43 protein-coding genes (1 of these 43 cut by a window edge) are annotated in these 57,671 nt (G+C 40.5%); 25 read left to right on the top strand and 18 right to left on the bottom strand.

Going from position 1 to position 57,671, the window contains the following annotated elements:
• The 3 genes from BLS33_RS07300 to BLS33_RS07290 all read right to left on the bottom strand — a co-directional run.
• On the bottom strand, positions 1 to 1,070 hold the 5' end (the start) of the coding sequence (locus BLS33_RS07300) for a glycoside hydrolase family 65 protein (RefSeq protein WP_089886817.1). 1,246 nt of this gene lie to the left of the window's left edge; the window shows 1,070 of its 2,316 coding nt (coding positions 1-1,070); its start codon is at positions 1,068 to 1,070; the stop codon falls past the left edge of the window.
• A gap of 127 nt (positions 1,071 to 1,197) precedes the next feature.
• Positions 1,198 to 1,863: a beta-phosphoglucomutase gene (gene pgmB / locus BLS33_RS07295; RefSeq protein WP_089886816.1), complete on the bottom strand. Its 666-nt coding sequence runs from the start codon at positions 1,861 to 1,863 to the stop codon at positions 1,198 to 1,200.
• A 67-nt stretch (positions 1,864 to 1,930) separates the two neighbouring features.
• Entirely contained in the window at positions 1,931 to 2,956 is a 1,026-nt protein-coding gene (locus BLS33_RS07290) for a LacI family DNA-binding transcriptional regulator (protein WP_089886815.1), read from the bottom strand.
• 359 nt (positions 2,957 to 3,315) lie between these two features.
• On the opposite strand from BLS33_RS07290, the gene BLS33_RS07285 reads away from it, so the two are divergent.
• From BLS33_RS07285 to xylA, 4 genes are all read left to right on the top strand, one after another.
• Positions 3,316 to 6,438: a SusC/RagA family TonB-linked outer membrane protein gene (locus BLS33_RS07285; protein ID WP_089886814.1), complete on the top strand. Its 3,123-nt coding sequence runs from the start codon at positions 3,316 to 3,318 to the stop codon at positions 6,436 to 6,438.
• A gap of 10 nt (positions 6,439 to 6,448) precedes the next feature.
• Positions 6,449 to 8,023, top strand: a complete 1,575-nt coding sequence (locus BLS33_RS07280) for a RagB/SusD family nutrient uptake outer membrane protein (protein ID WP_089886813.1) — start codon at positions 6,449 to 6,451, stop codon at positions 8,021 to 8,023.
• Between the two features lie 118 nt (positions 8,024 to 8,141).
• Positions 8,142 to 9,626, top strand: coding sequence for a xylulokinase (locus BLS33_RS07275; RefSeq protein WP_089886812.1), 1,485 nt, complete (start codon positions 8,142 to 8,144; stop codon positions 9,624 to 9,626).
• Positions 9,627 to 9,730: 104 nt separating this feature from the next.
• Positions 9,731 to 11,056: a xylose isomerase gene (xylA, locus tag BLS33_RS07270; protein ID WP_089886811.1), complete on the top strand. Its 1,326-nt coding sequence runs from the start codon at positions 9,731 to 9,733 to the stop codon at positions 11,054 to 11,056.
• A gap of 94 nt (positions 11,057 to 11,150) precedes the next feature.
• On the opposite strand, the gene BLS33_RS07265 is transcribed toward xylA, so the two are convergent.
• Positions 11,151 to 12,803, bottom strand: coding sequence for a solute:sodium symporter family transporter (locus BLS33_RS07265; RefSeq protein WP_089886810.1), 1,653 nt, complete (start codon positions 12,801 to 12,803; stop codon positions 11,151 to 11,153).
• Positions 12,804 to 13,003: 200 nt separating this feature from the next.
• On the opposite strand from BLS33_RS07265, the gene BLS33_RS07260 reads away from it, so the two are divergent.
• Genes BLS33_RS07260 through BLS33_RS07240 form a run of 5 tightly spaced genes read left to right on the top strand, consistent with a single transcriptional unit; the run spans position 13,004 to position 22,736 of the window.
• The gene (locus BLS33_RS07260) at positions 13,004 to 16,369 is read left to right on the top strand and encodes a VCBS repeat-containing protein (protein WP_089886809.1); all 3,366 of its coding nucleotides are present in this window, start codon (positions 13,004 to 13,006) and stop codon (positions 16,367 to 16,369) included.
• Complete coding sequence (locus BLS33_RS07255; protein ID WP_089886808.1) at positions 16,362 to 19,658, top strand: VCBS repeat-containing protein; 3,297 nt, start codon at positions 16,362 to 16,364, stop codon at positions 19,656 to 19,658. The genes BLS33_RS07260 and BLS33_RS07255 overlap by 8 nt, the downstream gene beginning before the upstream one ends.
• Positions 19,655 to 21,013 carry a vanadium-dependent haloperoxidase gene (locus tag BLS33_RS07250; protein ID WP_089886807.1) on the top strand — a complete coding sequence of 453 codons (1,359 nt, stop codon included), beginning with the start codon at positions 19,655 to 19,657 and terminating at the stop codon, positions 21,011 to 21,013. Before BLS33_RS07255 ends, BLS33_RS07250 begins: the two co-directional genes overlap by 4 nt.
• A complete protein-coding gene (locus BLS33_RS07245; RefSeq protein WP_089886806.1) occupies positions 21,014 to 21,904 on the top strand; it encodes a GyrI-like domain-containing protein in 891 nt (296 codons plus the stop codon).
• 4 nt (positions 21,905 to 21,908) lie between these two features.
• Positions 21,909 to 22,736, top strand: coding sequence for an SdiA-regulated domain-containing protein (locus tag BLS33_RS07240; protein ID WP_089886805.1), 828 nt, complete (start codon positions 21,909 to 21,911; stop codon positions 22,734 to 22,736).
• Positions 22,737 to 22,784: 48 nt separating this feature from the next.
• On the opposite strand, the gene BLS33_RS07235 is transcribed toward BLS33_RS07240, so the two are convergent.
• A complete protein-coding gene (locus tag BLS33_RS07235) occupies positions 22,785 to 26,507 on the bottom strand; it encodes a metallophosphoesterase (protein ID WP_089887147.1) in 3,723 nt (1,240 codons plus the stop codon).
• Between the two features lie 47 nt (positions 26,508 to 26,554).
• Here BLS33_RS07235 and BLS33_RS07230 point away from each other — a divergent pair, with 47 nt between their 5' ends.
• Positions 26,555 to 27,769: a Pycsar system effector family protein gene (locus BLS33_RS07230; RefSeq protein WP_089886804.1), complete on the top strand. Its 1,215-nt coding sequence runs from the start codon at positions 26,555 to 26,557 to the stop codon at positions 27,767 to 27,769.
• Here the strand turns inward: BLS33_RS07230 and BLS33_RS07225 are convergent, their stop codons facing one another.
• Positions 27,770 to 30,145 carry a GAF domain-containing protein gene (locus tag BLS33_RS07225; protein ID WP_089886803.1) on the bottom strand — a complete coding sequence of 792 codons (2,376 nt, stop codon included), beginning with the start codon at positions 30,143 to 30,145 and terminating at the stop codon, positions 27,770 to 27,772.
• 204 nt (positions 30,146 to 30,349) lie between these two features.
• Between BLS33_RS07225 and BLS33_RS07215 the strand changes: the two genes are divergently transcribed.
• The 4 genes from BLS33_RS07215 to BLS33_RS07200 all read left to right on the top strand — a co-directional run bounded on the left by BLS33_RS07215 (position 30,350) and on the right by BLS33_RS07200 (position 34,016).
• Positions 30,350 to 31,252 carry a metallophosphoesterase family protein gene (locus BLS33_RS07215; RefSeq protein WP_089886801.1) on the top strand — a complete coding sequence of 301 codons (903 nt, stop codon included), beginning with the start codon at positions 30,350 to 30,352 and terminating at the stop codon, positions 31,250 to 31,252.
• Between the two features lie 46 nt (positions 31,253 to 31,298).
• Positions 31,299 to 31,949, top strand: a complete 651-nt coding sequence (locus BLS33_RS07210; RefSeq protein ID WP_089886800.1) for a hypothetical protein — start codon at positions 31,299 to 31,301, stop codon at positions 31,947 to 31,949.
• A 10-nt stretch (positions 31,950 to 31,959) separates the two neighbouring features.
• Positions 31,960 to 32,541 carry a GNAT family N-acetyltransferase gene (locus BLS33_RS07205; RefSeq protein ID WP_089886799.1) on the top strand — a complete coding sequence of 194 codons (582 nt, stop codon included), beginning with the start codon at positions 31,960 to 31,962 and terminating at the stop codon, positions 32,539 to 32,541.
• A gap of 71 nt (positions 32,542 to 32,612) precedes the next feature.
• On the top strand, positions 32,613 to 34,016 hold the full coding sequence (locus BLS33_RS07200; protein WP_089886798.1) for a BNR-4 repeat-containing protein: 1,404 nt from the start codon (positions 32,613 to 32,615) through the stop codon (positions 34,014 to 34,016).
• A 65-nt stretch (positions 34,017 to 34,081) separates the two neighbouring features.
• Here the strand turns inward: BLS33_RS07200 and BLS33_RS07195 are convergent, their stop codons facing one another.
• Complete coding sequence (locus BLS33_RS07195) at positions 34,082 to 34,822, bottom strand: slipin family protein (protein WP_089886797.1); 741 nt, start codon at positions 34,820 to 34,822, stop codon at positions 34,082 to 34,084.
• Positions 34,823 to 35,141: 319 nt separating this feature from the next.
• Between BLS33_RS07195 and BLS33_RS07190 the strand changes: the two genes are divergently transcribed.
• The 5 genes from BLS33_RS07190 to BLS33_RS07170 all read left to right on the top strand — a co-directional run bounded on the left by BLS33_RS07190 (position 35,142) and on the right by BLS33_RS07170 (position 39,938).
• On the top strand, positions 35,142 to 36,458 hold the full coding sequence (locus BLS33_RS07190; RefSeq protein ID WP_089886796.1) for a gluconate:H+ symporter: 1,317 nt from the start codon (positions 35,142 to 35,144) through the stop codon (positions 36,456 to 36,458).
• Positions 36,459 to 36,468: 10 nt separating this feature from the next.
• Complete coding sequence (locus BLS33_RS07185) at positions 36,469 to 36,936, top strand: RidA family protein (protein ID WP_089886795.1); 468 nt, start codon at positions 36,469 to 36,471, stop codon at positions 36,934 to 36,936.
• 7 nt (positions 36,937 to 36,943) lie between these two features.
• Positions 36,944 to 38,056, top strand: a complete 1,113-nt coding sequence (locus tag BLS33_RS07180) for a D-TA family PLP-dependent enzyme (RefSeq protein WP_089886794.1) — start codon at positions 36,944 to 36,946, stop codon at positions 38,054 to 38,056.
• Between the two features lie 2 nt (positions 38,057 to 38,058).
• A complete protein-coding gene (locus tag BLS33_RS07175) occupies positions 38,059 to 39,123 on the top strand; it encodes a dipeptidase (protein WP_089886793.1) in 1,065 nt (354 codons plus the stop codon).
• A 161-nt stretch (positions 39,124 to 39,284) separates the two neighbouring features.
• Positions 39,285 to 39,938, top strand: coding sequence for a hypothetical protein (locus BLS33_RS07170; RefSeq protein WP_245731313.1), 654 nt, complete (start codon positions 39,285 to 39,287; stop codon positions 39,936 to 39,938).
• A 24-nt stretch (positions 39,939 to 39,962) separates the two neighbouring features.
• On the opposite strand, the gene BLS33_RS07165 is transcribed toward BLS33_RS07170, so the two are convergent.
• Positions 39,963 to 41,642: an AAA family ATPase gene (locus tag BLS33_RS07165; protein WP_089886792.1), complete on the bottom strand. Its 1,680-nt coding sequence runs from the start codon at positions 41,640 to 41,642 to the stop codon at positions 39,963 to 39,965.
• A gap of 164 nt (positions 41,643 to 41,806) precedes the next feature.
• On the opposite strand from BLS33_RS07165, the gene BLS33_RS07160 reads away from it, so the two are divergent.
• The gene (locus tag BLS33_RS07160) at positions 41,807 to 43,543 is read left to right on the top strand and encodes an ABC transporter ATP-binding protein (protein ID WP_089886791.1); all 1,737 of its coding nucleotides are present in this window, start codon (positions 41,807 to 41,809) and stop codon (positions 43,541 to 43,543) included.
• Positions 43,544 to 43,648: 105 nt separating this feature from the next.
• Here the strand turns inward: BLS33_RS07160 and BLS33_RS07155 are convergent, their stop codons facing one another.
• From BLS33_RS07155 to BLS33_RS07110, 9 genes are all read right to left on the bottom strand, one after another.
• Positions 43,649 to 43,978: a 2Fe-2S iron-sulfur cluster-binding family protein gene (locus BLS33_RS07155; RefSeq protein ID WP_089886790.1), complete on the bottom strand. Its 330-nt coding sequence runs from the start codon at positions 43,976 to 43,978 to the stop codon at positions 43,649 to 43,651.
• A 99-nt stretch (positions 43,979 to 44,077) separates the two neighbouring features.
• Positions 44,078 to 45,136: an NAD(P)/FAD-dependent oxidoreductase gene (locus BLS33_RS07150; RefSeq protein WP_089886789.1), complete on the bottom strand. Its 1,059-nt coding sequence runs from the start codon at positions 45,134 to 45,136 to the stop codon at positions 44,078 to 44,080.
• A 74-nt stretch (positions 45,137 to 45,210) separates the two neighbouring features.
• Positions 45,211 to 45,450, bottom strand: coding sequence for a NifU family protein (locus BLS33_RS07145; RefSeq protein ID WP_089887140.1), 240 nt, complete (start codon positions 45,448 to 45,450; stop codon positions 45,211 to 45,213).
• 2 nt (positions 45,451 to 45,452) lie between these two features.
• Positions 45,453 to 46,595 carry an Mrp/NBP35 family ATP-binding protein gene (locus BLS33_RS07140; RefSeq protein WP_089886788.1) on the bottom strand — a complete coding sequence of 381 codons (1,143 nt, stop codon included), beginning with the start codon at positions 46,593 to 46,595 and terminating at the stop codon, positions 45,453 to 45,455.
• A 199-nt stretch (positions 46,596 to 46,794) separates the two neighbouring features.
• Entirely contained in the window at positions 46,795 to 47,127 is a 333-nt protein-coding gene (locus BLS33_RS07135; RefSeq protein ID WP_089886787.1) for an MGMT family protein, read from the bottom strand.
• A complete protein-coding gene (locus BLS33_RS07130) occupies positions 47,127 to 47,756 on the bottom strand; it encodes a LysE family transporter (RefSeq protein WP_089886786.1) in 630 nt (209 codons plus the stop codon). Before BLS33_RS07130 ends, BLS33_RS07135 begins: the two co-directional genes overlap by 1 nt.
• A gap of 3 nt (positions 47,757 to 47,759) precedes the next feature.
• Positions 47,760 to 48,425, bottom strand: coding sequence for a tRNA (guanosine(46)-N7)-methyltransferase TrmB (gene trmB / locus BLS33_RS07125; RefSeq protein WP_089886785.1), 666 nt, complete (start codon positions 48,423 to 48,425; stop codon positions 47,760 to 47,762).
• Between the two features lie 397 nt (positions 48,426 to 48,822).
• A complete protein-coding gene (locus BLS33_RS07115) occupies positions 48,823 to 49,878 on the bottom strand; it encodes a sensor histidine kinase (protein ID WP_089886783.1) in 1,056 nt (351 codons plus the stop codon).
• Positions 49,878 to 50,564: a response regulator transcription factor gene (locus tag BLS33_RS07110; RefSeq protein WP_089886782.1), complete on the bottom strand. Its 687-nt coding sequence runs from the start codon at positions 50,562 to 50,564 to the stop codon at positions 49,878 to 49,880. Before BLS33_RS07110 ends, BLS33_RS07115 begins: the two co-directional genes overlap by 1 nt.
• A gap of 214 nt (positions 50,565 to 50,778) precedes the next feature.
• Here BLS33_RS07110 and BLS33_RS07105 point away from each other — a divergent pair, with 214 nt between their 5' ends.
• From BLS33_RS07105 to BLS33_RS07085, 5 genes are all read left to right on the top strand, one after another.
• Positions 50,779 to 52,218, top strand: coding sequence for a hypothetical protein (locus tag BLS33_RS07105; protein WP_089886781.1), 1,440 nt, complete (start codon positions 50,779 to 50,781; stop codon positions 52,216 to 52,218).
• An 89-nt stretch (positions 52,219 to 52,307) separates the two neighbouring features.
• Entirely contained in the window at positions 52,308 to 55,139 is a 2,832-nt protein-coding gene (locus tag BLS33_RS07100; RefSeq protein WP_089886780.1) for a TonB-dependent receptor, read from the top strand.
• A gap of 146 nt (positions 55,140 to 55,285) precedes the next feature.
• Positions 55,286 to 55,594, top strand: a complete 309-nt coding sequence (locus BLS33_RS07095) for a T9SS type A sorting domain-containing protein (protein ID WP_089886779.1) — start codon at positions 55,286 to 55,288, stop codon at positions 55,592 to 55,594.
• Between the two features lie 171 nt (positions 55,595 to 55,765).
• Positions 55,766 to 56,089 (top strand): T9SS type A sorting domain-containing protein, encoded by a 324-nt coding sequence (locus BLS33_RS07090; RefSeq protein ID WP_089886778.1) that lies wholly within the window; start codon positions 55,766 to 55,768, stop codon positions 56,087 to 56,089.
• A 27-nt stretch (positions 56,090 to 56,116) separates the two neighbouring features.
• Positions 56,117 to 57,097: a LuxE/PaaK family acyltransferase gene (locus tag BLS33_RS07085; protein ID WP_089886777.1), complete on the top strand. Its 981-nt coding sequence runs from the start codon at positions 56,117 to 56,119 to the stop codon at positions 57,095 to 57,097.
• An 11-nt stretch (positions 57,098 to 57,108) separates the two neighbouring features.
• Here BLS33_RS07085 and BLS33_RS07080 read toward each other — a convergent pair whose 3' ends face one another.
• Positions 57,109 to 57,639, bottom strand: a complete 531-nt coding sequence (locus tag BLS33_RS07080; protein ID WP_089886776.1) for a hypothetical protein — start codon at positions 57,637 to 57,639, stop codon at positions 57,109 to 57,111.
• Positions 57,640 to 57,671 lie beyond the last annotated feature (32 nt).

The raw sequence follows: 57,671 nt of genomic DNA, 5'->3' as shown, positions 1-57,671 counted from the left end.
GTACTTCCGCCATACTTTTCGCCTGTAAATCCTTTCGGACCGATGTTCAATCGCGAATCAGTGCCTAAATAGGTCTGGTTCAACTGAAAAATATTAAAGCGGATACCCTGCTGTGCCTTAATGTCGCCCTCGATGGCGATATCACTCATCTCCCAAATCTGGGCCCATGCTTTCTTCTGCTGGTTTAAAAGTGCTTCGAAACCTAGATCGGAAGCTTTTTTTAGCACCGCTTTGGCCGCTTGGACCAACCCCTCAGGTTTATGGTTCAAAGAAACCGTATAACCCCCGAACTTATGAAGCGTTACGGTTTCACCTTTTCCTACTTTTTGTGAATACCCATGGCCCACCCACAGTTCCTTTTTAGTTTCCGAAGGATTTTGTTCCACAGTTTCACCTTTATACATCAATTGTGACTGCATAAAAGTGCATATGGCAAAGTTGGTCTTCATGGTATGCGACTCAATGAAGGCTTGGTTACCCTCGGAAATGACGTTTGTCGTATTCCAAAATTTATCGTCCCAATTAGAATCTTCGTTCGTTATACCACTATCGAGATACGGAACAAATTTCACGTCTATGTCAGCATCGACGGAGGTAACCTGATATTCTATAGCTCCGACCTCATCGATATCCAAACTCAAAAATCGGGTAGCCTTAATATTAACTTGTATATCTGAAGGTAAGGTGGCCTTGAAACTTCGTTGGTACCACCCTTCTTTCATATTGAGTTCCCGCCGAAAATCTTCCACTTTTTTGCATGTATTCAAATCAAGAGGGTCTCCGTTTATAAAAACGTCGACACCTATCCAATTCGGAGCATTCAATACTTTGGCGAAGTATTCGGGATACCCGTTCTTCCACCAGCCTACACGAGTCTTATCCGGGTAATAAACCCCACCGATATAACTGCCTTGAAAGGTTGGCCCCGAGTATTGTTCCTCGAAATTGGCACGTTGCCCCATTGCTCCATTTCCAATACTGAAAAGGCTTTCGGAAGACTTTACCATTTCCTTTGAAAATCCTTCTTCAATTATAGACCATTGGTCGGGCTGTATATAATCTTGATTCATTTTTTGGTGTTTTCGTGGTTATTCTTAATATGGTTTATCGACTTTTAATAGTTTCTGAAGAACAATGCAGTGGCCCATATTTTTAAAATTCTGGATTATTCTGTATTCTTCAACAAGATAGCATCCCCTACTTTATGTTCCGATGGATTAAATTATTAAGAAATTCGGAATCTATCTCGGTAAAATCTACAAAGTTAAATCTGGCCGCTGTCAAAACATTGGCCTCGCCGATACCGATACTGATCATTCCTGCCCTATTGGCCGCTTCGATTCCCGCAAGTGCGTCTTCGAAAACCACGCAATTTTCGGGCTTGACGCCCAGTCTTTCTGCGGCTATCTGAAACACCTCAGGGTCTGGCTTAGCTTTAGTCACACTATTTCCATCGACAAGGGTATCAAAATACGACAATAAGTTTACCTTTTCTAAAATGGACCGTGCATTTTTACTGGCGGAACCTAATGCCATAGGTATTTTGAGGTTTTTCAGATATTTTAAGACTTTTGGCACATCAGGCAAAATTTCCGATTCATCCATAGCATCAATGTAAGCCAAATAATCTTCGTTTTTTTCAACAAGCCAAGCACTGAACTGTTCTTCAGTGGCTTTTATGCCGCCCATTTCCAATAAAATCTCCAAACAACGTTTGCGGCTTACTCCTTTGAATCGTTCATTATCCTTTTCAGTAAAGTCAATACCTAGTTCATCTGCCAGCTTTTTCCATGCCAGAAAATGATACTTGGCCGTATCGACAATTACCCCGTCGAGATCAAAAATAAATCCTGTTTTATTCATTCGGATTTTATAGTTAAGATTAAATTTAATGTGATTATTACTTTACAATCGTAAAACTAATACGATTTTAATTGATGGTAGAGTCTCTTTCGATCAACGTAGCCTCGATAATTTCGGTCAGGTAGTTTATTGATTCTTCCTGCGAATCGTCCTCAACCCTATTTATCAATAGCTCAGCAGCGACAGCACCCATTTTTTCTCCGTGTTGCGCAACAGTGGTAAGTGCTGGTTGAGCGTTCTGGGAGAGAATGCCGTCTGTAAAGCCAATGAATGAAATGTCTTCGGGAATTTGAAAGCCCATTTTCAGGGCAACACCCATACACTGCACGGCAAATAGCTCGTTAACGCAGAGTACCGCATCAATTTGTTGCTTTTCAAAAAAAATTTTGATGGCTTGCAAGTTGATTTCCTTATGATGAAGTATTAAGCATAAATCTTCATTGACTGGTATACCATGGTCTAGGTGCGCAGCTTTATAGCCCTCCGATCTCTTTTCACTCACATTGAAATAACTCTCAGTTGTGACTAAAGCTATTCGTCGTCGGCCACCATCAATAAATTTTGTTACGGCCTCATAAGCGATTTCCTTATCGTTTAAAATTACTTTATCACATTTAATGTCATCAGTGACACGGTCAAAAAGCACCAAGGGTATACCTTGTGCTGTCACCTCTTTTAAATGGTTAAAGTCATTTTTTTGCTGGGTTTCTGCAGACAATGACATTATAAAACCATCAACACTGCCATTGGACAACATTTCCATTGACAACACTTCTTTCGCAAAAGATTCATCGGAAACACAGGCAATCACATTATATCCTTTGGCATTTGCGTAGAGCTCAATCCCCCTAAATACGGTTGTAAAAAAATGATGTACGATATCAGGTATAACAACCCCGATATTCTTGGTACTCTTATTTTTTAGACTTACTGCAATATTATTAGGCTTATAGTTATAAAATTTGGCAAAAGCCTGAATTTTTTCTTTTGTATCTGCACTTATCTCTTCACTGTTTTTCAGTGCTTTTGAAACGGTAGAGATAGAAACATCAAGTTCTCGCGCGATATGTTTCAAAGTGATTTTTCTTTTCAAAAGTATTTATCTAAGTAATAATTGATATCAGTTCTTAATAAAGTGAAGTTAAATATCATAAAGATCAATACCAATTAAATCAAACTTTTTTATCAACGCCAAATAAAAGTAATCCAATACATCAATAATTGAAAGAAAATAAAAAAATGCTATATTTACGAACATACAGAAAATCGTCATTATCCAACCCTATAGTTACGAATATTATAAAATGACATAAGATAATTTGATATTATCTCATTTTCACGAAGTTATCAACACGAAACCGTTTGCGTGACTATCTTTCAAGAATTTTGCTAACAACTGATGTTTTTTTTGCATATTTTTAATTATTAAACTCAACTTAAAAACAACTATTCATGAAAATCAAACAATTAAAAGGCCTGTTTATGGTCGGAGTTTTCTTATGCTTCGGACTTTCACAGGCTCAAGACGTATCGGGAACAGTTTCCGATGCATCTGGCCCCTTACCTGGTGCTAGCGTTGTGGTAAAAGGAACCACCAACGGAGCCCAGACCGACTTTGATGGGATTTACACACTCACCGATATTGGTGATAACGCTACTTTAGTATTCAGCTATATTGGTTACAAGACCGTAGAAATTCCTGTAGGCGGACAGCCGACAATCGATGTTACCCTGGAAGAGGATGCCCAAGCATTGGACGAAGTCGTCATTATAGGATATGGTACAACTACCATAAAAGACGCCACAGGATCTGTAGCCTCGGTAACCTCAGAAGATTTCAACCAAGGCGTTATCTCTTCCCCCGAACAATTAATTCAGGGTAAGACGGCAGGTGTTCAAATCTCGCAAGGCAGTGGTGAACCAGGATCTGGTGTCGCTATTAGAATACGCGGTACTTCTTCTGTGCGATCAAACAACAACCCATTATTCGTGGTCGATGGCGTGCCTTTACCTTCAGGCGATACTTCTTCGGAAGGTACTGATATAGGCATGGGATCCAGTTCTGCGCGAAACCCTTTAAGTTTCTTGAATCCCAGTGATATCGAGAGCATGAGTGTTTTAAAAGATGCTTCGGCAACGGCCATATATGGTTCTAGAGGAGCCAATGGAGTTGTCATCATTACTACCAAAAGTGGTAAAGCAGGCGGACAAGGAGGTACATGGGAGTTTTCATCCGATTTTAGTATGTCATCACCTGCAAATGAATTTGATTTGCTTAATAGACAGCAATTTCTTTCTGCCGTACAGGCGTTTGGTGGCCAAGCCTCTGATTTTGGTAATGACACCGATTGGCAGTCATTGGTAACACGAAATTCGGAATCGACCAACAACAACTTGGCCTATTCGCAAAATTATGGCTCAGGAAACGTAAGAGCTACTTTTAACTATGGTAAACAATTCGGGGTTGTAGAAAAATCCTCACAAGAACGTATCACCGGTCGTATCAACCTTACGCAACGCTTGTTGCAAGATAAATTGCGACTGAACGTTCAGAGTACTATTTCACGGGTAAACGATGAAGCGCCTCCATTGAGTGGTAGTGCCGGATCTACGGGTGATATGTTGGGCGCTGCCTATTCGGCGAACCCCACTTGGCCCGCTTCTCCAAACTTTAACCCAGGAGACCGCATCAATGCGCTGAACTTGTTACAGAACTGGCAAAGTTTGACCAGCACAAATCGATTTTTAATCAACTTCTCTGCAGATTATGACATCATTGATGACCTAACAGCAAAAGTTACGGTAGGCTACGATAAATCGGAATCTACTCGGGAAGCCTCGCTTTCAGGGAAATCATTTAATGTTTCTCGCGGTGCAGGTGAAAACGGAAGGGGTGCTTTGAACGATTTGAACAATGAGAACCGCCTACTGGAAGTTACCCTTAATTATAAAAAAGAATTTGACAATTCTGTGTTGGACGCACTCGGTGGATTTTCTTATCAAGATTTCAACACAAGTGGTCGAAATGTCGAGGGCTGGGGCTACAGTTCGATAAACCTCAACCAAATGCCAAAAGATTTATCGCATTCAGCAGACATCCTCGAATCTAAAATTGACGGATCATACCAACAATACGGTTATGATGCTGATGCCGATTTGTTCGTGAATCGTCTTTTCCCCACCACTAAAACCGATATGCTCGGTCAAGTCACTATTCCGGTTAAATCTGTTTTCACAAACACTTTTGATACTACGGACGAATTGCAATCGTTTTTTGCCCGTTTGAACTATACACTATATAATAAGTACCTATTTACCGCAACCGTGAGAGCCGATGGTTCATCCCGTTTTGGATCGAACAACAGATATGGTGTCTTTCCTTCTGCGGCATTTGCCTGGAAAATAAACGAAGAAGACTTTATAGGCGGTGATGCCATATCTACCTTAAAACTCCGGCTCAGTTATGGAATTACAGGAAACCAAGATGGTTTGGGATATGGAAGATTTGTTCGTCGGGAACGATATTCAACAGCTATCAATGGAGATCCCAACATCAGTGACGGCGGTGAGATAAACATACCCGGTCTGACTGCGGTAGAATTTGCCAACCCCGACCTTAAATGGGAATCTACCACACAATATACCGTTGGTTTGGATTTTGGATTTGCCAATGACCGCTTGAACGGTAGTGTAGATCTTTATCGCAAAGAGACTCGTGATTTATTATTAAATATCGAATCTGCCCAACCCTCGCCCCAACCCACCTTTTTTCAAAATCTAGATGCCCTTGTACTGAATCAAGGTATTGAATTCGCATTGAATTATGATTTGGCCCAAGGTGAAGACTTTAACTGGAGTGCCGGTTTTAATGTAGCCTACAACAAAAATGAAATTCAAGATTTTGACGGACAAATTGCGGCAGGAACCATTCGTGGCGCTGGATTATCAAATGCATTTGCCCAACGCTTGGCTTCCGGTCAACCCTTGTTCTCTTTTTACCTGCGTGAGTTTATTGGTTTTGATGAAAATGGCAACCCTGTTCACGAAGGAGGAACAGATAACCAAAAATTCGTTGGAAAAAGTGCTCTTCCCGACATAACAGGAGGATTCTCTACCAATGCCAGTTATAAAAACTGGGATGCCTCACTTTATTTTAACGGGCAATTTGGCAATTATATTTATAACAATACGGCCAATGCCTTTTTCACAGGTGGCGCTATCGGCAGTGGAAATAACGTCACTCAGAATGTTGTTGATCTGGCCGGTGAAGAGAGCCGTTTTGCGGAAGCCTCGGTTTCTACACGGTTTTTGGAAAAAGGAGATTTTGTTAGGCTCCAAACAGCTTCCATTGGTTACAATGTAAAGCTTTCTGAGAATACAGGATTTAAATCTATGCGATTGAGTTTAAACGGGCAGAATCTTTTTGTAATCACCGATTATAGCGGACTTGACCCCGAGGTCAGTGTATCGCCCGCAAGTGCGGCTCTTCTCAACGGTTTGCCAATTGCAGGAATAGACTATAGTTCTTTTCCAAGACCGAGGACCTATACCTTAGGAATAAATATAACTTTTTAAAAAAAATATAATGAAACTAGAAATATTAATCAAACCTTTTATTTCCTCGGTTCTTCTGGTACTGTGCCTAGCGTCATGTACCAACTTGGAAATTGAAGAAACAGACTCGATTATTAGTGAAGATGCAGGCGACGGTGGGTTTTCAGGAATTGCAGACCCAACATCATCCTTGAACGATCTTTACAATAAAGTGGGATCTGATTTTCAGACCCAAGAAAATATGTATGCCCTTGAAGAGGTTACTACGGACGAATTGTTAATTCCTACAAGGGGAACTGACTGGGGCGATAATGGCGTCTGGAGACAATTGCATACCCATACATGGACCTCTTCCCACTTATTTGTAAAAAATGCATGGAATAATTTGAACCAGAATGTCTTTCGGGCATCTGAGATAATCGAAAGCAACCCCGATGCTCAGGTACTGGCCGAAGCCAAGTTTCTTAGGGCCTTCAACATGTTTTTTGTTATGGATCTTTTCGGGTCGGTTCCTTTCCGTCAAGTAGACGAGGGGCCAGATGTCAACCCTACTGTACTATCCAGGACCGAAGCTTATAATTTCATCATGACAGACTTACAAGAAGCGATGACCGGCTTGCCCGAGGGTAGTCCAGGAGTGGCCAACACAGGTAAGGCAACCAAAACGGCTGCAAATTTTTTATTGGCCAAATTATATTTGAATGCCCATATCTATAATGGAAGTGGAACAGCAGACAGTGCCGATATGCAAAAGGTAATCGACGCAGTTGATGCCATAGCAGCACAGGGTTTTGCGATTCAAGAGGGGTATTTTCAAATATTTGAGCCCACCGATGACTCAGAAACCATCTTTTTCACAACGAGTGAAGTGGCGGCAAGAATTTACAATTCCTTGCATTACAACCAAAACTCCCCAGATAATACAGGTGGAGGATGGAACGGCTTTTCTACTTTGGCCGAATTCTACGACACCTTTGAAGGGGCCCCGAACAGCAATTATGTAGGTGATGACCAAGAAGAACGCAGAGGTTGGGTACCCGATGCCACTACTGCCAATGCCCAGAACTTAGGAATAGGGCGCGGTTTTCTAATCGGACAGCAGTACGATTCTGATGGAACTCCCTTGAAAAACAGACAGGGAGCACCCTTAAGTTTCACCAAGGAGATACCGGCTATAGTTGGAAATGGTGAAGAAACGGGGATGAGGTTGCTAAAATATCATCCTTTTGATCCTACCGATGCCGAAAACCAGAACAATTCATTTAGAAAACACCAAATTCTTTTTCGATACGCCGATGCACACTTAATGAAAGCAGAAGCCATGATGCGTATGGATCAGGACCCAACTGCTATGGTAAACCAATTAAGACAGTCTCGGGTAGATACCCCAGACCTGCCTAGTGTTACGGAGGCTGAACTTTTGGCCGAAAGAGGCCGGGAGCTTTATATTGAATTTTGGAGGAGAAATGACCTTGTTCGATTCGGTCAATTTACCGCCCCATGGTCGCTTAAAGAAGTTGATGGAGACCCTAACATGAACCTGTTTCCTATTCCTGAAACTGCATTACTTTCGAACCCGAATTTGGTACAGAACCCAGGATACTAATAATTTTATTTTTAATACCGTAAAAAGACCGCTTTCGCGGTCTTTTTTTATATCCGATATCTTGCCATATCCTTATAAAAACAATATATTGAACCCTTTTAATTTTATATTCGACACTATGTATTCTATAGGTTATGATATTGGTAGTTCTTCTATAAAAGCGGCCTTGGTAGAGACGCGTACGGGAAAAAGCGTCGATGTCGTGAGCAAGCCAGATGTCGAAATGGAAATGATTGCCCTTAAGAATGGCTGGGCGGAACAAGACCCTGCCGATTGGTGGAAACATATTTGTGATGCCACCAAAACTCTTATTGAAAAGAATAATATAACTGCTTCCGATATTTCGGGAATAGGAATTTCATATCAAATGCACGGACTGGTAGTCGTCGACAAGGAAGGCATACCGCTACGGAATTCTATTATTTGGTGTGACAGCAGAGCCGTTGAAATAGGCCAAGATGCTTTTGATGAACTTGGAAATGACAAGTGCGCTTCTCAATTATTAAACTCCCCTGCCAACTTTACGGCCTCGAAGCTCAAATGGGTCAAAGAAAATGAGTCAAAAGTATATGATAAAATAGATAAATTTATGTTACCTGGCGATTATATTGCCTATCGCCTTAGCAACAAAATATGTTCTACTATTTCCGGTCTTTCCGAAGGTATTTTCTGGGATTTCAAAAAAAATACTATCGCCGATTGGTTGTTGGAATATTACCAGATAAATCCTAGTATGGTACCTGAAACCGTCGACACTTTTTCGGTACAAGGCAAGGTATCGGCGCAGGGAGCTGCTGAATCAGGACTTGCCGAAGGAACACCAATTCTATACCGTGCCGGCGACCAACCGAACAACGCCCTATCGCTTAATGTTTTTAACCCCGGCGAAGTCGCGGCTACAGGGGGCACTTCAGGAGTAGTTTATGCCATAACAGAGAATCTTTCGGTAAAGGAAAGTTCACGGGTAAATAATTTTGCGCACGTCAATTATTCGCCTTCAAACCCACGTATTGGAAAATTGTTGTGTATTAATGGATCGGGCATACAGTACCGTTGGCTCTTGAATAATTTGGATGTTACTTCGTACGACGAGATGAATCAATTGGCAGCCTCAGTACCTATCGGTTCGGACGGGGTCACCATTCTACCGTTTGGCAACGGAGCAGAGCGAATGCTGAACAACAAAACTTTGGGCACGCAGCTATCCAATATCAATCTAAACAATCATACCAAAGCCCATCTTTGTCGCGCCGCCCTTGAAGGCATCGCCTTTTCCTTTGTGTACGGAATGGAAATAATGAAATCGGATGGTATCGCCCCTAAAGTGATACGGGCCGGCAACGACAATTTATTTCGCTCCGATATTTTTTCAAATACGATTGCAACCCTTATCGGTCAAGAAATCGAAATTTACAACACGACCGGAGCCATAGGGGCGGCAAGGGCCTGCGAATTGCATACCGGCAATTTTGAAGCGTTCGGCAAACAAATCATGGAAAACGATTATGTGATGGGCTTTAAACCCATCAAAGAGAAAGAGCCTTATCAAAATGCTTATAATGATTGGAAAAAAGCGTTAGAAATATTATTAGAAAGCAAATAAAACCAGTGCAAGCGGTAATTAGCAGAAACGAGTTCAACTATCAAAATCAGTAAAACAAAAACTCACAATAATAAACAACTTAATTTAACTTAATACCCAAAACAATGGCATTAATAGGAAATAAAGAGTATTTCAAAGGTATCGGAGAAATAAAGTATGAAGGAAAGGATTCAGACAATCCATTGGCATATAAATACTATAATCCCGAACAAGTGGTCGCAGGAAAAACTATGCGCGAGCATTTTAAGTTTGCGGTAGCCTATTGGCATACTTTCTGTGGCCAGGGTGCCGATCCTTTCGGCCCGGGAACGCAAAATTTCCCTTGGGACCAACCCTCCGACGCCGTGGCAGCAGCCAAAGAAAAGGCCGATGCCGCTTTTGAATTCATCACCAAAATGGGCTTCGATTATTTCTGTTTCCACGATTTTGACTTGATCCAAGAAGCTTCCACTTTTGCCGAATCAGAAAAAAGGCTTGCCACCATTGTAGATTATATTAAAGGAAAACAATCGGAATCAGGTGTCAAGTTATTGTGGGGTACGGCCAATTGCTTCTCCAATCCCCGATATATGAACGGTGCTTCCACAAATCCTGATTTCAATGTATTGGCACGCGCCGGTGGACAAATAAAATTAGCCCTGGACGCTACTATGGCCCTAGATGGTGAAAACTATGTATTCTGGGGAGGCCGCGAAGGCTATATGTCGCTATTGAACACCAACATTAAAAAAGAATTGGACCACATGGGAAGATTCTTGGGCATGGCCCGTGATTACGCAAGGGCACAAGGCTTTAAAGGAAATTTCTTTATCGAGCCAAAACCCATGGAACCCATGAAACACCAATACGATTTCGATTCTGCTACGGTTGCAGGCTTTCTGCATCAATATGGACTTCAAGACGATTTTAAACTAAACTTGGAGTTCAACCATGCTACATTGGCAAACCATACCATGCAGCACGAAATGGAGGTTGCAGCTTCGCATGGCATGCTTGGAAGTCTTGATGCGAACCGTGGTGATTACCAGAACGGCTGGGACACCGACCAGTTCCCGAACAACATAACCGAAGTGACCGAGGCCATGATAACCTTTTTAAAGGCCGGCGGACTTCAAGGAGGAGGTATTAATTTTGACGCAAAAATCCGTAGGAACTCCACTGACATGGACGATGTTTTTCATGCCCATATCGGCGGAGTCGACATCTTTGCACGAGGACTTTTAGTAGCTGACAAAATCATTTCGTCATCACAATACGACGCACTACGCGAGAAACGCTATAGTTCTTTCGATTCAGGAAAAGGAAAAGATTTTGAAGATGGAAAATTGGATTTTACCGATCTATATCAAATTGCCAAAGATAATGGTGAACTTGAACTTCAAAGTGGCAAACAAGAGCTCTTTGAAAATATCATTAACCAATACATCTAAATTACATCTTCGCCCATTAAAATGATCGGCAACTATAAAAAAGCCCGCTCAGATACATCTGAACGGGTTTTTCTATATCTAATATATAAATTAATTACCGGGCGAAATATACATACAACCCAATAACAATAGCACATACAAGAAGACCAACTTGTTTTACATATTTATAGGGCTCAATAGACACTTGCTCTGTATATTTCAATTCAAAAGGTTCTTTATTCGGCCATATCTTCCCAATAACCAACATGATGACCATGTTCAAAACAAACAAAATAGCCATTACGTGTATAAAATGTGGGTATGCCTTGGCCTCTACAAGCGCCAATGCACGCTCATCGGTAACTCCGGCAGCGGCCGCTTTCTCCAAAGCACTTTCGACTAAATTGGGTTTCAATACAAACTGACTGATGATATAAAGTACCGATCCTGAAATAATTCCGATTTTAGCTGCTATAGCAGGAACCCTTTTTGTCAAATAGCCGACTACTATAATAGTAAAAATGGGAATACTGTATATTCCGTTTACCTCCTGTAGATATTCAAACAAACTACCGGCATTTGCAATGAGCGGAGCAATAAGCATAGCGCCGATGGCTAGAACGATACCAAAAATTTTACCATATTTAACAACGGTTCTTTCAGATGCTTCCGGATTGACGTGTTGTTTATAGATATCGAGCCCGAAAAGGGTTACGGAACTATTTAACACGCTATTAAATGAACTTAGAATGGCTCCGAACAATACTGCCACAAAGAATCCTACGAAGTACTTCGGCAATACGGCATTCACCAATGCGGGGTAGGCTTGATCAGGCATCTCAAGACCTCCTTTAAAATAATGAAAAGCAATGATACCCGGGAGCACAACGATAAGCGGCCCTAAAATCTTAATGAACGAGGCAAGTAAAAGTCCTTTCTGGCCTTCCGCCAAGTTCTTTGCGCCTAGCGCCCGTTGAATTATTTGTTGGTTGGTGCCCCAATAGAATAAATTAATAAGCATCATTCCCGTGAACAGGGTTGAAAAAGGAACACTATTGGTGATGTCTCCGGTTGAATCAAATTTTTCAGGATTGGCCTCATAAAGAACACTCAGCCCACCAAAAACACTTCCGTCACCGATAGCCATTAAACCAAATATAGGTATCAACAACCCTCCAATCAAAAGACCTATAGCATTAATGGTATCTGAAACAGCAACCGCCTTTAATCCTCCAAATACAGCATAAATAGAGCCTATAATACCAATACCCCAAATACATATCACTAAGGCAGCGGTGCCAGAAACATCCAACATGGCAGGTATATCGAACATGGTGCTAATCGCCAAGGCGCCGGAATACAAGATAGTAGGAAGGAGCACCACTACATAACCCGTTAGAAATAAAGCCGAGGTAAGTGTTTTGGTCGTTACATCGTATCTATCCTTTAAAAACTGCGGTACGGTCGTTATTCCCCCCTTAAGATATCTGGGCAGCAAGAAAATTGCAGTGACCACCATGGCAATGGCTGCCAAGGTTTCCCAAGCCATTACAACGATACCCTCGGTATACGACTGGCCATTAAGACCTACTATTTGCTCTGTAGAAAGGTTGGTCAACAATAAAGATCCAGCGATAACGGGTGCTGTCAGACTCCTACCACCCAAAAAATAACCATCGGAAGAATTTTCATCTGTTTTTCGGGTTGCTAAATATGAGATTACGGCCACCAACAAGGTAAAGCCTACAAAGGAGATAATTCCTAACATAATATATAGTTGGGTTGATAATAGTCGCTAAATATATCGGATTATTTGCTAAAAAATAAATAATCATTGGACAATCTTTCAGAATTGGCAAGACAGCAAAAACATTAACTCAATACCTTGGGCGCATTCTTGGAAGATTACTTATATTGCTAAATTTCGAGGCCGAAAACAATTAGAAATTAATCATCTTAAAATTGACATTGAAATCAACAAAATGGTTCACTTTTTTTGCGCTTGCAACGCTACTCTTTGGCTGTAATCCTAAAAAGGAAAATACCCAAAGAGAAAAAGCCACAGAAACCCTTTTTTCTTTACTTAATTCTGATGAAACGGGCATCGATTTCATCAATGAAGTAGAGAACCAAAAGAATTTTAATATTTTCAAATATCGCAATTTCTACAATGGCGGTGGTGTGGCTATAGGTGATATCAACAACGATGGTTTGGCAGACATTTATTTAACAGCCAACATGAAAGCCAACAAGTTGTATCTCAACAAGGGCAATTTTAAGTTTGAGGATATTTCAGAGGCTGCCGGAGTCACGGGCAATAAACCATGGTCTACCGGGGTAGTGATGGCCGATATCAATAACGATGGCCTTTTAGATATTTATGTGAGTAATGCCGGAAACATGGAAGGCAATAATCATGACAACGACCTCTACATCAACAATGGCCCTTCGGATAAGTCAGGACAAATTACATTTACGGAAAGTGCAAGTGAATACAATTTGGCCAAAACAGGTTTTTCTACCCATGCTTCTTTTTTTGATTATGATAAAGACGGTGATTTAGATGCTTACATACTCAATAACAGCAATATCCCCGTCAGTAGCTTGGGTTATGCCGAACAGCGCGAGATTAGGGCACAAGATTGGGATGGTGTTCCTGACATTTTTAAGGGAGTAGGTGACATGCTACTTCGAAACGATAATGGGAAATTCGTTGATGTGAGCGAAGAAGCGGGTATCTATGGTAGTCTTATCGGCTTTGGCCTAGGGGTTATGGTAAGTGACATTAACGGCGACCTCTACCCCGACATCTACGTATCAAATGATTTTTATGAACGTGATTACCTCTACATCAATCAAAAAGACGGCACTTTTACCGAAGAAATAAAAGATTGGACCTCCCATCTATCCCTATCAGCCATGGGAATCGATATGGCAGATATTAACAACGATGGAAATGCAGACATTTTTATTACCGATATGTTACCTGAACCAGATGAGCGCGTAAAATCGGTTATGGAGTTTGAAGGATACAATATTTTCAAATTAAAGCAAAGCAAAGATTTCTCCCAACAATATATTCAAAACACCCTGCAGCTCAACAATGGCAATGGATCTTTCTCTGAAGTAGCCTATTTTAGCAGTGTTTCGGCCACTGATTGGAGTTGGGCAGGCCTCCTCTTTGACATGGACAATGACGGCTTCCGGGATATTTTCGTAACCAACGGCATCAACCATGATTTAACAGACCTCGATTTTGTTGATTTTTTCGCCAATGAAATCATTCAAAAAATGGCGTTGACCGGTAGAAAAGAATCCATCGATTCGATTATCAATAAAATGCCTGTGGCTCCGCAACCCAACTACGCATTTAAGAACAATGGCGACATTACATTCTCCAACCAGAATAAGAATTGGGGCTTCGAAATACCGAGTCTCTCCAACGGTGCAGCCTATGGAGACCTTGACAACGATGGAGATTTAGACCTTGTGGTCAACAATGTAAACATGAATGCCTTTGTTTATAAAAATAAGTCTGAAGATTACAAAGACCATAATTTCATCAAATTAAAATTTGAAGGCGAGGGCAAAAATAAATTCGCGGTGGGCACAAGCATACGCCTTTATTATAATAACAATATTGTTTTTCAAGAACTGATTCCGTCACGCGGTTTTCAATCATCTGTAGATTATGTAATGACCATAGGTTTGGGCGCCACAAAAACAATTGATTCCCTGCGCATAATCTGGCCCGACGATGCTACTCAAAAATTAACTAATGTACAGGCAAATCAACTAATCGTGGCCAAACAGTCGGCTGCTACTGAAAAATATGTACTTCCCAAAAAAGCGCTTAAAAGAACACTGCTCAACGAACTGAAGCAAGACAAATTAATCGCCCACAAAGAGAATAATTACAACGATTTTGATCAAGAAGGGCTCATCTATAAGATGCTTTCTCAAGAAGGCCCAGCAATTGCAATCGGCGATATCGATGGGGATGGTAATGAAGATGTCTTTATAGGAGGCGCCAAAGGAAAACCGGGAAATGTTTATTTGCATAAAGGTAAAGGACTACTTAACCCCACTTCGCAAAATACCCTAAGTTTAGATTCCGGCCACGAAGATACGGCTGCTTCATTTTTTGATGTGGACAATGATGGAGATTTAGATCTTATGGTTGGATCTGGAGGCAATCAAGTAGGGGAAGAGAACACTTACAGTGCAAGACTATACCTCAACAACGGAAAAGGAACTTTCTCAAACTCAAAAATAAGTTTGCCATCGACCCATAAAAACATAGCTGTTATTTCACCTTATGACTTCGATGAAGATGGCGATATCGATGTTTTTATTGGCTCTCGAAGTGTAGTGGGCACCTACGGGGTAAATCCAAATCATCTTTTTCTAGAAAATAATGGGGATGGCACATTTTCAGATGCCTCAGAACGTTTGGCCTATGATTTAAAGGATGCAGGTATGATTACCGATGCCCTATGGATTGATATTGACGGGGACGGAAAAAAAGATTTGATTACTGTAGCGGAGTGGGATACCCCTAAAATATATAAAAATTCGGGGAGAAGATTGACCAAATTACCCACAGCTTTAGACAGTCTGAACGGTTGGTGGAATACCATCGAAACCGCAGACTTGGACAACGATGGGGACTATGATCTCATCTTGGGCAATCAGGGCAACAACCTTCATTATAGACCCACTGCTGAAAACCCCATGCAAATGTGGGTCAACGATTTCGACAACAACGGAACCATTGAACAAATAGTAACCCAACGTTTTAATGGTAAAGATTATCCGCTACATCAGAAAAAAGAGCTTACTAATCAGATGGTGGCGTTAAAAAAGCAAAATCTAAAAGCCTCGGAATACGCAAAGAAAACGGTAGAAGAACTATTTCCTCAAAGTGTTTTTGAAAATTCAATCGTCAAAAAATCCAGCATTTCCGCTTCGGTCATTGCAGTCAACGAAGGGGGAGGGAGATTTTCAATCCAAGAATTACCCACAAGGGTGCAACTGTCATGTATCTGTGGCATCACTTGCTCCGATGTAAATGGCGATGGCAATTTAGACCTGATTATGGGAGGCAACAATTATGAATTCAAACCCCAATACTCACGACTAGATGCAAGTTATGGGAATGTACTTTTGGGCGATGGAAAGTTAGGTTTCAAATGGCAAGACTATAACACAAGTGGTTTTTTTGTCAAAGGTGAGATAAAACATCTGGAAAAATTTAAGGACAAGAATGGTAATAGCTTTCTAATTACGGCAATTAACGACGATAAACCCAAGATCTTGGCACTCGATGATTAGGTTTTTAACTCTTGGCATACTGCTATCGTTCTTCATTGGTTGTAAAAACCAAGCTGGTGAAGTATTTGAAAACCCGTCTCCCAAAAGTACGGGAATTACCTTTACCAATGCACTTTCGGAAACGGAAGATCGCAACATTTTAGACTATTTATATTTCTACAATGGTGGTGGTGTAGCCGTAGGCGACGTAAATAATGATGGTTTTCCCGATATTTTTTTCTCTGGAAACCAAGTAAAAAATAAATTATACCTTAACAAAGGCAACAACGCTGATGGCAAGGCTAGCCTAAATTTTATGGATATTACCGAGCAATCGGGAGTCGAAGGTAATAGTACCTGGAATACAGGGGCCGTAATGGGCGATGTGAACGGTGACGGATTCCTTGATATTTACGTTTGTGCGGTAGTAGGCATCAACGGTTTCAACGGTTTTAATGAGCTCTATATCAACAATGGGTCCTCCGATAAAGGAGAAGTGACTTTTACGGAAAGCGCCTCCAAATACGGACTCGATTTTGATTCCTATAGTTCCAATGCAGCATTTTTAGATTTTGATCTTGATGGTGATTTAGACATATACCTTCTCAATCATACCGTACACACCCAAGATTCTTTCGGCAAAGCGGAGCAACGGTTTAAAAGAAACTACCAAACAGGAGATAAGCTATTGCGTAACGATGGCGAAAAGTTTACCGATGTAAGCGAAGAAGCGGGGATCTATGGCGGAGTAAGTGGCTATGGTCTGGGTATTGCTATTGCCGATTTCAATCAAGATGGATGGCCAGACATCTATGTTGGCAATGATTTTCACGAAGATGATTATTACTACCTTAATAACGGCAACGGTACTTTTACGAATAGTTTAAAAGAATTTTTTGGCCACACTACGCGATTTTCAATGGGGAATGACGTGGCCGACATCAATCATGACGGTCTGCCAGATATAGTATCATTGGATATGCTTCCCGAAGATGAAAAAGTACTGAAGTCATCACAAGGTGACATTGATTTTCAAATTCAAAAGTTACAGACACAACAATACGGCTACCACTATCAGTTCAGCAGAAACATGCTGCAGGTAAATGGTTTGGGTGGTTTCTCCGAAATTGCGTTACAAAGCGGCATTTCGGCCACTGATTGGAGCTGGAGTGCACTTTTTGGAGATTACGACCAAGACGGGGAGCAAGACCTCTTCATTTCGAACGGCATACCCAAACGCCCAAACGACCTCGATTATATCAACTTCGTATCAAGTGAAGAAATCAAGAAAAAAATAAACAACACCAAACTGGTCGATCAACGTGCCTTAGATTTAATGCCGTCGGGAAAAACGCATAATTATGTCTTCAAGGGCATTAAAAATTTGATGTTCGAAGATAAATCACATGAATGGATGACAAATGACACCTTGGTTTCGGGTGCCACAGCCATAGGCGACTTTGACAATGACGGTGACCTTGACCTTGTCGTAAATAACGTGAATAGCCCAGCTACGCTATATATCAACAAAACTGATGAGAAAACAGCCTTCTTGAAATTAAAATTTAAGTATTTGGGTAAAAATCCGTTTGGTATCGGCACCAAAGTATTTTCATACCACAACGGCAACCTACAGTACAAAGAATTATATACGGTCAGGGGGTTTCAAGCCTCGTCAGAACCTATCATCCATTTTGGGTACGGTCAAACGAAGGTAATAGACTCATTGAAAATCGTTTGGCCCGACAAAAATTACCAAGTGCTCACCAAGGTGCCCACAAACCAAACACTTATAATCTCACCCAAGAACACCAAGCCATTTGACTACACGTCTTTACAACCCAAAACGAAGCAAATCTTTGAAAAAGTCGATGATAATTTGGGAATCGATTTTACACATGTCGAGGACAACTACACCGATTTCAATCGTCAAAAGTTGATTCCCTATCAAATCTCAGATAGAGGTCCCGCAACTGCCATCGGTGATTTGAACAATGATGGCAAAGCCGATATTTTCTTTGGGGGATCAAAGTACATACCCTCCAAAATATTTGTACAGACAGACACTTCATTTGTCAAAAAACAAATACCCTCTATCATTAAAGATTCTATTAAAGAAGATGTCGAAGCTGTAATTGCAGACTTTACTAATGATGGTAAGAATGACCTTTTATTAGGGTCTGGTGGTGGTGACTTTTACAACCAAATGAAACCTTTGTTGGACACCTATTACATTCAACAAGATTCCACTTTTAAAGCCGGGTCACTTCCCGATTATTTCGAAAATGCCTCTGTTCTGCGGACGAGCGATTTCGATAATGATGGTGATATCGACGTATTCGTCGGCAATCAGGCTGTGACCAATGACTTCGGAAAAATTCCCAATTCCTTTTTACTCAAGAACGATAAGGGCAGCTTTTCCATTAGCGAAAACTCGGCCGTACAAAGCGTAGGAATGGTTACCGATGCCCTTTGGCATGATTTTGATAAAGATGGCAATAAAGACCTCATCATAGTTGGTGAATGGATGTCACCCCGATTCTTTAAAAACAACAATGGAAATTTAAGTGAGGTGTCCGTATTAAAAAACGATATTAATGGTTTATGGCAGTGTATCATTCCATTTGATATCGATGGGGATGGCGACACCGATTATTTACTAGGCAATTGGGGTGCAAACACAAAATTCAAGGCCGCTCCAAAATCTCCTATGAAAATGTTCTATGGCGATTTTGACAAAAACGGAAGTACCGAAACTTTAGTTGCCATAGAAAAAAAAGGAGCCTATTATCCACTGGAAAATTTTGACCAATTGGCCGGTCAAATGGTAAGTCTTCGAAAAAAATTCAATACATACAATGCCTTTGCCGGAAAATCTGTAGGTGAGATTTTCGATAAGACAACACTTAACAACACTACTATTTTAACGGTAAACGAACTACGCTCCGGCTTTCTAAAAAATGAAAATGGCAAATTTGTGTTTGTTCCGTTTCAGAACGAGTTACAAGTGGCCCCGATCATGGCCTTTCTTAATTACGATTTTGACGGAGATGGCAAGGAAGAAGTATTGGCCGGGGGAAATTATTTTGGCACAAAACCTTTTCAAGGCCGATTCGATTCTTTTTCGGGCGCCTTGATAAAAAACGAAAATAACGTAATTTTGGGGAATGCTATCGGGTTAGATTTCAGCCAGAAATCGATACGGCATTTAAATAGCATTACACTCAGGGGCCAGCCCTATCTGTTGGTAACAATTAACAATGAACGGGCCCAAGTTTATAAATTAAAACAGCAAACGGAAGAAAGATGAAGAAGATATTGATGGGAGTAGCAATAATCACGGTCATGATTGCGTGTGACACAAAAAAAGTGGAAGGCCCGATCGTAGTCACTCCTGAAGAATTTCACACTTCTGTAGATAAGGTCATCGAAATCATGATCCATGATATTTTCTCGCCTCCTGTGGCAAGTCGCATTTTTGCTTACCCGAACATAGCCGCCTACGAGATTATCGCACTTCACAATGAGGATTACCTTTCGCTTGAAGGTCAAGTAACTGATTTGGCCGCGATTCCAAAACCCGAAGCTGATCTACCCATCAACTATCAAGTGGCCGCTTTGGTGGCGCACATGGAATTGAGCAAAAGACTGATTTTTTCGGAGAATCGGATGGAAGCTTTTCGCGACAGTCTTTATGGGGTTTGGAAAACTAAAAATACCTCCGTATTCGATGCTTCAAAAACCTATGGACTAAAAGTGGCGGAACATGTCGGTACTTGGATGAACAAGGACAACTATGCCCAAACGCGAACCATGCCCAAGTTCACTGTAAATTCTGATGACCCTACCCGATGGCAGCCTACGCCTCCTGCATATATGGATGGCATTGAACCACATTGGAATAAAATCAGACCATTTGTAATTGATTCGGCCCAACAATTCAAACCAACACCTCCTCCTGTTTTTTCTATGGAAGAAGGCTCTGATTTTTACAGAGAGTTAAAAGAAGTTTATGATGTGGGTCAGAAGATTACTGAAATAGGTGATGAATCGGAAGAAATAAAAATAGCCAAATTCTGGGACTGCAACCCTTATGTTTCGGTAACAAGGGGCCATCTGATGTTTGCTACAAAAAAAATAACACCTGGCGCCCATTGGATCGGTATCACCAAAATTTCCTGTAGAAAAACGGATAGCGATTTTGACAAGACTATTTTTGCCTATACCAAGACCTCCTTGGCCATTGCCGATGCATTTATTAGTTGTTGGGATGAAAAATATCGTAGTAATCTTATACGCCCAGAAACACTAATCAACCAGCATATCGACGATAATTGGAAACCGGTCTTACAAACCCCACCTTTTCCTGAATACACCAGCGGTCATTCCGTGGTTTCGGGTGCAGCGTCAACAGCACTTACCAATATTTTTGGTGATGATTTCGCCTTTGATGATGACACAGAAACCGCTTATGGGCTTCCTATTCGAAGTTTTACCTCATTCAATCAGGCTGCCGATGAGGCTGCAATCAGTCGCATGTACGGTGGTATCCACTATCGCGTGGCTATAGAGGTCGGATTGGAACAGGGAAGGAATTTAGGTGATTTTGTAGTTAACCATTTAAGAATGACCACAAAAAAAGAGATGGCCTCTATCCAAAATTAAATGAAAAAAATTGCGGCATTCATTACCTCCGTAGCATTGGTTACCTTGCTTTGGTATCTCTTCGCCAGACCATATGATTATGTAGCAAGTATCAAAGTAAACACTTTTTCAGGAGCCATAAATCAGTTTATTAAGACGTGGGGAGCTTCTTTAAAGGATTCCCGATTTATCGAACAGACAGACCTAAATCATTTAAAGCAACAAATCAAATTCAATGATTCGTTATTTTCATTCCAATGGGAAATTGAGGCACTTAGCGATTCAACTTCCAAAATATACGTTTACGTAAAAGATGTTGACCATAGTTTACTAAATAAATTATGTATTCCTTTTTCAGATACCGATTTTGAAAAACGTACCAAAAAAACACTTTTAGAGTTTAATAAAGAATTGAAAGAGCACGTCGAAAACTTTCGGGTTACCGTTATTGGAACCGATAGTATCCCGAGTAGCTATTGTGCCTATGTATCCTTAAGTGGCAAACAAACGGAAAAAGCCCGAGGAATGATGCAAAATTATTCAATGTTAGATCAATTGATTTTGAAAAATGATATTCGACCGAACGGAAGGCCTTTTATTGAGGTAACCAAGTGGGACATTAAAACCGACAGTATTCATTACAATTTCTGTTACCCTATTATAAAGTCAGATTCGCTACCGCTGCACAAGACTATTCAATACAAACGTTTCGATGGTAATAAGGCTCTTAAGGCCATTTATAACGGTAATTATATTACCTCTGACCGGGCTTGGTACGCATTGCTCGACTATGCGGACAAGAATGGTTTTAAGATCGAGAACAAACCAGTAGAAATATTTTATAACAATCCTAATGTGGGCGGCAACGAACTGAGCTGGAAAACAGAAGTATTCATGCCCATCCAAGAATAAATAAATGAGAAAAATAGTTCTTTTTATAGGTGCTCTTTTTTTAGCCAGTTGCTCCAATTACGGACAACTCACGTACGTCACCAAACTTCCGACAAAATTGGAAGAGAACTCCGGAATACTATATAACAATGATTCAACACTTTGGGTCATTCTTGACAAAGGAAATCCTGATAAATTATACAAAACCGATTTTAAGGGAAAATTATTGAACGAACTGAAAGTCGATAATGCCAAGAATGAAGATTGGGAAGATATCGCTAGAGACGAAGAAGGAAACGTTTATATAGCCGATACGGGCAACAACAACGGTAAGCGAAAAGAATTGACAATTTATAAACTCCCAAACCCCCAAAACGAGGAGGGAAATAAAATCGATGCCGAAAAAATAAATTTTCGATTTCCCGATAAAAAGATTTTCGGATCAGAGGCCCTGTTCTATCGTGATAACTTTCTGTACATAATTACAAAAGACAGGGCGCGACCTTTCACCGGAGAGGCCATGATTTATAAAGTTCCGGCACATAAAGGGAATTATGAAGCTACTTTTGTGGGTAAATTTACCCCCTGTGAAGAACAAGGTGTTTGTGAAGTTACAGCGGCCGATATATCTCCAGACGGAAAAACGATTGTAATTCTAGGCTACGGAAGGCTTTGGGTATTTACCGATTTTACTTCGGATGATTTTTCTAAAGGAAAAATGAAAACCATCGATTTAGGGGCCACAACCCAATTGGAGTCTATTTCTTTTATGGATGGAACAACTTTATTACTCTCGGATGAGGAACGCGGCAACACTGGAAGAAATCTGTATTCCTTCAGCTTAAAAGAGTAATTCCCATGAGGTAATCCCTATCGACTCAGCGTCGAAGTACGACAATAATCAAAACCCAAAACCGAGTCCGAATGAAAATCGTGGGCCATCATCTGAATAAAAAAGTGCCGTTCTAGCCGAGATAATATCTGCCACATTTAAAAAGAAACCTGCTCCATAAGAGGTATGCCATTGGTCTGAATCTTGATTGGGAAGCCACACTCTACCATAATCAAAGCCACCATAGAGCCCAAAGGCCGTCGGCAATATACTCGTGCGCATTTTGCGAAGACTATATCTAATATCGGTATTGTGATAATATGCCTTTTTCCCGGTAAACCGTTGGTTTCGAAATCCGCGAAGACCATCGATGCCACCAATGCTGGCACCTTGATAAAATTCATACCCATCACCAATAGTAAAATGGGCCTTCCATTTTGATGCCAGTACCAATCTACCGTTAGGCACCAATTTATAGTCGAAAGATAGGCTCGGTACTATATAACCAAAATCTTGTCCAGTCGAACCTATATTTCTTTTATAACCAATCTGTACGTCGGTTGCCATACCCATGGTTGGGAAAGCGGCATTATCACTATTTTGGTAACTATAGACCGCATCGACACCTAAGAATTGCTCTCGGCTTTCTTCCCCGTTTTGCTGGTAAAAGGTATTAATGAAACGATTGTCGGTTTCTTCAACATCAATAATTTCATATGTAATTGCTGTTTTGAATTTAGCACCGAGCTGTCCCCTCCAAACCAAGGCCGGCGCCAACTTAACATTCTGAAGGCGCACGCGGTTATAATCAAGGTCTAATGTGTCATCTAAGTTTTCAGTTTCATTTCCAAAACCGAAAAAGTTTACGGCAAAATTTGGACTAGTAAACCGTCCTTCCAATTGAAAGTTCCAATTGTCGAAAAGGTTGGCGAACTCACCAGTATACTTGATATCGACCCCACTGGTAGCGAAATAGAAGGATGCATTTATAATGTGCCGTTCTGTAAACGGGTTCTGTCGAAAACCATTGTAGGTATAGGTATTGACAAGGCCTATCTTTACTCCATCATCAGGGTTATACCCTATGGTCGGTATGGTCTGATTGACAGAGTTTCGCAGTTTCAAAGGGCGATAGGTATTCACCTCATAATCGTTTGTCAGCTTTACTTTTGCCCCTGAAGTATTCTCAAAGGTGTTCTTTTTGGACTTAAAATCGTAAATAGCCACCTTTTTGCCATTCTTAATTTCATAGATATCATTATTCTGGCCACCTACCAATCTCACTTTTATGGCGTTATTGGTCGTGCCCTCGACCACAAACCGATCGTCGTCATCAAGACCGTAAATCCAGATTTCTTTAGTACTGAGGTGGTCGAATTTTTTTTCAAAAAATAGTTTTTCTTTCTTACCCCCGATGTTGCGATATACTTTAACTTCTGTTTCATTTGTATTGAGGCGATTAACAACGACCCAATCGTCTTTATCGGTTCCGGCTACAACGGCATATTTGTTTAAAACGTCATAGTATTCCAAAGCCGTTTCATTAATATTGGCAATTCGGGACAATAGTATCTCTTCAATTTCTGTAACTGTCGCATCCCTAACCTCCTCAGGAAACATTTTAAAAGCCTTCTCAATTACTTCCTTTGTTAAGTTCTGTTGTATAAATTCTGCTTGATCTAACCATTGCCGCCTTGTTGTTTCGGTCAACAATGCCATATCTAAAACGTAAGTCTTTGGTGAAGAATTAAATCCTTTAACACTTCTTATTTCTTTATTGAACCCTTCCATCAGTCTCAAGCCCGGCACAATACGCGTGGCCAAACTCATCAGAAATCCGTCTCCCATAATGGAAAAAACTTGATCCCTATCCCTGGGAACCGGCCTATATATAATTTTATCTGATTTTTTATCTTCAAATTCCGCCCATCGCCATTGGTCAACATGTCTATCCCAATCGCCTAAGACCATATCGAATAGCCTCGCCCTTAGATACATTTCGGCGTCTACCTCGTACTTTTCGTCATCCCTTAAATCTTCCAACATACTATCGGTACTCTTAAGTTCATCAGTAAAACCGAAGCTTTTTAAGTCACCATGACCATCTCCGGCATGTTCTTCAATCATATAAAGTTCATCGCCAAAATCGTCATTAAAATCTTCTAGGGCCGATTGTTTTGGTACGTAATATAATATTGGATTGGTATGATAAATCTCGATGGCATCTGACAATGGGCCAATCGTAAACGGCCCATAAGGATGTGCCCCCGTGTAAAAATCTTGCAGCAGTTCAAGGGTATAGGTATCCTCTAACTCATCCATAACAAATTGGTTTTGGAAAGCCATGGATTGTAAATAAAGCTCCGCCTCTTTTCGCAAGGCACGCATAACATACTCTTTGCCATTTTTATGTCGTAACCTTAGGGATTTAGATTGATGCCCTCCACCCCTACTTACAGGCGTCAACCCACCGAACAGCGTATCGAGCCTCACGGTCGGAGCCATCACCTTTGTACTGTAATACTTTCGGTACCGATTTCCCCAAATAGTTTTGAAAACCCCAGTTTTATCGGTTTCTTCATCTGTATAAATCGATGCTTTTACTTCAGGAGGAAATGAATCTTCATACTTCTCTATGTTCAAACTTCGGTCTGGCGGAAGTACATCCGTCTCAAATAAAAATTCCTCATTTTCTGCATCGCCGACCCCGTAATATCGCACCTTTGAAGAACCGTCTTTATAAACTTCCAACGTTGCGTACCCCATTTTACCGGATGAAAACTTACTGCCGTTCAAAAGTCTAGTGCCTCCATGCTTAGAACCTGAACCACTTACTATCTGTGGTGTATTGTTTTCCACAATATATTGAAGGCTATGTTCGTGCCCTGAAGCAATAATGACTTTATTGGAAAATTGTGCTAAAGTGACCAATCGGTCACTCAACTCTCTATAACGCTTGTTCGAAAGGTCTTCAATCGAGGCCCCTGTTGTACGTCGAAGTACGTTTATAAATGTTCCTAAAAAGGGCAAGGGAACTTTACCGTTGTCGGGGTATAGGCTCTTTTTAAAAGAATATTGACCACCATGTTCCCCATAGCTGAAAGCGGGGTGATGCATGGCAATAATGGTCGTTCTTTGCCTATTATCCTTAATTTCATCTTCTAACTCCAACCAAAATTTATCCCTGCTTTTAATGTCACATTTGTCATTGATATCTGGTCTTTTATCCCAATTGGTCAAGTACCATTCCGTATCTATCGCAATAATTGCGACTTGATCATTTACCACTATGGTTTCAATTGGGCAACCATCTTCAGGAAAAAACACTTCTTTACTTTTTAATTGTTCTTGAATGTACTTTTGTTCCCGCTCGAGTCCGACCAACCCTTCGGTATACCAGTCATGATTTCCCGGTATAAATAATGGCTTTCCTTTAAACTTTTCAAGTGTTGTGATTTGGGCATCCAAATGATTTTTTGCAATGCGATAGGCGACCGTAGAATCTTTTGGGTCGGGCAATCCTGCCGGATAGATGTTATCTCCCAAAAAAATGGCCGTGCTATTCTTGTCGGCCTTTTCCAATTTATTCTTAAAAATTTTCAATGCAGCATTCATTCCCCCTATGGGAGACAAACCGGCATCACCAATTAGATAGAATGTATGGGCTACTTCTTTATCTGACTTCTTATCCTTTTCCCCTTCGGAATCGGCATATTTGGTATTCATGGTGGCACAGCCCGATAAAAGAAGAAAAAAAGATGCAATGAGCAAAAAATGTTTTTGTTCAATCATATTGTTGGTAATGAAATTTTGTACTTTGGAACTTCTAAAATCGTTGTATGTCAACTATCATTGAAAAAACCGAAGTATTTGTCACGGACTTATTGTCAAATCAATTAGGTTCAGAATATTTATACCATAATCTTAGGCATACCCAAAGAGTCGTTAAAAATACTAAAGAATTACTGGACTTTTATGACTTAAATGCCAAAGAAAATGACGCACTCGTATTAGCAGCTTGGTTGCATGATACCGGTTATACCCAAGGATCCGAAAATCACGAGGAAGCAAGTTGTGCCATAGCTAGGTCTTTTCTCGAGGAAAACAACTACGACACAGCTGCTATCGATACCGTTTGCAATCTTATTTTAGCAACGAGGCGTTATTATGACCCCACTAATTTGTCAGAGCAAATAATAAGAGATGCAGACGCTTCGCACCTTGGGCACAACACCTATGAAGAAACCTCGGAAATGTTGCGGGAAGAACTCTCTTTGTTGGGCATCGCGAATTTTTCTCAGAAAGAATGGAGGGATACGAATATTCAAATGTTTCAAACAGAGCATCGTTTTTATACGGACTATGCCAAAAATAATTGGCAAAAAGGTAAGGATGAGAATCTGGCCAACCTCATAAAGAATAGGAAAAAAAATAAAAAACTTGTAAAAAAAGAACGTTTAAAAGCGGAACTCAAATCTAATTTTAAGGATAAAAGTCCTGAAAGAGGCATTCAGACCATGTTTCGTGTTACCATGCGAAATCACCTGAAACTAAGTGATATAGCTGATACCAAAGCAAACATTTTACTTTCAGTAAATGCCATTATAATTTCATTGGTGCTGGCCAACCTCGTACCCAAATTAGATAATCCCTCAAACGACTATTTAGTCTATCCAGCGGTCATATTCGTAATTTTCAGTGTAATATCGATGGTGATGTCGATATTGGCCACAAGACCGAATGTAACTAGTGGGCAGTTCACCAAAGAAGACGTAGAACAAAAAAAGGTTAATCTGCTTTTCTTTGGAAACTTTCATAAAATGAAATTAGTCGATTATGAATGGGCGATTCAAGAACTGATAAAAGATCAGAAGTATGTCTACAGTTCCTTAACAAAAGACCTTTATTATTTGGGGCTGGTACTTGACAGAAAATATAAGCTACTTCGCTGGACCTATACGATATTCATGATTGGAATGATTCTTTCGGTAATTGCCTTTTTTGTAGCATTAAAATTTTTCGGGCCCGAAAAAATCATCGATTTGCCTACCTAACTACCCCTGAATTTCCTCAATAAGTTCTTCATAGGTATAAGTTCTTTCCGAAGATTTGTTTTTGGGCCGATACAAAATATTGGCTCGAATAGCCTTTAGACCCGAAACACCTTGTAAGCCCTCTAATTCAACAATTTCAATCTTCCCGTCGAAATAGCCTTTCGACTTTAAGAATTTAATATAGCGCAAGTATTCAAGTTCATCTTTTTTCTGTGAATATACCACTACCATTTTACCCGGTTGGGTCAGACGTTCATTGGTGCCTTTAATATAAGATTTATCAATGCGTTTCTTAATTATCTCATAACGGGCATTATAAGTGCCGTCTACATCAAAACGCTTTTCATCCATTCGGAAACGAATAGATAATGAAGTATTATAAACCAAAATCAGAGAGGCCACATCTAACGGCACTGCAAGTTCTGGTTTCAAATTATAATGTACATTTTCCATTTCACACATAACCTGTAGCTGCCACAATCTTAGATTACGGAGATATAATTTATCAAACTCTCGTTCGCCCGTTATCGAATCACCAATATAGGCGTTGTGTTCTACGCCGTCAGTTTTATAGCGCTCAAAGTAATGAGGGTACATGGCCTGGGCACTTTCCTGTTTTTTATCGATTACAGCGGCCAGCTTTCTGTTTATTTGCATGACACTCTCATCATAATTTCGCCGATGGTCGTAATATGAATCGGTACCCATATCAATATTCGACTCATAAGCAATCACATTTTTTCCAAGTTCGGAGTCTGTTTTCTTTAAATGTTCAAAAACTGGCCCAACCTCTTTTTTTACGAAATCAAAAATTGCCTGCTCACTATTTGTATGAAGCGTTTCCTTGATGTCATCTATGTGATTGTTTACCCTGAAAATCAACTCCTCGTAAATGGGCAATCTATTCTTTTGCCATGCAACTGTCAAAACACCGTTGATTTCAGAAAGTTGAATCATTAAGTCTCTCTGAATGGCGAAATTTCGCGCCTGTGAAGAATTTTTAATATCAATTTGCCCATATAAGGGGTGTACATCATTAAAGACAATTTCCTTGAAAGAGGGCTGACCACCTTTCATATCTTCAGCAATGAACCTTTTGGCTTCTTCTTCAAATTTCCACAATACAGATGAATGAACCGTAGTGCATTCGTGCTGAATAATTGCATCTATAAGGTTTTCCTCCTCTGTCTTTGATCTTCGCACTGCTGCAACAATAAAAGGCATTACGTCTTCCAGCTTTTGGGCATTGATGCTATTAAGTTCATTAGTTTTTTCAGAAACCAATTCCATAACCCCCAACAATTCGCCATTTTCTGCAATCGGAGCAAAAATGGCACTTTTTATACCCTGTTCCTTTAAATTTTTATAGGGCGCCGTACCTTCGGAAAGCTCAAAATATTTATCAACATTTGAAATGGCAAAGTAGGTGTTGTCTTCTAGCAACTTTTTGTAAGAAGCTTGGCATAAAGCATCTTTACACGCTTCGCTCTCTTTGTCTTGCAAAAGAAAACTCTGCATATTCGGACCATAAACTCTTTCGAATTCGTCTTCCTTAGGATTATAGACCGTAAAACCTGTTCGTATGCCGGGTAAATTAAAGAGTGACCGAAAGACCTCATTTACATTCCCCATGAACCCCTCTTGGCCCCGCTTATTATTTGAAATAAGACTTGATTTTATCTCCGAAATTGAGTGCTCGGCAGTAACATCGAACATATTCGAGACCACAAAACCTTTTGAAATAAAGCTATTGGGGGGTATTTTCTCTTTCCAGAGTTCAAGATCATCAAAATTAGCCAAAAGCTCATCTACGTCTGGTTGACTTAATTGCTTTGCCTTTTCCGTCGGGATGATATCCATAAAATCGGCATTATAAAGAATGCGATAGTGACGCATAACCCCTTTTGCATCGGGAATATTGTAAAAGAACGGACGCTTAAAATCAAGACTGAAACCATAGTGAAAATTAAGAATGACCGTACAGGCCATTATATAATTTATGTCTTCGTTAAAATCACCTATAACAAGATTAAAGCCTTCCCCGGCATCTTTAATTATTTTTTTAAACCTTTCGGTAGAATTAAAAATCACATTGTCATATGGCAAGGCCGCAGTCTTGATTTCGTTATGGGTAAGCGGCTCGGGAAAGCTATCCTCAAGAATTAACTTAATAATGTCTTTATGCTTTTCCAAAAGGGAAAAATCGGTAAAGCCATCTCTCAGTTCAGGAAATGGTGCCTGGGCAGCCAAGATTCTTTTGGCCTTTGCCGCCAAATAGATATCTTCGCTTTGTGCCATACCATCATAATGCCTTAATAACTTATCAAAGCTTACCTTCAGTACTATTGGCAACTCTTTTCCTTTGTTCATTTTCATACCGTAATTGTTCGTCGGTTAAGACCTTGTAAAATTACAAAAGAACAACTTATAATAGGTGTTAAAGAAATTTTTCCGCTGTTCCACCCTTTTTTTAGATATTTACCTACATCTTGCAGTATATCAAGTTTTAATTTAAAGTACACGCCAGCCAAAAACGAATTTAAACGGGCATGGCATTGATTCAACATCAATTTTACCGATATGTCATCTAACAGCAGATTAACCAGAGCTTACCAAAATGCCAAAGAAATACTGTTTGATGACACCTCAAAGTTTATACTTTTCAGTGATTGCCATCGGGGAGACAATAGTTTTGCCGATGACTTTGCCAACAATCGAAACATCTATTTTCACGCCCTGAATTTTTATTATAAAGAGGGTTTTCAATATTGCGAGATTGGTGATGGTGACGAACTCTGGGAAAATGTCAATTTTGAATCTATTTTTGAAGCACACAAAAATGTTTACGGATTGTTGCGCAAATTTCACCTTGCACACAGATTGCACATGATATGGGGCAACCACGACATGGTTTACAAGAACCCCGATTACGTCAAAGAAAACCTTAGCAGCTACTTTGAGCCTATTGATAATAAATCAAAAGAACTTTTTGAAGGCATTACGTATCATGAAGCCATTCGGTTAACACACACGGAAACAAAACAAGAACTATTTCTTACTCACGGTCATCAAGCCGACTGGTGGAATTATACCTTTTGGCGTTGGAGTCGATTTTTGGTTCGTATATTGTGGAAACCGCTACAAGTGTGGGGTATTGCCGACCCTACCAGCCCGGCCAAAAATTACAAAGAACTCATTAAAATAGAACGTCGCATTAAAAAATGGATTTTACGAAACGAACTTCTATTAACCATTGTAGGTCACACACATCGCCCACGGTTTCCTGAACCAGGGGATATTCCCTTTTTCAACGACGGTAGTTGCGTGCATCCACGAAGTATTACGGGCATCGAAATAGAAGATGGTAAAATTTCACTGATCAAATGGCAGATAGCTACCACCGACGATGGCATACTACGTGTCGTTCGTGTTTTATTGGAAGGACCACAGAAGTTGGCAGATTACCAAAAAGCGAAAGGTTAAAAGAACTCGTATATTTGCGCATCCATTAACAAAAAATCCGAACTGAATGTTTAAAAAAACACTGATTGTTTCAATATTCTCCCTATTTCTTATTTCGTGCTGGAAAGACAAAAGTCCCGAAGACCTCATTCGTTTAAAAGATAAATTCAAATCGCAGGTATCTTCTTTCGAAAAGAAAAAAGAAAACGCCAACAAAAATGTCAATAAGGGACTTGAATCGCTCAATGCTTTAAAAAGTGCTCTGGAAGACACCAAAAATGAAGACAAAGAATTTGCTAAAGTCTATGGTGATTGGGAAAAAGTCGATACGCGCGTCGAAAACCTGAACAAGGAATATGAAGACCTAAAGGAAAAAGCCGCTAATCTATTTACCGCCATGGAGACCCAGACCAATAGCCTTAGCGACGCTACTAGTAAAAAAACGTTGATGAATGCCATTGAAAAGGCCCGCAGCAAATACAATGGTACGTTGAACAAAACCTCAAAAGCTATTGGAAAATTGCGCCTGTTGCATGGCGATGCCGTAGAAGTAGTCAAAGCCTTGGAGGTTGCTGCGGCCCTGAACTCTTTTGATAATATCAATGATCAAATGAAAAGTATTGAAGGGCGTGTAGACGGAATCATGCAAGAACTAAATGTGGCAGTGGTCGAAAGCAAAAAACTTTATGAAAAGAAAATAACAGAGTTAGAAGAGTAAAAAAATAGTTTTGATTAAAGCAAAAAGCGCTGACAAGAGCACCGTAGTTGATATTTTAGTTTCTGCCTTTGCCCCTTTACATGAAGAAAACTCTATCAATTTGGTAGTAAAACAAGACAAGAAAAGGCTCAAAAGAATGCTTGTTTTAATGGGATATCTATTTGAAAGAGCCTTACTTTTTGGGGAAGTTTATCTATCTAACAACAAACAGGCCTGCCTTTTGATCAATTATCCGCACAAAGAAAAAACGAATTTACAAACCATTTGGTGGGACATCAAGCTGGCCGTACAATGCATAGGCATAGAGCGGATATTCAAAGTACTTAAAAGGCAATTGATGGCCAAACGCCACTACCCCAAAGAGGCCCATATTCGACCAATGATAGCAGGTATCAAAGAAAACAGCAAGGGTAATGGAACAGCGGCAAGATTGATGCTTGAAGTTATGGCATACCATAAAAATAATCGACTACCCGTTCTCATAGATGCCGCTTCACCAGACAATGCACGATTATATCAAAAACTAGGTTTTAAAATTATCAAGAAGGAGGAGTTATTGGGGTTTCCTATTTATTTTTTGCGATTGAATTAAAGCAAGCTAATAATAATCCCAGTTTATCAATTACTCTTCCATAGTTCGAAAAAAACATACACCAATCAAATATGAAAAAACAATTTGCGCTCTGCTTAGCACTATTTTTAGCCCACTTTTCACAAGCCCAAACCGATGTAGGTTTAAGAAATCAAAACGTGGATGGATACCGCGGAATTTGGTTTGAGCTAAATCAAAAATTCGATTATGGCGACAAATACTCCGGAGGTTTAGGCACGTATACAGCCAAACATATTCCATTGGCTATTTACGCTCCTGAAGTGAATAAAACCTTTTTTGTTTATGGCGGCACGACCAAAAAGGATGAACGCCACCTGCTCGGTATGGTCGGTTCTTTTGACCACACCACGGGAATGGTTTCTAAACCCCTCGTTGCCTATGACAAACAAGATGTAGACGACCCACATGACAACCCCACAATTTCAATAGATGATGAGGGTTACATCTGGATACTCGTCAGCGGGCGAAGCAAAAAACGCCTCGGTGTAAAACTGAAAAGCACAGCTCCTTTTTCAATTGAACGTTTTGAGATTGTCAGCACTTCAGAATTTACCTATCCTCAAATTTGGCACACCCAGAATGGGTTTTTTCACTTTTTTACAAAATACAGTGGTGTTCGTGAATTATATTTTGAAACCAGTAAGCAGGGGAACACTTGGGCACCTGCCAAAAAACTAGCAGGTATTCCATCGGGAAAAGATGGAAAGAGCGGTCACTACCAAGTCAGCAACCAGTATGAAAATGGTAAGAAGTTCGGAACCTTTTTTAATCGGCATATCAATGGTCATCCAGATACTCGAACCGATCTATACTATACCGAAACCTCTGATTATGGTGCATCATGGACGACCATTGACCACAGGAATATAAGTATACCCATTAATTCAGTAGCTGACCCAACTCGAGTTATCGATTATCATAAGCAAAGCAAAAATGTTTATATGAAAGACATGGCTTTTGGTAAAGACGGAAACCCCATTTGCCTCTACATTACGAGTGGCGGGCATGAACCCGGGCCGAAAAATGCGCCCTATGAATGGCGTGTGACTTCTTGGAATGGAAAAAAGTGGCTGAGTTCAATAATTTGCGCCTCAGACCATAATTACGATATGGGAAGTCTTTATGTAGAAGATGATATTTGGAAAGTTGTGGGACCTACCGCAGACGGTCCACAGAAATATGGTGTAGGAGGAGAAATAGTAGTCTGGACATCGAAGAACGATGGAAAAACATGGCAGAAAAAGAACCAGATAACGACTAACAGCACTTTGAACAATTCTTATGTGCGCAGGCCTCTTAATAATAAGGCCCCCTTTAATTTTTTCTGGGCAAATGGAAATCCGGAAAAGATAAGTAGCTCGGAGCTTTTCTTTGGTGATTTTGAGGGGAATGTATACCAACTTCCCTACGATATGAAAAGTGATTTCGCAAAACCGCTTAAAGTAAAACAATGACCGCCAGATAAGTATATCGAAGTAGTTATAGCGTATTGGCAACACCTATATGTTGACCACTTCTACTATTTCTTTTTCGGGTCTTTCCACAAAACTTCTTCTGGAAACGGAAAAATAATGGTCGAATTCTTTTCTGCGGCAATATTGGAAAGCGTTTGGTACAGTCGTAGTTTTATTGCGGAAGGCGATTGATCGATAAGTTTTCCCGCCTCCAATAACTTTCCGGCCGCCTGTTCTTCCGCCAAGGCCAATATAATTCGTGCCCTACGTGACCGTTCTGCTTCGGCTTGGTTGGCCATCATTCTTCGCATATTTTCCGGCAATTGTATATCCTTGATTTTAACGTCGATGATAACAATGCCCCATTCACCGGTTTCCTGTTCAACAATGGCCTTGATATTCTTACCCATTTCTTCGCGTTTTGACAAAATGGTATCCAACTCCACCTTACCACAAACATCCCTTAACGCGGCCTGGGAAAGTTGCGTGATTGCGAATTTGTATTCTTCCACTTCCAATACTGCCTTTTCTGGATTGTCAATTTTAAAGAAAACCACCCCATCTATACTACAAGGCACATTGTCTTCTGTCATTACTTCTTGGGAAACAATATTAAAAGTGATTACCCGTATGTCAACAACCTGTATGGTCTCTATTATGGGAATAATCCATCGAAAACCAGGTTGAAGCGTTTTGACATATTTCCCAAATCTGAATTTCAAGGCACGCTTATATTCAAAAATTACCCGTATTCCGGCAAGTAAAAACAATACGAACAACACTCCTACAAATAGTAATGGATTCATTTCTTATAAAATAAAAGTTAGACAATCTCTTGAAAAAACGATTTTTTGAAAAACTATAAAGAATGAATTTCGTTTTCCTATCGCTTTCTATCTAAACTTCGATGTTGAGAAATAGGGGGAAGACTTCCTAATGCATCGAGTATGGGCTCCTACTAAAGTTACGACAAATAAGTGTTCATAACAACCTGATCGAACCACATTCTACTTAGTTTTTCTTGTAATGCTATTTCACTATCTTAGGACTCGTTTATTTTTTGATTAATTAGTAAGAGCTCGAGCTAGTTCTTAGTAAAAAAGTGCACCATACTAAACCAACCCTATGCCATTAGCTATTGTTATTGCCGGAATACTTCTCCTATTTCTCCTGATTGCACACTTTAAACTGAATGCCTTTATCGCTTTCGTGATTGTTTCACTTTTAGTAGGGCTTGCCGAAGGTATGAACTTGGAAGATGTAGTAAATGCCATTCAAAATGGTATTGGAAACACCCTTGGCTATTTGATATTGATTTTAGGTCTTGGCGCCATGTTGGGGAAACTGGTGGCCGATAGTGGTGCCGCACAACGTATTACCACTCAATTGGTAACTAAATTCGGAAAGAAAAACATTCAATGGGCCGTTGTACTTACCGGTTTTATCGTGGGTATTCCCATGTTTTATACGGTAGGGTTCGTAATATTGGTTCCTTTGGTATTTACGGTTGCTGCGAGCACGGGGCTACCATTGCTTTACGTGGGTCTACCAATGTTGGCATCACTTTCTGTTACCCATGGTTACTTACCACCACACCCCGCACCAACAGGTATTGCTGTAATGTTCAACGCAGATATTGGCAAAACACTATTGTATGGTATTATCATTGCCATTCCCGCTATTATCGTAGCCGGACCCCTATTCGCGCGCACCTTGACAAACATAAAGGCCACCCCCTTAAAAGAGTTTATGAACCCAAGGATTTTAACGGATGAGGAAATGCCAAGTACTGCAATTAGTATTTTTACCGCCCTGCTTCCTGTTGTTTTAATCGGTTTGGCTTCTATCGTAAGTTTAGTACTGCCCGAAGACCACATTATTAGACAAGCTACCGATGCTTTGGGGAATCCGGTTATTGCGATGTTGATTTCCGTCTTGGTAGCGATTTATACGCTGGGACTTGCACGTGGAAAAAAAATGAAAGAGGTTATGGAAACCGTCACCAGCTCGGTCGCCGGTATTACCATGGTGCTACTTATCATTGCCGGTGCCGGTGCCTTAAAAGAAGTACTTATCGACAGTGGTGTAAGTGAATATATTGGCGAAATGCTCAAGGGCTCTACCATTTCCCCTCTGGTACTTGCATGGCTCATTGCCACGGTAATTAGAATCTGTGTTGGGTCGGCAACGGTAGCCGGTTTGACCGCAGCAGGTATCGCACTTCCTCTAATTGGGGATTCGGGTGTTAGCGCCGAACTAATGGTTTTGGCTATCGGGTCGGGCAGCCTCATGTTATCCCATGTCAATGATGGCGGATTTTGGTTATATAAAGAATATTTCAATTTATCAATAAAAGATACGCTGCGCACATGGACGGTTATGGAAACCACTGTAGGCGTGATGGGTCTAATCGGAGTCTTAATTTTAAATACTTTCATTTAATTCTATTCTTATGCACATGTTACCTTCGGAAAAAATTAAAGCGTTGGGGCTAAAATTACCTCCCGCCCCCCAACCAGCAGGGTTGTACAAACCTATTTTAGTAGTAGATAATTTTCTATATGTTTCTGGTCAAGGACCCATCCAATATGACGGAACACTGATGACTGGAAGGGCCGGAGATGGTATGAGCGTCGAAGATGCCAAATTGGTGGCTCGACAAGTAGGGCTCACTATGCTGTCGACTATAAGCACGCACTTTGGCGATTTAGACCGCATCAAACGCCTGGTAAAAACTTTAGGTATGGTTAATTGCACACCTGATTTTGGAAAACAACCTTTAGTAATAAATGGCTTTAGCGAATTGATGGCCCAAGTCTTTGGCGATGACCACGGTGTCGGGGTACGAAGCGCCGTAGGAATGATGCTTCCCGACAATATTGTGGTGGAGGTGGAAGCCATGTTCGAACTACATCAGTAACCTTCACATGGACAATCAAAATTGGTACAAAATTGAAGAGACAAGGGCAATAATATCTCCAGCTCTCTTGGTATACCCTGATCGGATTTCTAAAAATATTCGGACCATGATCTCTATTGCAGGAGGCACTCAAAACCTTCGACCGCATATTAAGACCCATAAAATGGGAGAGGTTATTAAAATGCAATTGCAACAAGGTATTGACAAATTCAAATGCGCTACTATTGCCGAAGCCGAGTTACTTGCACAATGTGGTGCCTCGGATGTACTTTTCGCCATGCAACCTGTGGGGGCCAATATCGACAGATTTTTTAAATTGATGGAGAAATACCCTTCAACCCATTTTTCTGCCTTGGTCGATAATTCATTAGTAGTGAATACCCTTGGCGAAATAGCCGGTGCCAAAGATCATAAGGTGCGAATATGGTTAGACATCAACAATGGCATGGACCGTACAGGCATACGACCGGGTCCAGAAGCGGTCAGTTTATATGAATCTATAGGCGTTCACCCTTATCTAAAGGCCGAGGGATTGCATGTATACGATGGCCACATACGGTCATCGAATCTCGATGAAAGAACAAAAATTTGTGACCAAGCTTTTGAAGCGGTCTCGGAGCTAAGGAACACACTAATAGCCAAAGGCACTACCGCCCCAAAAATTGTTGCCGGTGGGTCTCCGACTTTTTCCATACATGCGAAAAGGGAAAATGTTGAGACCAGCCCCGGTACAACTTTACTTTGGGATGCCGGATACGGAAATTTATTTCCTGATTTGCCATTTCTTCCTGCAGCGGTTCTTCTTACGAGGGTTATCAGTTTACCAAAAGAAAATACAATGTGTCTGGATCTTGGGCATAAATCAATCGCCCCCGAGATGGCCTTTCCGAGGGTAAAAATCTTAGATATCGAAGATTCTGAACAAATTGGGCAAAGTGAAGAACATCTGGTCGTCGAACATAACAAACCAGGTCAACATAACGTGGGTGACGTACACTATGCCATACCGATGCACATTTGTCCTACAGTTGCTAAATATGAAAACGTTCTCGTTGTTTCAGCCGGAAAAATCGTTGACAAATGGCATGTAGACGCCCGTAACCAAAAAATAACAATTTAAGCATGTTTATACTTGATGCCCATTTGGACCTCGCCATGAATGCTTTAGAATGGAATAGAGACCTTACATGGTCCGTATCCGACATCCGTGAAAGCGAAAAAGAAATGACCGACAAGCCTGATCGGGGCAACAATACGGTTTCCTTTGATGCCATGCGTCGGGGAAATATTGGTCTTTGTGTGGCCACCCAGATTGCCCGCTATGTGAAAAAGGAAAATCCGCTTCCCGGTTGGCACTCGCCACATCAAGCATGGGCCCAGACCCAAGGGCAATTGGCTTGGTACCGTGCCATGGAAGCTATTGGTGAGATGGTGCAAATTATGAATACCGAAGACCTCAACCAGCATTTAGAACTTTGGGCGACTTCGGATGCAAAAAAACCTATAGGCTATATATTGAGTTTAGAAGGTGCTGATTCCATAATCACTATTGATCATTTACAAAAATCGTATGAGCAAGGCCTACGGGCCATCGGACCCGCACATTATGGACCCGGTACATATGCCCACGGTACCGATGCTGTCGGAGGTATCGGTCACAAAGGTAAAGCGCTGCTCAAAGAAATAGAGCGCCTAGGTTTAATTCTTGATGCCACCCACCTATGTGACCAAAGCTTTTGGGAAACTATGAAAGTTTATGATGGACCCATTTGGGCCAGCCATAGTAATTGTCGCACCCTAGTTAATCATAACCGTCAATTCTCCGATGAACAACTCAAAGAACTAATTTCCCGGAATGCCGTTATTGGGATGCCCCTTGATGCCTGGATGATGGTGCCGAACTGGGTTCGTGGCAAATCTATCCCACAAGGCATGAACGTGTCATTACATCAAATGGTAGACAATATCGACCACATTTGCCAATTATCGGGCAATACCAATCATGTGGGCATCGGAACCGATTTGGATGGCGGGTTCGGAAAAGAACAAGGTCCGGAAGATGTGGATACCATTGCCGATCTTCAGAAAGTACCGTTGCTATTAAAAGAAAAAGGATATACGGCGAATGAAATAAACAATATCATGCACTTGAATTTCATTCAATTTTTACGGAGAACTTGGGGTTAGATATACGTAAAAGACTCAAAATAGCGTTAGCTACTAAAGGTTAATTTAAAAGGGTACACTCAACGGAGGAGATCTATGTCTCCCTTATTGATTTTAACAGCCCCTTAAGTACCTGTGGCAGGGTATTTGTTATCTTTGGAACTATCATAATCGCATTAAAAATGTCCGGAAGGTATTTTTTTACATTCGTTTCTTTGTTATTGGTTTCGACCTTGGCACATGGCCAAACGGATATACCTACTTCGAAATCACTAAAAATCGAGGCGGCGAACAAAATCGACAATCAAGGAAATACCAATCAGGGCACGGCCTTGAAAATTCCTTCTGTAGTAAATGATAAGCCTGAAGTCAATTTAGATCTATCGGGTAAAAAACCGGTACAAATGCTTCCTGAACGGGAATTGGTACAAGCTGGGCACGGTATGAAAATAGACCCCAAAGTTGGACCTAGACAACCCAAGGAAGGCTCAAAACAATTTTTCTCCGACATGTACCTAGGCGATGTGAAGAGCAATGGCAAATTTGTTGGAATTGTTTGTCGTGACCATGAATTCGTTGATGGCGACCGTGTAAAAATTTATGCCAATGGTAAGGTGGTCGACCACAACATCTTATTAACCGGATCCTTTAAGGGGATAAATCTCGATTTGGAAAAGGGATTCAATCGACTTGAATTCGAGGCGCTAAACGAGGGTTCTTCAAGCCCTAACACCGCACAAGTGGATGTATATGATGATCAAGGGGTTTTAATTTACTCCAACAAATGGTTGCTTTCGAGAGGATCAAAGGCAACATTGATCATTACCAAAGAGTAACCTAGGCAATCTAGCACTGTAAACTTATTTTTCAAGAAATGCCAAGGCCAGTTTAATATCGTCGTAATCGACCGATCCGTTCAAAGCGGCATGCAGTGGTTTCAGACTGCTGGTATCTCCTTTAAGTCCTTTTCTTGCTTTTGTTACTTTTTTGAGCAGTTTGTCATCGGGCCGATAGTATTCGAGATCTTCTTTAGGAAATTCGTTGCGAAGCTTGATCAAATGGCCGGCAATCGTCCCAGTAGAAAGCCCACGTTGCTCCGCAATGTCTTCCAAAGGAAGTTTTTGCTTTAGATATCCCAAGGTTATTACGTAGGTAGATTGCTTTTTTTCCTTCTTTTCTTTTAGCTTTTTTGATTGCTTCTTTATTTCTTCAATATTGGTAAGTCCCCCACAAGATTCCACAAAAGCCATTGCCTCGACTTCAAGAATATTCAAATCGTTCTGTGTATCGACCACATCGGAAAGTTCCTGAAAACGCAGGTCCGCCTTATGCGCCAAACCATCAACTTGAAGCGCCATCTCATTAAAGCCGGCCAATTGAAGGTTTTTTATGTTCTTCAATCGAGATAGTGCCACATAGCCTTGGCCACGCTCAAAAGTTTTTGAAAGGTCTACAGAAGCGGCATCTAAAGTCATGCCCTGACACTTATGTACCGTAATCGCCCAAGCCAAACGCAAGGGTATTTGACTCAAGCTTGCCAACACCTTACCGTGATCGTCATGTACTCCCCATATTTCCTGTTTCACAGTAATCGTTCTACCTTGCACGGTTTTTACCATAGGAAAACCCTCAGCTGTAAAGTTTACAATTTTGCCCAAAGTACCGTTCACATAATCTTGCTCGGGATTGTTCTTCACGAACATCACCTTGGCATTGATCTTAAGTTCCAATTCCTCATGGGCCAAAACCGATTTTTTAAGCGTCTCGACCAATTTTTGATTTCCTTTTGTACCTGCTTTAAATTTTCTTGACCTTCCTTCTAGTTTTTCGAGTTCAATAAGATTGATATAATCGACATCGGCATTGTGGGTAAATAACCTAGTAGGTTTTTCATCGAATTTCAAACTGTTCGTTTCCGCCCTTTTTAACTCTTGAATACTAGTATGGGATATTTGTGCCGCACGAATCTCGTTTAAAATTCCATTTAGAATACTATCTCCTTCTTGCCTGTACTGTTCGGTCAAATAGCAAACATTCAATTGGGCCTTTATCCAAGCTTCCGACATAAATGCAAATTTATCTTTGCTTCTTTCTCCTTGTCGACCGATTGGTGGTAATTGAAAAAAGTCACCACAAAGCACGATTTGAATTCCGCCAAAAGCCCTGTCATCCTCTTTAAAAAACCGGAGCACTTCATCCACCATGTCCAGCTGATTCTTATGCAACATCGATATTTCATCGATAATCAAAATCTTCGCTTCCTCCAGATGCTTTTTAAGGTATTTCTTTGCCCGCATGGAGACCAAATTTGCCCGGGTCAAACGGTCTTTGATTCCAAAACCAGCCCAAGAATGTATGGTCATCCCGTTCATATGTGTTGCGGCGATACCAGTGGAGGCGGTTATGGCCACGGGGACTTTTCGAGATTTCAAATACGCAATGTATTGATTGAGCACATAGGTCTTTCCCGTACCGGCCGAACCCGTAAGAAATACATTTTTACCCGATTTTAAAAGCGCCAAAGCCTTTGCTTGCTGCATTTTTATAGTATAAGGAAATTACTTTTCCGAACCAACTAAATTAACGGTCTTGGTCTCGAAATACTAATTTTACACTAAAATTTGGCTCTTCAATATTAGTTGCTCACATTCCATATATTTTTGCGGTACCTTGCAGCTTTTAATTTTGAATCTTTTATAACCCAATGGCCGAAAAAAAAGTTAGTATTCTCACCGCTTTCAAAACCATTATCTGGCCAAGGCGCAATCTGGTTTTCATTGGCCTGATTCTAATTGTCATTAGTAAAGCGGCAAGTTTCGTTGCCCCATTGTCACTGAAATATCTAATGGACGATATTATTCCGAACAAGGATATCGATTTTCTAAAATTACTTGTTGGGGCAGTGGCAGCATCCATTTTAGTACAATCGGTAACCTCATTTTTATTGACTAAAATATTGAGTGTTCAGGCGCAGTTTTTAATCTCAGAATTAAGGGCCCAAGTTCAAAAGAAAGTATTGTCGCTCCCCATACGATTTTTTGATAACGCCAAATCGGGGGCATTGGTATCACGTATCATGACAGATGTTGAGGGTGTCAGAAACTTAATAGGCACAGGACTGGTACAATTGGTTGGCGGTACCATTACCGCTGTGGTATCACTTATTCTGCTTCTACGAATCAGTTGGTCAATGACACTTTTCACGCTTGTTCCGATGGCAATTTTTGCGCTAATAGCATTAAAAGCATTTAAGATTATACGCCCGATATTCAGAAACCGGGGAAAAATAAATGCCGAGGTCACCGGGCGCCTTATCGAAACTTTAGGAGGCGTGCGGGTGATAAAAGGATTTAATGCCGAAGCCCAAGAAAATGAAATTTTTGAAAAAGGAGTAGAAAGACTCTTTCAAAATGTAAAAAAGAGTTTGACCGCCACGGCCTTTATGACCAGTTCTTCTACCTTTCTTCTTGGAATCGCCACTACGGGCATCATGGGAATCGGAGGTTATAAGATTATGATGGACGAATTGACTATTGGTGAATTTTTGACATTTACATTTCTTCTCGGCTTGATGATCGCTCCAATCGTACAAATGAGTAACATCGGAAGCCAATTGACCGAGGCTTTGGCCGGGTTGGACCGCACCGAGGAATTAATGAACATGGTGCCCGAATCGGATGAAGAAAATCGAACGGAAATTCTCGATGAGCTCAAAGGGAATATCGTATTTGATGATGTCTCATTTGCTTACGAAGAAGATAAAGAAGTACTTCACAATATAAATTTCAGCATCGATTCTGGCAATGTGGTTGCTTTGGTAGGAAGTTCAGGTTCGGGCAAATCAACCATTGCTGGTTTGGCAGCTACTTTTCTAAATCCGCAATCCGGGAAGATCACCATAGACGGTAAAGACTTATCGAAAGTAAACTTAAACAGTTACCGCAAAAATTTAGGTGTCGTTCTACAAGATGAATTCTTGTTTGAAGGAACTATTCGAGAAAACATCATGTTCCCTAGACCCAATGCCTCCGAAACAGATGTTCAAAAAGCCGTCAAAGCCGCCTATGTCGATGAGTTCACCGATCGCTTCGAAAAGGGCCTAGAAACTCTTATTGGGGAGCGCGGCGTAAAACTCTCGGGCGGACAACGACAACGCATAGCCATCGCACGTGCTGTGTTGGCCAACCCGAAGATATTGATACTGGACGAGGCCACCTCTAATCTCGATACCGAAAGTGAAGCTTTGATTCAAAAGAGTTTGGCAGAACTTACTAGGGGCCGTACGACCTTTGTAATTGCACACAGGTTAAGCACCATTCGTAAAGCGGATCAAATTTTGGTGATAGAAAATGGTCGAATCGCCGAACAGGGCACCCATGACGAGCTCATCTCTAAAGAAGGCCGTTATTACAATCTCTTTACTTATCAGGCAAGGATTTAAATTGGAACACGTCATTGCTGCGAATCTTTTTACGACGACAGCCTGGGTTGAATTGACCTCCCAAATTGACAGATAGCTCTGCTTCGCTCGCTATTAAGAAAAGATTTAACTCTCTGGTGCCAACTCGACCTCGAGACCGTTCAAATCTTCGGTCATATGAATTTGACAGCCCAACCGACTATTGTCTTGAACATTGAAAGCTTCGGCCAGCATGGCATCTTCATCATCTGACATCTCGGGGAGATTATGATCTGATTTTACATAACATTGGCAGGAAGCACACATGGCCATGCCACCACATATGCCAATGGTTCCTTCAGGAGCCAATTCGTAAGAACGAACCACTTCCATAAGGTTCATATTCATATCCGTTGGCGCATCTACCTCATGCAATACACCTTCACGATCGGTTATTTTTATCTTAATGTCGGTCATTTACTATCTATTTGTCAGACTCGGAACTTACACCTTCGTCACAATTTCCTTCGACTCGCTCAGGATGACATTCTACAATATATTTAATAATTTCAGAGACTATTCGATGGCTTTCACTACAGCTTTCGGCGCTTCCTTTTTGCTGCCATCGAAACCAGTTACACCACCAACAGTCGTATATTTCATCACGTATTTTTTATCAGGATGAATGCGTTGGTAAGCACTTTGGCACATTAGGGTGGCTTCATGAAAACCGCACAAAATCAATTTAAGTTTGCCGGGATAGGTGTTAACATCACCTATGGCATATATGCCGGGAACATTGGTCTGATAATCGAAAGTATTGACTTTTATGGCATTTCGTTCGATGTCGAGCCCCCAATCGGCAATGGGACCCAATTTTGGCGATAGTCCGAATAAAGGAATAAAACTATCGGTCTCAAGTAGAATATCTTCTTGGGCATTGGCCGTTTTACTAATTGATATGCCCTCCAACTTCTCAGCTCCGTGCAGGGCCGTTACCTCAGCTGGTGTAATCAAGTTTATTTTTCCTTGGTTTTTTAGTTGTTGTACTTTTTCCACAGAATCCAATGCGCCGCGAAACTCGTTTCGACGGTGCACTAAAGTCACTTCTGAAGCAACATCTGTTAAAAAGATACTCCAATCCAAGGCCGAATCACCGCCACCGGCAATGACCACCTTTTTATTTCGGTAGACCTCGGGGTCTTTTATGATATAGGCAAGTCCATTATCCTCATATCTCTTCAGATTGTCCAAAGGCGGCTTTCTCGGTTCAAAACTCCCCAGCCCTCCTGCAATCGCAACAACTGGCGCATGGTGTTTTGTTCCTTTATTTGTAGTTACGACAAAAGTGCCGTCTTCCAATGTATCAATGGTCTGTGCTCTTTCGCCCAAAGTAAAACCAGGTTCGAAAGGTTTTATCTGTTCCATAAGATTATCAACAAGGTCACCGGCAAGTACTTCAGGGAAACCTGGAATATCGTAGATGGGCTTTTTGGGATAAATCTCCGAACACTGACCGCCAGCTTGTGGAAGCGCATCGATCAAGTGACATTTCAGCTGTAATAAACCAGCTTCAAAAACAGCAAAAAGACCCGTAGGTCCCGCTCCAATTATCAGTATGTCTGTTTCAATCATGTAAAATTAAAATATTTGGTGCCACAATAGTTTAAAACTTAACCTTTCCTTTTTAGCGATATTTCGATATGAAGCTATCCAACGTTAACCACTTCCTCAATTTGTGGGGCGTACTTTTTAATGGTCATCTCTACCCCACTTTTCAATGTCATCTGATTTACGGTACAGCCTACACATGCACCCTGCAACCTTACCTTGACCGAGTTTTCGTTATCAATGGAGACCAATGAGATGTCACCCCCGTCACTTTGCAAAAAAGGTCGAATCTCTTCCAACGCCTTTTCAACGTTTACTTTAAGTTCTTCCGGTGTCATAGCTATTTCTTTTTCACGGCGGAACATCCTGCCATTGTTGTTATTTTAATTGCTTCCGTTGGCGGCAAACTCTTGTTTCTGGCCACCAATTCTTGAACTACATTTTTGGTTAGTTCTTCAAAAGCCTTTTCAATCGGAGTCGCCGTTTGCAGAGCCGCTGGCCTACCAATATCGCCTGCTTCACGAATACTCTGTACCAATGGAATTTCCCCTAAAAAGGGAACATTCAAATCCTCCGCCAAATGTTTGGCTCCTTCCTTTCCAAAGATATAATATTTGTTATTAGGAAGTTCCTCCGGTGTAAAATACGCCATATTCTCAACAATCCCTAAAACTGGCACGTTTATAGAGTCTTGCTGAAACATGGCAACACCCTTTTTGGCATCTGCCAAGGCCACTTCTTGTGGAGTACTGACTACAACGGCACCCGTAACCGGCATTGCCTGCATAATACTCAGGTGAATATCGCCTGTACCAGGAGGTAAATCCAACAACATAAAATCCAATTCGCCCCAATGGGCATCAAAAATCATTTGATTGAGTGCTTTAGAAGCCATGGGACCCCGCCAAATAACGGCTTGATTGGGTTGGGTGAAAAATCCGATGGACAACAATTTAACGCCATAGTTCTCTACCGGCTTCATTTTAGACTTACCGTCTACAGTAATGGCCAAAGGTTTTTCATTGGCAACATCGAACATTATCGGCATTGAAGGCCCATAGATATCAGCATCTAACAACCCTACCTTAAAACCCATTTTGGCCAAAGTAACCGCTAAATTTGCCGTTACCGTAGACTTACCAACGCCTCCTTTACCAGAGGCCACGGCAATAATATTCTGTATACCCGGTATGGGCTTGCCCTTAATTTCATTGACTTTTGGTTTTGCCGCTGCAGCTTCAACCTTTATATTCACTTTTATTTTGGCCTTTTCATATACCTTTTGGTGAATAATCTTTAAAATCTCTACTTCGGTTTTTTTACGTGCTTGCAAACTCGGGTTGCCAATTGTTATATCGACTTCGACTTCATCACCAAAAATTTGTATATTCTTTACCGCGCCACTATCGACCATATTCTTTCCTTCTCCAGGTACAGTGATGTTTTCTAAGGCCTTTAAAACTTCTTTTTTATCAATCTTCATTAAACTCCTGCTTTGTCACTTTATATAAAATGATTCTAAACAACAAAGATAAGGCTTAGGGCGGAGATTAGAAAGTGACGGTATTGAAATATAACATGGTAGGATAAGAAAGTATTATTCTGAATAATCTGTCTCGGATTTTGCAATTTAGAGACAGATTCACCCACCAATTAAATGCAACTAAGAAATAATTGACGGGCTACAATTCCTTCCAAGGGTCCCAAAAATGTTTATCGAAATCCACTATCTGATGATCTACGACCTCAATTCCCTCACTCTCCAAAAGCTGTTGCATCAGATTAGTGCCGTCGAAATGATGTTTGCCAGTCAACAGCCCCACTTTGTTGACAACACGATGTGCAGGTACGTCTTCCATAGCACCTGCTCCGTTCATGGCCCAACCCACCATTCTTGCACTGCGGGCGGCACCTAAATATTTAGCAATGGCGCCATATGAGGTTACCCTACCATAAGGAATTAGTTTGGCGACTTCATATACTTTTTGAAAAAAGTTCTTGTTATCAGGCTCCATTATTGATTGCTAATTCTGAAAATTGTAATTACCAATAGAACGACCATTAAAATACTTAGAATATAATTGGAGTTCTTTGAAAAACGACTGGTCTTATTTTCCAATTTATTAAAATAAATCGTGTACATATACAACACTGAAAAGGTACCAAAACCAGCGGCCAAGACAAAAGTCAGGATGTCGGTAATTTGAAATTTTATCCAACCCGTAGCATTCCACATGGCGTTGAGCCCGCTATAATAAGGAATAGTCAACAAATTTACAGCCGCCAAAAGAAATCCCTTAAAATAGCTGTTTCGTTTGCTTACGCTCACTTTTTTAGAAACTTTTACCACACTCAGCCTAGCGGCCCTAAAGAAGTAAATTGCCAATGAAGCGAAAATAATCACCGCAATCTTCAAAAGCACTTCGACCACTTCTGGGTGCTTATACAAGAATTTAGAAATCAAAACGCCCACATAGGCCTGAATCAGTACCATGCTCGAAACACCAAGACTAAAGGTAATACCATTCAACTTACCTTTTTCGACGCTCGTTTTGGCAGCATTCATATTTAGCAACCCAGGAGGCACCGTGGCCATAAATGCCGCAGAAAAAGTAGCAAAAAAAAGTATGAGCAGGTGTTGCATTCTTTAAATCCTAAATTGAATATAGGTAATCGGTTTTCCTTTTTCAAGATATTGACCCTCATAAAAGGTCTGTATTCCTAAAACAGCTTCAGGGCTCCCTTCATTTTTGTATACGTCGTGATTTGCATATATTATTTCAAGGCCCAATCCTTGCAAAAGGCCCAAGGTATACCCGTGCATAAATTCACTATCTGTTTTAAGGTGAACTACCCCATTTGGGTTCAATACTTGCTTGTATTTTTCCAAAAAAAAGCGGTTGGTCATACGATGTTTGGTCCGCTTGTACTTGATTTGGGGGTCTGGAAAAGTTATCCAGATTTCCGATATTTCGTTCGCTGCGAACAAATCATCAATGAGTTCTATTTGGGTACGGAGAAAAGCAACGTTCGATAGATTTTCTTCCAAAGCCGTTTTGGCTCCACGCCATAACCGAGCTCCTTTGATATCAATTCCAATAAAATTCTTGTCTTTGTTTCTTTGGGCGAGCCCTACCGTATACTCACCTTTACCACAACCAAGTTCAAGCACTATTGGATTATCATTGCCAAAATGGCTTTTCCAATTGCCTTTTAAAGGATAACCATTCTGTATTTCATCCCTGCTGGGCTGAATAACATTGCCAAATGTCTCATTCTCCCTAAATCGTTTCAACTTGTTCTTGCTTCCCAAAAAACTAAAATTTAATGATTTGGCAAAGCTAAGGAAATCTCCAAACCCAACGAATATTGTTTTTTCATGTTATATGGATAAATCTAAACAAATTCTTGTTGCCCCTTTGAATTGGAGACTAGGGCACACCACGAGATGTATTCGAATTATAAATGCTTTATTGGCAAAAGATAGTAAATCAAAGTAAAATGATTCTATCCCGGTCTGGGTACACCGCTATAATGGGTGTGGCTAAGTTTGGAAAAAGGTCTATTTTATTCTGACACCCGCACGTTATGAACAAAAACACCTAGAAAAAATAGACAAGCTCCCTACAGCAGACAAGAAAATTTTCGTATTGGGGATTTATGCCGTGTGAGTCATTTTGGTGGGTTAAAGAATTGTAGCCCCAAATAGACTATGAGGCCTTATTTTTTGTTTTTTCCAATGTAAACGAAAATTCAGAACCAACTCCTTCAACGCTTTCCACGTAAATTTTCTCGTCATGGCCTTCGATGATGTGCTTCACTATCGACAGCCCCAATCCCGAACCGCCCTCGCTTCTACTTCCACTTTTATCGACCCTATAAAAACGTTCGAAAAGACGAGGAATATGGTTTTTTGCGATTCCCTCGCCATTGTCAGTTACCCTTACGATTACCTTGTTTTTAATAAGATTTTCAACACTGACCTCCGTAGTACCGTCCCTATGGCCATATTTGATTGAATTTACCAACAAATTGATAAGTACTTGATGTATCTTTTCTTTATCGGCCTTTACGTAGATTGGTTCCTCATAGTCCATATCAAAAGTTAAAACAACTTTCTTTTTCGCAGCTTTCATTTCCAGTTGATCAAATGCACTTTGGATGAGCTCGACAATATCAAAGTTCTCAAGATCTAAATGAAGATCACCAACCTCTAGCTTCGTAATCAGGTCTAAATCTTTAACGATATAGATAAGCCTTTCTACCCCCTTATTGGCCCGTTGCAAATATTTTTTTCTGATAGCCTTATCTTCCATAGCTCCGTCGAGAAGCGTAAGAATATAGCCTTGGACAGTAAAAAGAGGCGTCTTTAATTCATGGGAAACGTTTCCGATGAAATCTTTACGGTATTCTTCGCGAATTCGGAGTGTGTCGATTTCTATTTTCTTGTCGTGGGCGAACTTTTCTATTTCTGTGGTCAAAGTTCGCATATCGGTATTTATGGTGTCCGAAGTCAATGTAGAGGATTCGAGCAGTGCTACATCATCGTAAATTTTCTTGATCCTTCTGTAAATAAACTTTTCAATACGAATTTGAATTGCACCAAAAGATAAAAAAAATGAAAAAAGACCCGCAGTGGCAAGCAAATACCAATTAACCATATCAAAAAGCCACAGTAGCAAACACAAAACCGGAACAAAGAATATCGTTATCAAAAGTGCAGAACGAAAAGCAAATCGATATGACTTTTTTAAACGGGTGGCCATTATAGCACAAACTTATAGCCAACGCCCTTTACGGTCTTAAAGTGATCATCTCCGATTTTTTCGCGAAGTTTTCGTATGTGAACATCAATCGTTCGCCCTCCAACAACAACTTCGTTGCCCCAAACCTTGTCTAAAATCACTTCTCTTTTAAAAACTTTACTAGGCCTAGATGTCAGTAGGGCCAAAAGCTCAAATTCTTTTCTTGGCAATACAATTTCGGTACCATCGTTAATGATTTTATATTCCTCCCTATCAATAACTATATTACCGACTCTGACGATATCTTCGGCTTGCGGAGTTTCCTCTTTTAACCTTCTAAGCAATGCTTTTACTTTACTTACCAAAACCTTGGGCTTGATCGGCTTGGTAATATAGTCGTCAGCACCCGCATCAAAACCTGCAACTTGCGAATAATCTTCTCCCCTTGCAGTCAAAAAGACAATAATCGTATTCTCAAGCCCTGCCGTGCCACGTATAGTTTCACAAGCTTCGATACCATCCATTTCCGGCATCATGACATCTAAAATAATCAGATGTGGCTTTTTGTTCTTTGCTTTCGCAACACCTTCAATTCCATTTTTTGCCGTAAACACTTCGTAACCTTCCGAAGAAAGATTATAACTGACGATCTCTAAAATATCTGGCTCATCATCTACTAATAATATCTTAATATCCTTCTTTTTCATGAGGGTATTCAAATTGGTTAATCCGCCAAATGTAAAGATAATACTATTATATCAAAGCCGCTTAACATTCATTTAATGTAGTAACATTTAGATAACATTATTGCAATACACATTTAATATGTACGTAATGTGACTTTTACAGTGCCGTGGTTTATTTGCAGTGTTTCAAAACAAGGGGGTTACCCCTCACTAAACACCAATAAAACAAACAAAAATGAAAAAATTACTTTTATCAACATTGACCATCGTCGCACTAACCCTCAGTTCATGTGGTGATGACGACAAGGCCGCGATAATCGAACCATTGGCAACTTGTAACGATGGTATTCAAAACCAAGGTGAAACCGAAATAGATTGCGGGGGACCAAATTGTCAGCCTTGTTCCGGGGCAGTTGCATCCACATGTAACGATGGAATTAAAAACGGTGATGAAACCGATATCGATTTCGGAGGGTCATGTGCACAAATTATAACAGTATCTGGCGAAATCACAGTAGACACAACATGGGAGGCCAAGAACATTTATGTTATAGCTGGGAAAGTAGTGGTCGGGAAAGGAAAAACCCTTACCATCGAACCTGGGACTATCGTTAAAGGTCAAAAAGGCTCTGGATCATTGGCATCGGCTTTAATCGTACAGAGAGATTCTAAAATCAACGCCGAAGGCACCGCAGATAAACCGATCATTTTTACTTCTGAAGATGACAATATCAGTGTTGGCCAGACTGCCGGCACTAATTTGGACCAAAACCAAAGAGGACTTTGGGGCGGCCTAATTGTTTTAGGAAGGGCTTCCGGTTCTTTTAAAGGTGATGTTGCCGAAGTTCAAATTGAGGGTATTCCTGCCGATGACACTTTCGGATTATATGGGCCTGGCGACGCATTGAACGATGCAGACGATTCAGGTATTTTAAAGTACGTTTCCATTCGTCATGGCGGTGCCCTAATCGGTGAGGGCAACGAAATCAACGGACTCACACTAGGCTCAGTTGGATCGACTACCGTTATAGATAATATAGAGGTAGTAGGTAATGTTGACGATGGCGTCGAATTCTTTGGCGGTACCGTAAATGCAACAAATCTCTTCGTATGGGCACAAGGAGATGACGCCTTGGATATCGACCAAGCATACTCTGGCACTATCGACAATGCGGTAGTAGTTGCAGGAGACAGTTCTGATCACGCATTTGAAGTTGATGGCCCAGAAGGCTCCACTACTGGTTCTTTCACGCTTAAAAACGTATCTATCTTCGGAAATTCAGTGACTCCTAACGGTGAATATGCCGATTATAGAAGTAATGCCATGGGTACTACAGAAAATATCTACGCTGTAGGTTTTGCCGATGGAAAAGATGTTGAATTGGATAACAACCAAGTAGCCCAAAACTATATCGATGGACTTTTGATTTTCAAAGCTTGGGAAGTTGTTGGTTTCGACAACAGCATTTTCGTTGAAAAAGTCGGCTGTTCTGAAAATTGCGATGATGATGACGATAGCAATGATGTAAACGAATCCCTTATCATAACGCCATTATTTACCGACCAAGCTGCTGACTGGACAACACAAGTTACTGAAGGTGCAGCCACCGTGGGCGCTGATGTTTCTCAGTTCAGTTGGACTTACGCTAACGCTAAAGCGGGATTAGGATTCTAATTCGAATAAACATAACTAAAACTATTACAATTGCTCGCCATCAAACATGGCGGGCAATTACTTTATTACGATCTAACTACTTACTCTAAATGAAACTCAATCTTAAATTAATCGTTGTTGCCCTATTTTTGGTTCAATTTACCTTCTCGCAAAAAGGAGAAGTAACGGGTAAATTAATCGATGTTGATTTCCAAGATCCCGTCGCTTTTGCTAATATTCTTGTCAAAGGCACCACCACTGGAACCACGTCAGATTTCGATGGTGCATACACCATACCCTTGGATGAGGGATCCTATACAGTGACATACTCTTTCTTGGGTTACAAAACCGTTGAAATCACCGATGTGATTATAAAAGCAGGAGAAGTTACCACCGTAGACGTCAGTATGGAAACATTGGCCGAAGGCCTCGATGAAGTAATCGTAGCCGTCAGTGTAAAGAAAAATACGGAGACAGCTGTTCTTGGAATTCAAAAGAAAGCCGTCAATGTGTTAGACGGCCTTTCTGCCGAGACATTTAAAAAATCAGGATCAAGTAATGTCGCCAGTGCCATCAAAACGGTACCCGGGGTATCGGTTCAAGGAGGCAAATATGTTTACGTACGTGGCCTCGGCGACCGATATACCAAATCAATTCTTAACGGGGTAGATATTCCTGGTTTAGACCCCGACAGAAACACCATTCAATTAGATATTTTTCCGACCAATATTATCGACAATGTATTGGTGCTAAAATCGGCCAGCGCGGATCTTCCTGCAGATTTCACAGGAGGCATCGTCAATATTGTAACAAAAGACTATCCCACACAAAAAGAATACAGCCTTTCTTTAAGTGGCACATTTAATCCCGATATGCATTTTAATGGAGATTACCTCGATTACCAAGGAGGCGATTCTGATTTTCTAGGATTTGATGACGGCACAAGGGACGTTCCCATCAACGAGAATCAAGACATACCTAACACTTACGATTACGACCCCAGACTTACGACGATTACAAAGCAATTTAATCCGGTACTTGGGGCGATGCGCAGCAATAGTGGCATGGATTATAGTTTAGGTTTCACCATGGGCAATCAATTCAACGTGGGAGAAGGGGAAAACAGACTGGGCTTTCTAGCTTCTTTATCCTATAAAAACAGTACGACTTATTATGAGGGCGCTGAGAACAACTTCTACAGAAGAAACTCTGACAAATCGGAATTTGAACTAGAAACCGATAGAACACAGCAAGGTGACATTGGACAGAACAATGTTCTGGTAAGCGGGTTATTGGGCACTTCCTTCAAGACTGCTCGTTCAAAGTACAAACTGAACCTCTTACATTTACAAAACGGCGAATCTACAGCAGGGCTTTTTAATCAAACCTTAAATTTTTCAGATTTTGTCAACTTTTCGAAAGACAACATCGAATATACGCAGCGCTCGATTACCAATGCCCTATTAACAGGTACACATACGAGTGAAGATGCTTCTTGGACATCGGAATGGGCCGTTTCCCCTACCCTTTCAAAAATACAGGATAAAGACATCAGAACAACTTCTTTTCAAGTTGAAGATGGGGTTTATTCAATCGCGCAGAACAACCAGCCAAAAAGAATTTGGAGGGATTTGGAAGAAATCAATGGTGTTGCCAAACTCGATTTTACTAAAAGATATGAATTGGGCCAAAAAGATGCCAAATTAAAATTTGGAGCTTACGGAGCATATAAAACCCGAGATTTCAGTATATTGAATTTCGAGATTCAATCTTCAAACTTCCCTACAGTAAATTACGGAGGAAATGCCAACAATATTCTTTTGGAAGAAAATCTATGGACAGTAATTAACAATTCAGGATCTCACATCGATCCAGACATCTCTATTGCCGAACCCGCTAACACGTACGAAGCGGTTCAGCAAAATATAGCTGGCTATGTCTCCAATGAATTTAAGGTCGGCAATAAATTGCGTACGATTCTTGGGTTACGGATGGAAAAATTCGAATCTAAGTATACTGGCGAAGACAATAAAAACATCGATGACCCCGAAAAGGTAATTTTTGACAAAGAAACCATTATAGATGAATTGGATTTCTTTCCTACTGCCAACCTAATCTATGAATTGACCGAACAAGTAAACCTACGTGGTTCGTATGCCAGAACAACAGCCAGACCTTCATTTAAGGAAGCTTCGATTGCAAAAATCTTTGACCCACTTTCCAACAACACGTTCATTGGAAATATAAATTTGCAACCTACCTATATCAATAATTTTGATTTCAGAGTCGAATGGTTTGGAGAGCGTGCTGAAATGATTGCATTGAGTAGCTTTTATAAAAAGTTCAAGGATCCGATAGAACTTACCTATTTTGAGTCTTCCACTGATAACTTTCAGCCTCAAAACCTTGGAGATGCCAATGTGTTAGGTTTAGAATTTGAAATACGGAAAAACCTTGGCTTTATAGTACCTGCCCTAAATAACTTCAGTTTTAATATAAACACATCTATCATTAAATCTACCCAAGTCTATAGCGATCAAGAAAGAAACCTACGGGAACTTGGTCTCCGTGACGGACAAACATTGGGTAATGACAGGGAGTTGCAGGGCCAATCACCCTTTTTGATAAACACCGGAATTAATTATGAAGGTGAAAAGAATGGTATGCAAATGGGCCTATTCTATAATGTGCAGGGTAAAACCTTGCAAGTTGTCGGTAATGGTTTTGTACCCGATGTTTACACCATGCCCTACCATAATCTGAATTTCAATTTGACCAAGTCATTTGGAGTGAACAATAATCAAAGTATAAATTTCAAAATCGCCAACCTCATGAATGACGATGTAGAAAGTGAGTATGAATCCTATGGCGCCACCAACAAGACTTTTTCTAAAAGAAGTCCGGGACAAGCGTTTTCAATAGGTTATAGCATTAAATTTTAAAGAACATCTTAATTTTTATAGAAAGCCCCTTACTTAAAAGGGGCTTTTTGCATTTTAACGATTTTATAAGCAATCCTAGGCATAGCTTGAGATACGAATGGTGAAAATTCCTATATTTGTGGTACATTTATTGTTATCAATACTTTATGAAGCAACTCTACCTCGTAATTTCTTTCCTTTTTATTTCTATCGCTTATGGACAAGATGCCAAAAGCGGAGGTGATATTGATGGCTTCAAGCTATACCCTAATCCTGTTACCAATGGCAAGATTTATATAAACACCACGGCAAAAGCTCCCAAGAAGATTTTAATTTTCGATGTATTGGGAATTCAAGTTTTGGAAACCACAATTTTGGGAACAGAATTGAATCTTTCCGATTTAGATGCCGGAGTTTACGTGCTACGCGTATTTGAAAAAAACAAAGTTGCCACCCGAAAATTAATCGTTAAGTAGTACCCCCTTGTTTCAATTTCCGCTTATGCTTTTTTGACAAAGTGCAGAAAAAGCCGATAAACAGTTGCGACCCTTTATCTATACCTACAATATATTTCATTTCACAACATTATTTCCAAGTAAAAAGTACGTTTGGTTATCTTTAAAGTATTGATCCCAAGTCGATACCAAATGAAACTAACCATCTTTGTATTATTTATCGTATTTTCTATTGGCCTATCTGCCCAAGAAACGGCAGCTATTCAAGGACAAACTTATAATGAACCCACAAGACTGACCGTCTACCCTAACCCGGTCTTCGATGAAGTAGTCTACGTCTCCACACAGCAAGCGGCTCCCAAAGAAATTGCCATTTATGATGTATTCGGAAAAATAGTTCTAATCGATAGAATTACGACGAACGCCTTGAACATTTCAAGATTGACCCCAGGTGTCTACGTGCTTCAGGTCGTTCAAGACAAAAAAACATTGACCCGAAAATTAGTGGTAAAGTAGTACGTTCAAATTGGCTATTTTTGAGCCATGGTAAATGCCCATGATGTCTTCACTATTTCCTCGCCTTCGGAATTTCAATCCGTAGCACTCGATGTGTTTCACCATCAATTCTTGCACAATCATGTTTATCGTAAATTTTGTAAGCTCTTGAAGACAGATCCAGAAACAATAAATAAAATTGAAGACATTCCCTTTTTACCCATTGAATTTTTTAAGACAAAAAAAATAGTATCCGGCGACCTCAAAGAAGACCTTATATTTACGAGTAGCGGTACCACAGGAAGTCATGTAAGCAAACACTACGTCAATGATATAACAATCTATGAAAAGAGCTATAAAACTGCTTTTGAATATTTTTATGGCTCAATTTCCGATTATTGTGTTTTGGCCTTGCTTCCCTCATATTTAGAACGGGAAGGTTCTTCGCTCATTTACATGGTCGATGACCTGATTAAGGAAAGTAGGCATGCCGATAGTGGGTTTTATCTGAAAAATACATCTCAATTAAAGGACAAACTGATAGCCTTAGATTCCGATGGCACCAAAATACTGTTGATTGGAGTATCTTTTGCACTTCTAGATTTGGTCGAAAAACACCAATTTCAGTTGAAAAATACGATAGTAATGGAAACGGGGGGTATGAAAGGCCGTCGAAAGGAAATGGTTAGGGAGGAACTGCACGATATTCTCAAAAAAGGGTTTGGAGTCTCGGGAATACATTCGGAATATGGCATGACCGAATTGTTATCTCAGGCTTATTCACATGGAAATGGCCTTTTTAGAACTCCCTCATGGATGAAGATTTTGACACGCGACACCGAAGACCCCTTAACTTTGCAAGATATTGGCAAAACAGGAGGTATCAATATTATCGACTTGGCCAATATAAACTCATGTGCCTTTATTGCTACCCAAGACTTGGGCAAGGTTTGCGATAACGGAAATTTTGAAGTCTTAGGTCGTTTTGACAACTCCGATATTCGTGGATGCAACTTAATGGTTCTTTGACCGGTTTTCCTTTAGAGTCCCAAAATCTTGGCATCTACAAAAAATGTAGAATTAACATCCAATTCATGATCTTGGTTTATCACCTCATCGGTAACCGTATTCAGACGTAAATTGAACTTGTCTTTTTTAATATATTCCTTTAAATCCATATCGGAGGTATCAAGTTGAAGCTTGTTACTTGTGGTTTCAGGAACATCATCTAACCAAGCAATTTTGATTTCTTCAACATCTTCCGCAGAAATATAGACTTCTATAGATTCAAGAAAACTGAAGTCGGCCGAATCGGGGGAAGTGATAGTTAATTCGAGTTTCTTTAATTGAATTTCTTCAATCAGGTCTTTGCGCGTATCGTTTACCTCAAATTCCGATTCTGAGTTTGTTTCCGTTTCAGGAGTATATATATCGAACGGCAAGTTTATACCCGTAGTAGATGGTATAACGACCGTTTGATTGTATTCAATATCGAATTTGGTCAATTCGTCAATTTTGTCACAACCTGTCAAAATTGTAAAAACGGCTAGAATCAAAAAATAATTACGCATAGTAGGTTTCTTGTAAATCGTGTTTACTAGTA

The organism is Kriegella aquimaris (assembly GCF_900103215.1).
In the GTDB taxonomy this organism is placed as follows: domain Bacteria; phylum Bacteroidota; class Bacteroidia; order Flavobacteriales; family Flavobacteriaceae; genus Kriegella; species Kriegella aquimaris.
This window is presented reverse-complemented; position numbering and strand designations above follow the sequence as displayed.

What these genes read in the sequence shown, in the direction of transcription:
- BLS33_RS07080 (WP_089886776.1), bottom strand. Translation starts at nt 57,639, where the DNA reads ATGCGTAATTATTTTTTGATTCTAGCCGTTTTTACAATTTTGACAGGT.
- BLS33_RS07170 (WP_245731313.1), top strand. Translation starts at nt 39,285, where the DNA reads ATGTCCGGAAGGTATTTTTTTACATTCGTTTCTTTGTTATTGGTTTCG.
- BLS33_RS07235 (WP_089887147.1), bottom strand. Translation starts at nt 26,507, where the DNA reads ATGATTGAACAAAAACATTTTTTGCTCATTGCATCTTTTTTTCTTCTT.
- BLS33_RS07250 (WP_089886807.1), top strand. Translation starts at nt 19,655, where the DNA reads ATGAAGAAGATATTGATGGGAGTAGCAATAATCACGGTCATGATTGCG.
- BLS33_RS07280 (WP_089886813.1), top strand. Translation starts at nt 6,449, where the DNA reads ATGAAACTAGAAATATTAATCAAACCTTTTATTTCCTCGGTTCTTCTG.
- BLS33_RS07085 (WP_089886777.1), top strand. Translation starts at nt 56,117, where the DNA reads ATGGTAAATGCCCATGATGTCTTCACTATTTCCTCGCCTTCGGAATTT.
- BLS33_RS07130 (WP_089886786.1), bottom strand. Translation starts at nt 47,756, where the DNA reads ATGCAACACCTGCTCATACTTTTTTTTGCTACTTTTTCTGCGGCATTT.
- BLS33_RS07135 (WP_089886787.1), bottom strand. Translation starts at nt 47,127, where the DNA reads ATGGAGCCTGATAACAAGAACTTTTTTCAAAAAGTATATGAAGTCGCC.
- BLS33_RS07195 (WP_089886797.1), bottom strand. Translation starts at nt 34,822, where the DNA reads ATGAATCCATTACTATTTGTAGGAGTGTTGTTCGTATTGTTTTTACTT.
- BLS33_RS07180 (WP_089886794.1), top strand. Translation starts at nt 36,944, where the DNA reads ATGGACAATCAAAATTGGTACAAAATTGAAGAGACAAGGGCAATAATA.
- BLS33_RS07100 (WP_089886780.1), top strand. Translation starts at nt 52,308, where the DNA reads ATGAAACTCAATCTTAAATTAATCGTTGTTGCCCTATTTTTGGTTCAA.
- BLS33_RS07175 (WP_089886793.1), top strand. Translation starts at nt 38,059, where the DNA reads ATGTTTATACTTGATGCCCATTTGGACCTCGCCATGAATGCTTTAGAA.
- BLS33_RS07240 (WP_089886805.1), top strand. Translation starts at nt 21,909, where the DNA reads ATGAGAAAAATAGTTCTTTTTATAGGTGCTCTTTTTTTAGCCAGTTGC.
- BLS33_RS07105 (WP_089886781.1), top strand. Translation starts at nt 50,779, where the DNA reads ATGAAAAAATTACTTTTATCAACATTGACCATCGTCGCACTAACCCTC.
- BLS33_RS07285 (WP_089886814.1), top strand. Translation starts at nt 3,316, where the DNA reads ATGAAAATCAAACAATTAAAAGGCCTGTTTATGGTCGGAGTTTTCTTA.
- BLS33_RS07110 (WP_089886782.1), bottom strand. Translation starts at nt 50,564, where the DNA reads ATGAAAAAGAAGGATATTAAGATATTATTAGTAGATGATGAGCCAGAT.
- BLS33_RS07145 (WP_089887140.1), bottom strand. Translation starts at nt 45,450, where the DNA reads ATGACACCGGAAGAACTTAAAGTAAACGTTGAAAAGGCGTTGGAAGAG.
- BLS33_RS07165 (WP_089886792.1), bottom strand. Translation starts at nt 41,642, where the DNA reads ATGCAGCAAGCAAAGGCTTTGGCGCTTTTAAAATCGGGTAAAAATGTA.
- BLS33_RS07245 (WP_089886806.1), top strand. Translation starts at nt 21,014, where the DNA reads ATGAAAAAAATTGCGGCATTCATTACCTCCGTAGCATTGGTTACCTTG.
- BLS33_RS07210 (WP_089886800.1), top strand. Translation starts at nt 31,299, where the DNA reads ATGTTTAAAAAAACACTGATTGTTTCAATATTCTCCCTATTTCTTATT.
- BLS33_RS07095 (WP_089886779.1), top strand. Translation starts at nt 55,286, where the DNA reads ATGAAGCAACTCTACCTCGTAATTTCTTTCCTTTTTATTTCTATCGCT.
- BLS33_RS07090 (WP_089886778.1), top strand. Translation starts at nt 55,766, where the DNA reads ATGAAACTAACCATCTTTGTATTATTTATCGTATTTTCTATTGGCCTA.
- BLS33_RS07230 (WP_089886804.1), top strand. Translation starts at nt 26,555, where the DNA reads ATGTCAACTATCATTGAAAAAACCGAAGTATTTGTCACGGACTTATTG.
- pgmB (WP_089886816.1), bottom strand. Translation starts at nt 1,863, where the DNA reads ATGAATAAAACAGGATTTATTTTTGATCTCGACGGGGTAATTGTCGAT.
- BLS33_RS07160 (WP_089886791.1), top strand. Translation starts at nt 41,807, where the DNA reads ATGGCCGAAAAAAAAGTTAGTATTCTCACCGCTTTCAAAACCATTATC.
- BLS33_RS07255 (WP_089886808.1), top strand. Translation starts at nt 16,362, where the DNA reads ATGATTAGGTTTTTAACTCTTGGCATACTGCTATCGTTCTTCATTGGT.
- BLS33_RS07225 (WP_089886803.1), bottom strand. Translation starts at nt 30,145, where the DNA reads ATGAAAATGAACAAAGGAAAAGAGTTGCCAATAGTACTGAAGGTAAGC.
- xylA (WP_089886811.1), top strand. Translation starts at nt 9,731, where the DNA reads ATGGCATTAATAGGAAATAAAGAGTATTTCAAAGGTATCGGAGAAATA.
- BLS33_RS07115 (WP_089886783.1), bottom strand. Translation starts at nt 49,878, where the DNA reads ATGGCCACCCGTTTAAAAAAGTCATATCGATTTGCTTTTCGTTCTGCA.
- BLS33_RS07275 (WP_089886812.1), top strand. Translation starts at nt 8,142, where the DNA reads ATGTATTCTATAGGTTATGATATTGGTAGTTCTTCTATAAAAGCGGCC.
- BLS33_RS07215 (WP_089886801.1), top strand. Translation starts at nt 30,350, where the DNA reads ATGTCATCTAACAGCAGATTAACCAGAGCTTACCAAAATGCCAAAGAA.
- BLS33_RS07150 (WP_089886789.1), bottom strand. Translation starts at nt 45,136, where the DNA reads ATGATTGAAACAGACATACTGATAATTGGAGCGGGACCTACGGGTCTT.
- BLS33_RS07200 (WP_089886798.1), top strand. Translation starts at nt 32,613, where the DNA reads ATGAAAAAACAATTTGCGCTCTGCTTAGCACTATTTTTAGCCCACTTT.
- BLS33_RS07155 (WP_089886790.1), bottom strand. Translation starts at nt 43,978, where the DNA reads ATGACCGACATTAAGATAAAAATAACCGATCGTGAAGGTGTATTGCAT.
- BLS33_RS07185 (WP_089886795.1), top strand. Translation starts at nt 36,469, where the DNA reads ATGCACATGTTACCTTCGGAAAAAATTAAAGCGTTGGGGCTAAAATTA.
- BLS33_RS07140 (WP_089886788.1), bottom strand. Translation starts at nt 46,595, where the DNA reads ATGAAGATTGATAAAAAAGAAGTTTTAAAGGCCTTAGAAAACATCACT.
- BLS33_RS07265 (WP_089886810.1), bottom strand. Translation starts at nt 12,803, where the DNA reads ATGTTAGGAATTATCTCCTTTGTAGGCTTTACCTTGTTGGTGGCCGTA.
- BLS33_RS07190 (WP_089886796.1), top strand. Translation starts at nt 35,142, where the DNA reads ATGCCATTAGCTATTGTTATTGCCGGAATACTTCTCCTATTTCTCCTG.